The following is a 57,671-nucleotide window of genomic DNA, read 5'->3' on the forward strand; positions in this document are numbered from 1 at the left end:
TTGGCATATACAACTGCCCCAGTTTTTCCTTTAACAGTTACTGTACCAGCAGCAGTACCATCTTTTACTTCTGCCTTAAAGGTTACAGTGATGTAAGTAGCTGGAATATCTTTGTTATCTGAACCCTTAGTTGGAACATCCTCAGTTGGCAAGTATGGGATTACATCATCACCTGTATTGTTGTCTTCTGGTGGTTGTGGTTGAGCTTTCTTTGCTGCCTTGGCTGTAAACTTAGTATCAGCTTTGATTGTTTCAGTCCATGGGTTAGCTGTTTCTGTTGTTTCAGTATTTTTATACCATTTTGCAACGTCATATTTTTCGGTTGCTGTATCAGCTACTGCTTCTGGTGTTATTTTTGTTACACCTGCTGCTTGTAATGTTGAGTTTTTGAATACTGCGTGAGTCTTGCCATAGCCGTCATTAGCTTTTACATTCTCACCCTTTATTATCTCAACCTTAAATACTAGAGGATTGCCATCTCCGTCTTTTGGTAATTCAGGGTCGCCTGGATTGATTTCTTGGCCATTTTTAATGAAATGGGCTGTGTAAACTTGTCCATTTGATACTACTGCAGTATCTTCGACTTTTGTCTTTGGTGAACCTTTTTCGTCCCAATACCATAACTTGTAATCAGTTTTTTCTATTACACTAGGTTTTGCAACTCCAAATTTTGTATTGGAATTTTTCTTAACCATGACAGAAATAACATCTTTGTCAGTTTCTTTGCCCTTTGACAAAGTTCCCTTTTCTGTTGATTCAGTCTTGAAAGCTACGATGTCATATTGTGACTTATCGATTGTTTTTCCGTCACCATCAGTAGTTGGTATATTGGGGTCATTAGGGTCGGTTGGGTTGGTCTTATCATTTGGGACGTATGGGATTACATCCTTGTCTGATTTCTTCGGATTAACAGTGATTTTCCCTTGTGTTTCTGCTGTTAATGGTCTTCCATTCTTATCATTTACAGATGCTGTGAATGGTTTATTGTTGTGGTCATTTTGAGTTAGTGGTGTACTCTCACTTGGTGTAACAGTTACGCCGTAAGTTCCTAAATCTTTCTTCTCAATCTCAACACTATTACCATTCTTGTCTGTGAGCTTAACCTTGATACCATCATGCTTAGGCTTATCACCTTCGGTGTAGGTCATCTGTGCTGGGTCTTGGATTATTTCAATGCAGGTTATATTATCCTTATCAAAGTTTGCACTTATTGCGCTTGCTGTAAAATCTGTATTCTTAGTTATAGTTTGATCCCAAGGATTATTTACATTCCATTTTGGATCTTTGAAGTTATTATTTAATACAGCAGGTGTTGGGAATTTTTCTTTTGCTAATTTGCTATTTTTAAATACTGCATAAGATTTTCCGTAAAGAGCATTATCTGCTATGCTATTCTCATCACGAAGGACTTTTACTTCAAAAGTTCCTTCTGGTAATTTTGTGCCTGGTGTGATTTCTTGGCCATCTGTGATGAATTGAGCAGTGTAGACCTTGCCATTTACTACGGCTTCTGTATTAGCAGGAATTGTTGGGTTATAGCCATTTGCCTTAGTTGTAGTTGCATCATTTACATTTATTGTTGGTGCACTTACCTTTGCCCAAGTACTTCCTTTTTTAACTAGGACTGAGATAACTTGTTGGTTTGTCTTGTCATCAAGTGTTAAGCTTCCCTTTGTTTTGTCATCGTCTGCAACCTTGAAGGCTATGATGTCATATTGGGTCTTGTCGATTGTATGTCCGTCACCATCTTTTTTCGGAACATTATCATCATCAGGATTGGTTGGATTTTCCTTATCCTTTGGAACGTATGGGATTACATCCTTGTCTGATTTCTTTGGATTAACGGTGATATTTGTTCTTGTATTCGCTGTTAATTCTTTATCTTGACCTTGGTCATCCTTGCCACTTACCTTTGCTGTGAATGGGTGACCGTTGTGGTTTGCAATTGTTAAAGGTGTATCTTCGCTTGGTGTAACAGTAACGCCGTACTCATTTAGCTTATCTTTACCAATCTCAACAGTATTTCCATTCTTATCTGTAAGCTTAACCTTGATACCGTCATGTTTAGGCTTATCCCCTTCTGTGTAGGTCATTGTATCAGGGTCTTTAGTTATTTCAATCTTTGCAATATTTGTTTTATCAAATTTCGCATTTGTTGCAGTCGCAGTGTAGGTTGTTTCTGCTGTGATTTTCTTATTCTCTGGCGACCATGTTACTGGTTGTTTATATCCTTCATCTGGTTCAGCTTGAGGATAATCTCTGGCAACATCTAATGTCTCATCTTTCTTAACTAGGATTGTCTTTACTGTTACTGGAGTTGCTTTATTTCCCTTTGTGTCTCCTAGTTTTGTACCCTCACCAAGTTTGAAGATAACATTAAAACCTGTTGGATTTCCATCTTCGTCTTTTGGAACTGGGAAATCTTTGTTATCGTCATTGATTTCTTCTTTATTTTTTCTTACATAAAGGTTTTGGTTTTCAACTTCAATTACAGATGGATTTTCTGTTGTATCATCTGCAAATTTTACCTTTAATGTACCTGTTTGTTTGCCTAAGGTTGTATTAGACCTTGCTGGTGTGGTAGCGTCTGTTACTGTCGCATTTTTCAATAAATTTTCTAATTCAGTCTTTTGATCTTGTGTGAAAGTCTTTGTCTGGTCATAATTAATAGCCACACCCTTTGACCAAGTGATTGTATCACCACTCCAGATAGAAATGTCTACTGGTTTTAGACCACCTGCATCTTCAATTAATTGCTTAGCATTTTTCTTTGTAGCGCTTGCTTTGAAGGTGAAGGTCTTGGTTGCTTCTTTGTAAGCTTGGTTTGTTGTGCTTAATACAGTATCTTTTGCTGGTGTCCAGGTTACTGTTTGATAGCCTGTTTCTGGTTTAGCTTTTGGGAATTTCTCACTATCCACTGTATCGCCAGCAGCGTACATTAGAGGTTTCAGGTTTTCAAAACCATCTTTTTTGATTGATGTTTCATCTCTTTTAAATTCTACAAAGATTGTTCCTTCTGGGACTGGAGTTTCTCCTCCACCTGGTTGTGGATCGGGTTTCTTGTCACCTTTATCATAGACATGGAGGGTTTGAGCGATGTTTGTCTTTTCAGCTTCTGTTGCTCCATTTTCTTTTACAACATAAACCGAACCGTCCTTGAAGGTTACCTTTAGGGTTCCCTTTTTCTCCCCTTTTTCAGTTGTTGTTCTTGCTGGGTTTGTTGTGTCTTCAACTTTAGCACCTGCTAAAGCATCATCAATTTTTGCTTTATTTTCAGCAACAGTTGTGTTTGCAGCAACACCCTTCTTCCAGAAGTCGCCTTCTGTGCTTGTGCCTTTCCAAACACCAAAGTCCACACCCTTAAGACCACCAAGTTCTTTGATCAAATCTGCTGTGGTTTTATATTTTGCGTTGTATTCTTTAGTTCCTATACCCTCTGTATCTGCAGGGATTTCTGGATTCCATTTTAAGAATGGTTTTGCATCGTTTTTATTATCTTTATCATCTAGGGCGTATGGTTTTAGTTTGTCTATTTCTGCTTTTAATTTAGCATTACCGTATTTAAGCCCTTGCTTTACGTCGATATATTTTTTCTTTGTTCCTTCGCTGTCAAAACGACCTAAGGTTTGTGTTTTGCCTTCTTCTACTTTTTCGTCTGCGTTAAATGTCAAACGATAGTAGCCATCTGGAACATCTACAGGCTGAGTTGGATCATCGTCTTTCATTGGTGGGATTGCTACATCTGCTTGGTAGGTAAGACTTACAACAGGTTGGTAATCATGCGCTTGTCCATTTTTTTCATGTTTTACGTGGTGAATCTTATATTTATAGTTTTTAGCTGATGCTCCACCACCAAAAGTGTAATCGCCTGATATCGCATCATTTATTGTAAAGCTTAATTTTTCTACAGCATTTAGGTTATCAGTTGTTAAAGCCTCAGATAAATTATCAGCTGTATCAGAATCTATATCTTCCTCAACCTTATCTAAATCTCTTAAATTTATTACTTTATCAGCCTTTGGAAGGTCAAACTCAACTCCATCACCAAGGTTTAATTTTAGTTTTGGTGCTGTGTCAGTAGCTACTGGTAAATCTTTTGCTAATTTCTTTCCATAGATATCAAGATATTCAACCTTTAAATCTGTGTTTGGAAGTTCATAAACTGTTAGATTAAGTTCAAGTACATTATTATTTGGTTTTGTACTTGGTGATACATATGTCGCCCTAACATCGTAATTTCCATTAAAGTCTGTCTTTAATTGAAATCCTTTTGCATTTGCAGCATACAAAGGCCAATCACTATAATTTGTAATTTTAGTTTGTCCTTCGCTAAAGGTCATCTCTCCAACTTCTACAAATTTGTTACTATTATCGGTATAACCAAGAGTTACCTTAAATTCACTATTATTAAATACTTTCCAATCAAAATTTCCATTATTTAAACCTTTAGTTGTAAGATTGACGATTGTATTTGCATCCTGTGTGCTAGGCGCCCTATCTGAAAATAGCGAACGGCGTGAGCGTCTCAAAGTTTTCTTTGCTTGAGTATTAATGGCAATATTTTCAATTTTTTCTTTATCGATAGTAAATACTTTTTGGCTTCCTCTTACTTCACCCTTTAGGTCTTCTGATGATGCTAGGGCAGGTTTTGCTGTTGCTAGCAAAGCACCGAACACTGGGAAGAACATTAGGAAAGCAAGTAGGAATGACAAAAGCCTATTACTTTTTATTTTCATAATTTCTCCTTCATTATTTCGCCAAAGGCTCAAAGAGCCTTGGCATTAAATAATTATTCTACAAATATATCAAAGGTATTTGATGTATATTTTCCTTCAGGTGCATCCTTTTCAGAATTTACTCTGATGATGTCGCCTTTCTTTAGTCTGTAGTTTTTAGTTGAATCAGCTTTCTGTTTTAAATCAAGTGGAACATATTGTTCTTTTGTTTGAACTGTAGCCTGACCTGTTGCTACTTCTTCCATACCTTTATAAACTACGACTTTTACTGTCACTCCGTCCATATCAGAAGTTGCTGACAATCTCCTACTTCTTACATAGAAGTCTTTTACATAGGCATTGCAGACAAGAGTTGGTTTGTAGTTCACCTTGTATCTCTTTGTATTACCAAATTCATCTTCTGCAACAATTGTGATGTCAGGTGTATCGCCCTTACGAACTATTGTGCTTAAGAAGTCTTTTAGTTTTACCTCATCATTTACAACTTTTACTTCTGGTGTGAATGTTTCTGTTGTGCCATCTTTGTAATTAACTTCAAGTGTTATCTTCCTGCCCTTGGTTACTTCGTCAAGAGTACCTGTAACGTCAATATATCTTCTAAACTTTTCGTCCTCTGTTTTCACAGTTGGAGCCGGTGCTCTTAAGTCGATAATCACATAGCGTCTATTTTTATCTATTGGTTTATTGTTTAATTCGTCTGTGAATTTTCCTGTGATTGCTCCCAAAGTATCCATAGTTTGAGTTGAAGCACTTGTGTGTAGTCCTGCTTGTCTAGAGACAATTCTCACTATGTCCCCGTCTTCAACACCGTTTGGATTAGTGTCAGATTTTGGTTCAAGGACTATGGTCTTGGCGTCTCCAAGCTTATCCTTTCCTTGCATAGTGTACTTAGATGTGTCTGCTATGTTAACCCATGCGCTACCATTCCACTTTTGAGCAATATATTCGGAACCGTTCCAATCCTCTGTGTAGTCTCCTGCTTGAGTATCAGTTTTCTTTTGTGTGAATTTTGACTCAACCTTGTCCCATTCTTCGTCAGTCCAGAATCTTTCAGCCCAATCATATTTTTCAGTCTTATTACCAACTGCTGGTTTGTTAAGAGCTGGGTTTGGTATATCAAATTTAATTACAGGTTTGATAATTTTGTTTTCGCCTGTGCCTTCTTCTACATTGTCAACTTGGCTAATACCATAGACTGGTGCAGCTGTACCTCTCTTGTTGATGTCGATTTCGCCTTCGTCACCGTCTTTTTCAAGAGTGGCTTTCTTTACAGCATATTTTGCAATAATTTTCTCGCCTGCCTTATCGCTTAAAGTGTTACCATCTTTAAACTCACCTACAATTAGTCTGTCGGCATACTTGCCTTCGCCTACTTTTGCAGTTAAGCCGCCGCCAGTGTATGTTCCATCATCTTGTTTTACAAGGACTATTTCTGAGCCACCTGCTATAGCAAGCTTAATCTTTTCGATTCCTGCTGTTTTTTCGGCTTCGCTCCATTTAAGTTTGATAGTCTTATCTGTGTCAAAGACGTTATCAATAGCTGGTTTTGGTATGTCAATAGGTGTTGATGTATTCCAAATTGTATAACCTACTACTTCTCTTCCAGAGCTTCTTCTTACGGTTTCTGCATTTCTTGATGTTGCAGAGCTGTAGGCATCAACTCCTATATTGAAGGCCTGGCTCTTTGCTACTGGGTCGCCATAAGGGTTGCCCGCATCATGGTGGAGGTTCTTAGGTGCCTTATCGTCAACATATACTGATCCGTCAGCATTATTTAATCTAAGGAAGGTCTTTAAACCTAGGGTTCCCCAGTTAGGAACTGAAAAGTCTTTGTATTTATCTTTTAGGTCGTCTGTAACTACTACTGATACATAAGACTTTCTTTGACCCAATTCATCAAAGCCTGGTAGGCTCCATTTAAAATCTTGGTCTGTTCCGTCCCATGCCTTTAGTCCTCCCTTGAATGGGTAGTAGTTGGCGTTTTGGTGAACTGTTGGCTTGCCGTAAGGTGTAACTGCAGTTCTGGTTAATAGACCAATATTAGCCGGTTTTTTCTTGTTAGCATCGGCAAGGGCTTTGTACTCACCAAACTTCTTTTGTGCTTCGTCATAACCTGTGAGGTCAATGTCTTTGTAGGATGCCTTAACTGTTATGTCATAGTATGGTCTGTAGTTTGCATATAGGTGGACATCTTTTCCTTTTTCAAATGCTTCTTTGATTAGGGTTTTAGTATTATCCACATCGTTACCATCTAAAACATCTTCAGGAGCTATTGCAAGGTTGAAGCCATTTGGTACATAGTATGCTGTTGTATTCTTCTTTAGGCCATCAATCCACTCAGTTTTTAGTGGAATTCTTTTTGTGCCATTTGCTACTAAGCCGGCTTCTAACTCGCCTACTCTTTCGTTTGCAGAACCTGCAATAAAGTTATTAGTATCAGGTCTTGTTAAAGATCCATTTTGATATGAACCAAAGGTCCAGCCTATAAAGGTGTATTGCTTATCTGGATCTTGGTCAGTGCCTTTCTTAAAGAATTTCTTTAGCTTGCTATCAGTAATTTTATTTACATCATCAGCTTCACTTGTGTAAGGCACTTTTGGTAGTTGTTTAATAACCAACTTACCTTTTTTGTCCTTATATGTTGCAGCTGTAGTTGCATCTAAGATATTGTTTGTCCTATCAAGGTCATCTACTGTTACAGGAACCTTATAGATAACTTCATCCTTAGGGTCAGCTGTGTTGTTTGAGTGAAGGATAATATTGATTCCGTCGCCATAAACTGCATAAACAGTTCTATTTTTATCTATTGGTGATTTTTCATCAAAGACAAATGTTTCAGTATTATTGTCTACCTTTTCCCAATCTTTCACATCTTTTAAGATTTTACCATCTTCTTGAAGTTTGTAGAATTGGTCAGCTGCTGTTATTGTTTCGCCATTTTCTTCTTTGTCTTCAAGCTTAACTGTAGTCCAGCCTAATAACCTCTTGCCTTGTGGTACATCTATATCATATTTATCAGGCATTTGTCTTAGTTTGAGGGCTGCTAATTCTTTTTTAGCAATCTCAGGATCAGCATTTCCTCTGTCATAAGTTTTACCATCGTGGTTAAGGACGTTAACAAACTCTCTGTCTACATTTTTGCCGTCAATATTTTCGGTCACCTTAACTATTGGGGTCTTTTGATCTTTTTTAACATTGTCATCGTTAAAACCACTTGGTTTGTAGTTTTTATTTTCTGCCCCACTAGCTTGTTCTACAGTCTTTTTGTCAGCCGCTAGCTTGTCAATAACATAATTTGTATATTCTTTACTTAGTGGAGCGATTTTTTCGATTACATCTTTATTTTCTTTTGATTTTACTCCATTAAGGTCAAAGTTTACCTTGGCTTGTACTTGTTCAACTACAGCCGGTCTTGAACTTTCTGCCAATACTTCCACGTTTGTATTTGTAAATAGGATTGGCATGTCCCTCTTTAATTCTGGCATAGTAAATGTTCTTGCTGTTTTGCCATCTTTTTCAAGTCCTGGGAGCTTTGTATCAAATTCATAACCCTTTGTCTTTACCTTATTAACTACAACATCAATTCTTGTATCGCCATTACTGTTGTTTTTTCCTGGTTTGGCTATGATTGTTTGAACAGAATCGCCAGCTTTTATAGCAATTTCTGCATTCTTATAAGCAGTTCTACCACTAATGTTTTTATCCTCCAAGAAGATCTCATCAACATCTGGTTTGTGGAAGGTGGTTGCTACAGCACCTGCAGAAAATGTTGCTTGCCAGTCAAAGGTGATTGGGCTCTTATCTAATGTATAAGAAGCCTTGTATGAGTTAGCTTTATTCTTGTTAAAGTAAATTGTTGCGTCGCCACCATCTGGATAGTTTGTGTAGAGGGTTAGTTTTGTGCCTGCCTTTAGCTTCATATCCATACCATTTTGGACGGTGTATTCATAAAACTTTCCGCTACCATTATGTCTAAAGTTAGAAGCGAGGAATAAATCTGTATCATCACCTTTAACTGTGATACGCATTTCTCTATTTCTTGGTCTGGCTCCGTCTTGTAAGATACCCCCACCATATGGAGTTTTAAAATCTATATAAATTTTATCTCCACTATTCAAAGTGACATCATGATCTAATTCATATTCATATTTGTATTGACCTGCCTCGTTGTCTGAGATTATGGCTGAATAGAATGGGAAGTACTGTAGTCCATCGTCTTCTTTAAATAACTTATCTACTTTTTTAGGGTCTACATAGTAACGAACTGTAGTTCCTTGACCGTTATTTAAAAGAGATTCTACACCATCCATCCATGAATCAAGAGGTTGTAATTTTGTTTTATTTGTTTTTATACCTTGTTGATCTTGGAAGGATGTATCAAAACCTGGACCTGCGATTTGTATAAATTTAAGGTTAGTACCAGGAATCTCGTTAACATTCTTTTCAAATACAGGAACAGCACCTGTAACTGTTGGATTGCCGTTTGCGTCTAGTCTTCCTGCAGTTGGTAGTCCATTATTAGATGTTGAAAATACGTGGGCTATGACATCTTCACCATTTATTTTTCTTGGTTTTAATATGTCAAAAAATCTTCCATCAACTGTCTGCCTATAACCTAAGTGTCTACCATATAGGTCGTTACTTGTGATAGCTACCTTGTTATATCTGTGTCTAACTTCTATGTAGCCCTTTTCTTTATTAAATTCTACTGTTGAACCTGAAGCTCTGAAGGCCCTATCGGTAGTAGCAGAATTACGGATTTCTTTTAATAAATGTTGCTCATAGTCATGTTTGATAGGAATAACATTTGAGAAGGTGTATGAAGAATAGTTTCCCTTTCCTGTTCCAGCGTCTGTATAACAAGCAACTTGGGTCTCGCTCCTATCTAACATCCTTATTTGAACAAGGGGTTCATCACCTATTGATTTAATAGTCTCGTCTTGTTTTAAAACCAAGTTGATTGGTACTTCGTTGGTTGCGGCAGTTGCTCCTGTATTGCCATTATCAGCAATATTTACCATCTTAACGTTGGTTGTACCTACATCAGTAATGCTCTTATCTTGAAATTTTGTTATTGTCTTGTAGTTAAGGTCGTCATTGTACCAACCTGTTGAAGATCCGGCTGATACTCCCTTATAAATACCTGTAGAAGGATCAGACCAATCAACCTTGTTGTTGAAACTATCTTCTAGTTTCATATGCATGACATGCCATACACCAGTACCGACTTTATCAAACTTTCTCATAGCAAGTCTGATTACAGTTCTTCCGTCTGGTCTTACAAAATAACCACCGTAGGATATCATTGGGTTTTTCATTGGCTCGGCTAAAGTAGATACTTCTGTTAACCATTGGGCTCTAGCTAAAGGCCAAAAGTTCTTGTCTTTAAAATTTGGCTCTTTTAATTGCCAATCTGTTGTAAGAATTTCATCTTTACCTGGAGCCTTATAGGTTTCAGCAAGTACATTCCCCGTACTTGGTGCTAGCATGGCGACTGCTAGTAGGGATCCTAGTAGGCGCCTTTTCATTTTTTTATTTTTCATAATCACTCCTGTATTATTCATACATTTATCAATGCACATTATTCCTCCATAATTATATCACAATGCCTTTAGATTCTCAAATTTTCGGGCTTGTTTTTTCAATTAAAGCAGTAAATATTCAAGTTGATTTTACAGCTCGGGTTTTTTGGTTAATTTTTCTAAAAACTTGGTGAATTATTGTCCTTTTTTTGCCCTAAAAATTTTTTTGAGACTTACAAACTTTGTAATGGTATTAATTTTTTTTGCTTGCTATAATTAGTTTGTAATTAAGTTAACTTAAAAAAATACACAAAGGAGATAATATGAAAAATTTTAATATTTTTGCTAAGGCTGCCCTTATTTTTGGTCTTGCCTTGGCTATGAGTGCATGTGGCAAGTCTAAGGCTGATGTCGAGGTTGGATCTGATAATTTGGTTAGTTTTGAGGAGACCGAGAAAGACTTTGTTGGTTCTTGCAAAAAATTAGCTTGGCCAGAGGGCTATGAGGTGCCTGAGCATTTGGATGATGTTAAGGATGCGAATTTTGAGGCTGGTTATGGTAATACTAGGGCTAGCCAATATTGGGAAGCTGCTTGGCAAGAGGAGTGGCTAAATAATTATAAGACAAATCCAGAGAAGGCTAAGAAGGCTCTAAAGGAACTTGAAAAAGCTACCAGCATGCCTTACCTTGGCCCTGACAAGTGCGATGATAATACCAGAAAGGCTTTTAAGGATAGTCTAGAAAAGGCCAAGGCCGGTGACCCTTCTGGTTTTGAAGAAAATTTAAAATTAAACGACCCTAGATAAGGGCATGAAAATAGACGAGGTCATCCTCGTCTATTTTAGATTATAAAAGCTCCTTTTTTGTCGATAGCTAAGGCTTTTAGCTGGTAGGAGTTGGATAAGATTTCTAATTTTTCTCTTATTGCTTTTTCTGAAATATCATCGTCTGCTTTTAAGACTAGCATTATTGTAGACCCTGCTCCACTTAGGTAGGAAGCAAGTACATCCGATTCTTTTATTATTTGCTCGATTTTTTCTATTTCTGGGATTAGCTTATACCTATATGGTTGGTGGATTTTATCTTGAAGGGCAATTTTTAAATTGTTTTCATCTCCCGATTGCAAAGCTAAAACCAACATAGCTACTCTCGAAATATTGAAAACTGCATCAGCCTTTGGGTAAAATTCTGGCAAAACTTCTCTTGCTTCTTTGGTTGATAATTTAAAATCTGGTATTAGGGCCAAAAACTTAAATTTGTCTGAAATTCCCATTTTTTCAAGAAAGACTTCCTCATCTTCTAAAATAGAAACTATCGTCCCACCAAAGATGGCTGGGGCCACGTTGTCTGGATGGCCTTCGATGGCTGTAGCGATTTTTAGGATTTCTTTTTTGTCAATGTCCCTTCCCATGACTAAAAAGGCTGCCATGATGCCCATGACTATGCAGGCTGCAGATGAACCGAGGCCTCTTGATATAGGGATGTCTGCGTCTAGGTCAAAGGATATTGGCTTTGGGGTTTCCTTATAAGTATCAAAGGTCTTTTTGTAGGCCTGGTAGATGAGGTTTTCTTTTAAATTTTGTCGAAAGCCTTCATCGTCATTTGTAAGTTTAAATTCGCAAGTATTATATAGACCTACTGCCACTCCTAGGGCATCAAACCCAGGGCCTAGGTTAGCTGATGTGGCTGGGACTGATATCCTCTTGCCACGACCTGCAAATTTTAAAACTTCGTCTGCGATTTCATCTTTTTTGATTTTTGTCTTGTGGATGATTTTTTTGCCCTTTAATTTTCCAATTTCTCTTGGAATTTTTACACGAGTTTTCTCATAAAGGGTCTTTATATTTTCAAATTCATCAGCTACTGGATTTTCGCCAAGGGCTTTTAGGACAGAGGAGGCAAACTTGTAAGGACTTGCAGTTGATAAGATCGCTACTTTAGATAATCCCAGCTTGTCTACAACAGCCTTGGCCACACTTGTGTGAGGATCAATCAGGTAGCCCTCGTCTTGGTAGACTTTTTTTATGGTTTGTTCGGTGTCTTCCTTGGTGGCGTAGCCTGATAAAAATTCGGAAAAATCACAAGCAAAGGTGAAGGTTCCCTTTTCTTTCAAATCTCTCATCTTTGCTCTAACAACTTCTGCCGAGGACTTGTGATAGATGAGTCTTTCGAGGTTTGATGAAACTAGGATGTCCATAGATGGAGAGATGGTCTTGATGAGCTCTCTGTTAGCGTCATAGGTGCCTGTTGTGAAGAAGTCTGTCAATACATTGTTGTCATTTGAGGCAATTATTAGCTTGTCAACAGGTAGGCCCATTTGTTTGGCATAAAAGCCTGCCAAGATGTCGCCAAAATTACCTGTTGGTACGCAAAATGAAAGTTTATCTCCCACTGATATTTTCTTATTATTTACCAAATTCGCATAGGAGTAAAAATAATAAACTATCTGTGGGAGGAGCCTGCCGATATTTATAGAGTTGGCTGATGAAAGGTAGGTGTTTTTCTTTTTTAACTCTTTTTTTATCGCCTCATCATTAAAGATTTTTTTGACTGCTGTTTGGGCATCGTCAAAGTTTCCATCAATAGCTATGACTTTTGAATTTAGGGAAGCAGTCGAGTCCATCTGGGTCTTTTGGATGTCGCTAACTCCTTCTGTTGGGTAGAGGACTAGGATATCGATGGCTTCTGTGTTATAAAAACCTTCTAGGGCTGCCTTGCCGGTATCTCCAGATGTGGCAGTTAAGATTAGGGTCTTATCCTTGATGCCAAGGGATTTTTTGGCATAGGCCAAAAGATTTGGCAAAAGACAGAGGGCAAAATCCTTAAAGGCTGAAGTCCTGCCATGGTAGAGCTCTAGGTAGTAGTCTTTTTGACATGCTACTTTTACAATCTCATCTTCAAAGGTCTGGTAGGATTTTTCTATCAAGTAGAGAAGCTCGTCGCTATCAAAATCTGTTAGGTAAAGTGAGAGGACCTTGTGGGCCATCTCGGTATAAGTTAGGTTTAAATTTTCGCTGATGTCAAAGGTTGGAAAATATTCTGGTACAAAAAGTCCCCCATCGTCGGAAATGCCCTTTACGATGGCTTCTCTGGCTGAAATTCTCAAGAGAGAATCTCTTGTCGATAAAAATTTCATAGCTCCTCCTCAATTTCTGCGACAAACACATCACTTAAAGCCGAAAGGATTGGTCTTAGGGTCTCAAAGTCGGTTTTTTTGGTGATTATTTGATGGTCATCTCCTATTACTTTTTCATCCTCAATCAAGTCTTTTAAGGCTTTTGGGACAAGACTAGTCCTAAGGTAAAATTTATTTGACCTTGTGGCTTCTAGCTTATAGGAATTTGCCCCGTCATAAAAGGCAGGGATTTCTCTTTTTGATAAAATCCTCAAAAGGTCACGAATTACTGCATCGGCGGTTTCAAGTTTGCCTGCTCCTGGCCCCTTAAATTCATAGGCAGAAAAATTTTCGCCCCAAACCTTGATTGCGTTGGTTGCTTCAAAGGTCTTGGCAAAAAAATCATCCTTTAAAAAACTAGGGATGACTGAGATATTGATCTTTCCATCTCTAAGCTCAGACTTTGCCAAGAGCCTAATTGTGTAACCCATGGCCTTGGCAAAGTCTAGGTCGGTTTTTTTGATATTTCCTATCCCAAAGGTAGGGATGGCATCTTCATTGATTTTTGAGTTGTAGATGAGGGATGATAGGATTCTTAGCTTTCTCATAGCATCAAAACCACCCACATCTGCTGTTGGATCTGCCTCTGCAAATCCTAGGTCTTGGGCCTTTTTCAAAACTTTTTCGTAGGATGCTCCCTCTTCTTCCATTTTTGAAAGGATATAATTAGAAGTCCCGTTCAAAATCCCATAGACCTTGGTCATTTCATTAAAAAGTGCCTCTTCCATCAGAGGGTGGATTAGGGGAATAGCTCCGGCTACTGCAGCCTCATAGGCGAAGTAAACCCCATTTTCTCTTGCAAGATCATTTAGGTTTTCGAAATATTTTGAGACTACAGCCTTGTTGGCAGTTACAATATTTTTTCCTGCCTTCATTAGCTTTATTATTCGCTCATAAGTTTCATCAAAGCTTGATGTCACGTCAATTACTGTGTCCACGTCTGATGATAATATTTTTTCAAAATCATCTGTAAATATAAGGTCTTTTTTGAAAGGCGACCTTTTTTTGTCCTTGTTCTTTATAAGGGCGTAGGCAAGGTCTAGGTCAAAATTATTTTGCCTAAGCCTCGCTCTTTTTTTGTATAAAATCTCTTCGACACCTGTACCAACTGTGCCAAAGCCCATTAAGGCAATTTTCAAATCAATCCTCCAGCAATTTTTTTGCAATTTGTACTGCGTTGGTTGCGGCTCCCTTTCTGATATTGTCAGCACAAGACCATAGATTTAAGCCATTTGCCACAGTGAAATCACGCCTAATCCTGCCAACAAAGACTTCATTCTTGCCAGCTGCCATCAGTGGCATTGGATATATTGCGTTTGCCAAATCATCTTGTAGGACCATGCCAGGGTAGGTTCCTATGATTTTCTTCACATCTTCAACTTCGAAAGGCTTTTCCACTTCAACATTGATGGAAATGGAGTGGGAAAATTTTACTGGCACACGAACTGTAGTGGCAGTGACAAGGATGGAATCATCGTGAAGAATTTTTTTGGTTTCATTAATCATTTTCATTTCTTCCTTGGTGTAGCCATTTTCCAAAAATGAATCAATTTGAGGGATGCAGTTGTTTTGGATTGGGTACTTGTAGGCGAGCTTTGTGCCATTTTCCAAATCTGAAATTCCCTTTAGACCAGAGCCGGAAACAGATTGGTAGGTAGAATAGATTACCCTTTTGATCTTGTATTTATCATGGATTGGCTTTAGGGGAAGGACTGATTGGATAGTAGAACAATTTGGGTTTGCGATGATGCCCTTGTTGGTTTTGATGTCATCGGGATTTATTTCTGGCACAACTAGGGGCACTTCTGGGTCCATCCTGAAGGCAGAAGAATTGTCAACAACTGTGACACCAGCCTTGGCTGCAAGGGGTGCAAATTTTTCGCTAACAGAAGCTCCTGCAGAAAAAAGTGCGATTTTAATATTCCTTCCCTCAAAAGAGTCTTCTTTTAATTCTTCGACTGTGTACTCTTTGCCAGCGTACTCAATTTTTTTGCCGGCAGATTTCTTTGAACTGAATAAGTAAAGCTTATCGATTGGAAAATTTTCTTCACTTAAGACTTTTAACATCATTGACCCTACGAGTCCTGTTGCTCCTACTACTGCTAGGTTTACCTTCATCCTAGACCTCCTTATAGAATTCATCATAAATTGATTGGATTGCTTTTTCAAAATCCTTAGTTTCGACACCGATTATAATATTTATTTCGCTAGAGCCCTGGCTTATCATCTTGATATTTACGCCTTCTCTCGCAAGGGCCGTAAAAGTCCTAGAAGACACACCTTTTTCCTTGATCATGCCCCTGCCCACAACTGCGATGAGGGAGATGTCTCTTTCCCAAGAGATGCTATCAACATTTAAGTAAATTTTAAGTTCCTCAAGGACCTTGTTTAGCTTTGGTGTGATGTAGGAATCTGCCACGAGGACAGAAACCGAGTCAATGCTTGAAGGCATGTGCTCAATAGAAATATCATTTGACTCAAAAACTGTGGTTAGCTTTCTAAAAAAGTCCTTTTCACTGTTCATATTCACTTTTTCTAGGTTGATAACTGTGAAATCTTTTTTGCCAGTTATACCTGTTAGGATATTTTTATTTTTGATGTCACACTTGGATAAGATAAGGGTGCCTGGCTTGTCTGGTTTGTTGGTATTTTTAATATTTATCGGGATATTTTTATCCCTAAGTGGGAAGATTGCCTCTTCGTGGAGGACGTTGGCTCCCATGTAGGAGAGCTCTCTGAGTTCCTTGTAGGTAATAGTGCCGATTGGGGCAGGATTTTTTACAATCCTAGGATCGGCAACCAAAAATCCTGATACATCTGTGAAATTTTCGTACATATCAGCGCCAAGAGCTGCTGCAATAACAGAGCCTGTCACATCAGATCCACCTCGTGAGAAGGTCTTGACCTTGCCATCTTCCATTCCATAAAATCCTGGAATAACTGCCTTTTCATGGTTGGCTAAGACTTTTTCAATCGCATCTTGCGACCTTTTTAGGTCCAAAACCCCGTCAGTAAAGACAATCAAATCCTTGGCATCAACAAAGTCATAACCAATAAAAGAAGCAAGGACTTGGGCACTCATATATTCCCCACGACTTATGACAAAGTCGTAGCTAGCCCCCTTGCTTATCTCTTCCTTGACTTCGGCAAGGATTTTGTCAATGTCTATAAGCAAAGAAAGATCATCAACAATATTTTTATAAACATCCTCGATGATCTTGTAAACTTCATTAAAATTTAGGTCATGGTTACTTAGCTGGTGGCACATGGCAAGCAGGTCTGTGACCTTGTGGTTATTATTAACACCCTTTCCAGGCGCAGAAACAACGATATACCTACGAGCATCGTCTGCAAAAATAATATCCCTAACTTTTTTTAGTTGGACAGCATCAGCTAGTGAACTTCCTCCAAATTTAGCAACTTTCATCTTCTTCCCCTTTTGAATTAATATTAAATCGCCTGTGGCGAATATTTTTTAAAGATTGCCATATGCTGGCAGAAATCTTATGAGCAATTTTAAAAACTATACGTTAATTTAGCACTGTTGTCAATTAAATGAAAACTACATTAAATAGATAAGAACGTATGGGGTGTTGGAAAATAAATAAAAATTACGAAAAAAATTCTGTTATCTCAATTAAAATTATAAAAAAATTTCTGTGGTCTCAATTATAATTATAAGCGAAAAATTATTAAACATAAAAAGGCCTTTAACCCAGCCCCCATCCTTGCTGGATGTCGGAGCCGAGTCAAAGGTCCTTTCTTTATTTTTTCTTTCTTTTCCTTGTGAAAAAGGATGCAGCCGAATAATTTAAAATGTGTTTTTTGTAGACCTTGGATGCTAGGATGTAGGAAATATAAAGACTTGCCACTAAAATTATTATGGAAATCCCACCTTCTATTATGCCACAATTTCCCTTTATCAACCTCAAAGGCATGAAAAATACAGAAATGTATGGCACATAGGAAGCGATTTTTACAAAAATATTTACAGGTCTATTCATAAAAATCATGGCAACCATGAAGGCAGCAACAATTGTGATCATTAAAGGACTGGCGACCTTAGAGGCATCTTCTTGTTTGCTTGCAAGAGAGCCTAGCATGGCGGCTATTATCATGTATGCCAAGAGGCTTAGGATTATAAAAATAAAAATTTCTGCGATTAGCATTAGACTTCTTTGGTCAAGACTTATGTTGATTTTTATCATATCCAATAAGCCCTTGGATTTGGCAATAAAATAGGAAATAGCTCCTAAAATTATATAGATAAGCGAATGGACGATGATGGCGAAGAAATTGCCCAAAATCTTCCCTGCGAAGTAGTCCTTAGCTGATACTGACGAAAAGATAAATTCAATCATCTTTGATCCTTTTTCTGTGGCTATATCCACAACAAGGACGTTTGAATACATGATTAGCATAAAGTACATGAACATCAAGAGAATGAAGTATGAAGCATAGACCATTATGCTCTTGCCCTTATCAAGCTGGTTTATTTTCACATCTGCCTTTGTCGAAAAAATCCCTACTTGCTTGTCATTTAGACCTGCATTTTTGATGTTGATGGCATTTTGGATTTCATTGGCAAGAAGGGGCAATTTTGAAAGGGCATTTCCGCCCATGGTTTTAGTCTCGATAGTAAGTTTTACCTGACCTTTTGATTCTATAATTTCTCCGTAAGACTCGATTTTTTCTGCTTTTAAGGCCTTTTCTGCCACTTCTTTTGAAACTATTTTATATTCATTTTCCATTCCCTTAAAGAAGGGGCTAATATTTTCATCTGCTACTATTTGGTATTTATGACCGTCACTGCCAAGCTTGGCATCATCTGACTTTGCTAGAAAATATGATATGCCAGCAGGAATTAGCATTACAAGGATTGGGATAAAAATCATGGCCCAAAAGGCAGGTGATTTTATTTGTTTTTTGAAGGAGTCTAGGGCGACTATTAATTTTCTATTCATTTTCTTCCACCTTTCTAGCAAAGATTTCATTTAGGCTTGGGGGTTCTTGGCTAAACATTTCAAGGTAGCCAAGTTTTTCTACAAGTTTCTCAAAAATTTTCCTTCCATCTTCTTCCTTTGCTAACCTTATTGTCCAAAGATTACTTTCTCTTTTTAGATCATAATCTGGGAAAATCTCTGATAAATTCTCTTCTGTCCTTACTTTGACTAGGTCCTTTTCATAGGAATTTCTAATCTCATTTGGAGAACCATTTAGGACAATTTTTCCATTTTTTAGCATGATAATCCTGTCGCAAAGGTATTCGACATTTTCCATGTTGTGGGAAGAGAAAATTATAGTTGTGCCTTGTGCGTTGATTTCTTTGATTATTCCCATCAAGAGATTGGCATTGTAAGGATCAAGACCTGAAAAAGGCTCGTCTAGGATAAGAAATTCTGGCTTATAGATAAGGCTTGCCAAAAGCTGGACTTTTTGCTGGTTGCCCTTAGATAGGGATTTTATTTTATCATCCAGACTTCCTTTTATTTCAAAACGGTCAAAGTAGGATTGTAGAGTCTTCTCATCGAGATTTTTCATTTGGTTGAGCCTTGCGAAAAATTTTACCTCTTCCCTGATGGTTTTCTTTGGTGAAAGCGAGCGTTCTTCTGGGAGAAAGCCAATTTTTTCTAGGGGAACTTTACTCATTTTCTCCCCTTCATAGAGGATTTCTCCGTCAAAGTGGTCGTAGAAGTTCATCATAGAACGGAAAAGTGTAGACTTGCCCGCCCCATTTTGACCGATAACTCCAAAAAGTTCGCCTTTTTGGACTTCAAAAGTCACGTCATCAAGAGCCTTGAGCTCTCCAAAGTTTTTAGATAAGTTTTTTATTTCAATCATGATTTCTCTCCTGCAAATCCGTTAGTTAAAATCCCAATCAATGTTGGTATTAGGACAATTAGGGCTATTATAGGACTTATTTCTTCATACAAAGCTGAGCAAAATAGGATTATAATAATCACTAATTGGCAAATTATCATTCTCTTAAAAGCAAGGTAGCCTTTTTTGTAGTATTTAAGCTTATCTCTCTCGTCAGATTCGGCCATGAATTTTTTATCAAAGAAAATATCAAAGGCTTCAGTCTTTCTTTCTGGCTCGATTTTTTTTGTAAGTTTGTAGGTCAAATAAAACAAAAATACATTTATAAAAGTGAAGATAAGCAAAACACTGGTTAAAATTATGCTGTCTTTAAGAGGATTATGACTAAATTTGACTTTGTTATATAGAATAATTATGAAAGATAAGAGAGTGAAAAGTCCCGCATCCCTCATAGAGTGTGTGTAGTCTATATATTTTGTCTCTATAAAATCATCTTTTGCGAGTCCTAGCTCTACTTCTTTTTTTGCCCTCATATAAAAATATATGGCAAGAATTGCCCATAGGGTGTTGATAACTATTGATAAAAGTAGGGCATTTTCACTTAGAAATGTATTTATTATTTCTGTAAGACCTCCTATATTTAGTTTGTTAAAAATAAAACCTATGCCAAAACCAGCTACTAATCCCAAAAAAGCCAATATAAACAGTTTGCTTATGCCGATTTTCCTATTATTTTTCATCTGTCTCCTCCAATCTAAAAATCTCATTAATATCCACACCAAGGACCTTGGCTATTGTTAGAGCCACAGTCACAGATGGGTTGTAATCTCCTCTTTCTATTAGGCTTATGGTTTGGCGGCTGACTCCGACGAGCCCTCCAAGCTCCGCTTGGTTATATCCCGCTTTTTTTCTAAAGTCCGCCAAGTTATTTCTTAGTTCCATCCGCCCTCCTTTCAAAATAATTGACAACTATTCTTGTCATTATTATAACTCTGACAACTTTCCTTGTCAAATCTTTTTAATTTTAATAAGTTTTTAAAAAATTTAATGAAAATGCAAAAGCATTTTTCTTCGTCAAGATTTTAGCTTATTATAAAAGCAATTTTAAATATTTTTTGCATAAAGTATGAATATACCGAAAATTTCCCTGGTTTTCTATGCATTTTTTCATTTTTGTCGTATAATACCTAAAATACATAAAAAAGGAGAAAGTCATGTTAGGTGCTTCTGTTAACGCTCTTGCTGTTTTTATCTCAGGTCTTTTCGGCCTTAAACTTGCAAATTATATAAAACCTTCCTATAAGGATGCAATCATGAAATTTTTGGCCCTCACCATTGTTGCCATAGGCATAGAGTCTTCCCTCAAAGGTGATATGCTCATTATCCTTATTTCAATAATCTTGGGCGTTATTATCGGAGAATTTTTTGACCTCGAAGGAAAATTAACCCGTTTTGCCAACATGCTTAAGGATAAGTTTATAAAAAACGAAGAAAATGATTTTGCAACAGGTTTTGTTTCTGGCACCCTTATTTTTTGTGTGGGTTCTCTTGGAATTTTGGGAGCTATCGAGGCAGGAGTTAATGGAAATAATTCGATTTTATTTACCAAGGCTATTATCGACAGCCTTTCGTCAATCTTTTTATCAACTACACTTGGCATCGGCGTTGCCTGTTCGGCTGGGATGATTTTCGCCTACGAAGGCTTAATAGCCTTGCTTTCAGGGTTTTTAGCGCCCATCCTCAGTCCTGAAATTTTGGCAAATATTTCTGGAGTTGGTGGGATCACAATCATAGCAGTGGGCCTTTCCATGCTTGACCTTGTAAAATTCAAATTGGTAAACTCCCTACCTGCCATTGCCATACCGGTAATTATTGGTCTGATCATGAATTTAATATAAAAAAATCCTCAACCTTAGAGGAGAGGATTTAGATAGTAAAATTATTATTAATAATGTCACTGTTGCCTTATTAATGCGATTCTTCCTCACTTCATTCGTCAGAATGACGTAGAAAGAATCATCCTCCAACCAGTTGGGGATTTATATTTTATATAAGATATAAGTGTCGAGGTTTTCAAAACCATTTGCTAGAGCTATTTTTAGCTCTATTTTTTTGTCTACTTCTACAAAATATTTTATGGTAGAAATTTTGCCAAATTCATCAATTAGAGAATTTGTCATAGCCTTTAAAAGTTCGTCGCAAATCTTAGACTTATCTTGATTTTCACCTACAAAAATCCCAAAGATTTCGCTCTTGCAAGGATTTTCTCCGTAGATTTTTACCAAAAGACTTCCTACAAGCTCACCTTTATCTTCTTTCACAAAGACCCTAAACCTGTCGAAGTCTCTTAAAAGATTTTTGCTGTTGTAATACATTTCTTTTGCAAATTTGTCGTGGAATGCTTGATATTTTTGGAAATCTTCTTTGCTTAAGACTCTTATCCCTTTAATTTCCTCAGTCTTTTGGCTAATATTTTTTGCTTCTAAGACATGGGAATAGTCGATGATTTGAGCCTTATCTTTGAAATATTCTTCATCGTTTAACCAGCAAGTGTGAGATAAGCCTAGGTCTAGACGATAATCCTTACAATCATTTTTTATATGGGAAATAAGCTTTTCAAATACTACTATGTCCTTATTTTTAATAACAAGAAGGGTTGTTTGGATATATTTTTCGTCATCATCCCAAAAATAGGTCGCAAGAGCTTCTAATTTACCATTTTCTTCTGCTACAAGCGTTTGTGTCGCCATAAATTCAATTGAATATTCTAGCTCCCTAAAAATATCATTGATTTTATAAAAACGAGGATAAGAAAAATGAGTCTTATCCCCTACAGCTAGGTCTAGCAAAGACCTAACTTTTGCCAAGTCAGGTCTTTGTAGAGGACGTATTTGCATTAAATTCTACCCCTTAATTTGAGGGATTTTTCTATCCTTGAAAGACTTAAGATGAAGGATGCTTCTCTAAAGTTAACCTTGTATTTTTCAGCAGTTGCAAAGACTTCTCCGATTGCCTTTGACATATCTTTTTCTTGTTTTGTCCTAACTTCATCATCGTCCCAATAAGAACCTGTCATATTTTGGATCCATTCATAGTGGCTTACCAAAACTCCACCAGAATTTGCGAGGATATCTGGGATTATAGGTATATTTTTCTCATTTAAAATCTCTTCACCTGCTTCTGTCACAGGGCCATTTGCTGCTTCTACTATGAGGCTTGCTTTGATGTCGCCGGCATTGGTCTCATCAATGACATTTTCCATGGCTGCTGGGATTAGGATATCACAAGGAAGGGCAAAAAATTCTTCGTTTGTAATCTTTTTTGCCTCTATATTTAGGGCAGAACCTGTCTCTTCTCTTGCCTTTTCTAATTTCTTAACATCTAGGCCTTCTGGATCATAGATGGCAGATGAACCTGATTTTTGGCTCTTATCTTTAGAGTTGAGGGCGATAAGCTTGGCTCCATCTTCGGTTAGGAATTTGGCAGCAAAGGAGCCAACATTACCAAAGCCTTGGAGGGCAAAAGTAGCCCCATCAAGGCTCTTGCCGATTTTTTCGTAGTATTTTTTAATGGTGAGATATACACCAAAACCTGTCGCTTCGCTTCTTCCTAGGGATCCACCCATGTCAGTGCCCTTGCCTGTGAAAGTTGCAATATCGTGGCGATTTCCATTTAGGGCGATGTATTCGTCAGTGAAATATCCCATAATCTTGGCGTTGGTATTTACATCTGGTGCAGGTACGTCAATCCTTGGGCCGATGTAGTTGTTGATTGCCCTTACAAAGCCACGAGAAAGAGCTTCCAGTTCTCTTTCAGAAAGTTTTTTAGGGTCAACTACGATTCCACCCTTGCCACCACCAAGAGGAAGTCCAAGAAGGGCTACCTTTAGGCTCATGAGGGTTGAAAGAACTTTGACTTCTTCGTAGGTTACTGACTCATCGTAACGCACCCCACCCTTAGAAGGACCTAGGGCTGATGAATGAGCAGACCTGAAGGCTCTGAAAGTCTTTGTAGTGCCATCATCCATTTTAACTGGAATATTAACTTCGATAATCCTTTCAGGTTCTCTGATAATATTGTAAAAAGATTCAGAAAAACCTGCTAGGTCCGAAACTTCTTTTAACTTCTTTTGTAGGTTTATAAATTGTTCGTAGGCTGTTGTCATAATGCCCTCCTGCATTAATTAAAATTCATTTTCATAACTTATTATACAAGCAAAAATTCGACTTGAAAGCCGGACTTTTAAAAAAATTTGCAATTTTTTATAATACAAATCGCACTTCTTTTTGGCATCCGAAAATTTCCCACGTAAAAAGCCCTTCTTGTTGGAATGACAAGAAAGGCTAAGATTAATATAAGCTTTGTAAGCTACTTTATCCCACAAGCATCCTTGGCGAGCCTGTCGGCTAGGTCGTTGTATTTGTCATTTGAGTGGCCCTTGACTTTGACAAAGGCAATTTCAATGTGTTTTTTTCTGTCATTTATAAAGGCCTTGTATGACTGGGTTAAGTCGTTGTTGGCCTTCCAGTCGCCTTCTGCCCAGGCTTGGATGCCTTGGTAATCGTGGTGGATGATTATTTTTTTATAGGATTTTTCTATGGCGATGTCTATGGCAAGTTCGCTCGCTTTGACTTCTCCAGCCACATTCCTGTGGGTGTAGTAGGAGTCGGTGTAGGATTTTTTGAAATGTTCCTCGCCACCATCCTTGATTAGGACTACACCTGCCCCGTAGGTTTTTTCTGGCAAGTTATAAGACCCATCCACATAGGCGACAACAGTATCTGCATCAATTTCGATTTCCTTTTCGGCACCTTCCATAAAAGCGATAGCCTCATCCTTACTTTTAAAAGACTTATAGATAGCGCCCGAAAATCCCTTCACTTCCTTAAGACAAGAATCCCAGGATGTGTAAATCCCAGGATTTCTGCCCTTTCTTACTGCGTAATATTTCATTTATTTAAACTTTCTTTATTGGCCCAGTAGGTAACTTGACCAGGTCCTACTGTAAAGACTCCGTTGCCGTTTTCGTCGATAGTGATTTCTTCATTTTTTCCAGAAAGGTCAACATAGGTCGCCCCTGCCTCAGCTTCGCCAACAAACATTTGTTTTTCTGCCATATCCTTGATAGAAATTAGGACAGCTAGTGGTTTGTGAGCCTCGTCACCTCTTTTAACCCAGCCTATCACAGATGGGTGGTCGAAGTAGTCGTCCTCTTCCCCGTAGTTGTAGGCCTTTCTAACAGCCATCATCCTATCGAGCATATCTTTTTGTGCTTCTTTTTTTACAGGTCCGATTAGGCCGTAATAATCGCCCGCAAAGATACATGGGTAGCCGTCTTTTCTTAGCAAGATCAAAGCATAGGCTATTTCTTTAAACCAGTCTTCTACCCAAGATTCCAGAGCCTGACCCGGTTGGGAGTCGTGGTTGTCGACAAAGGTTACTGCTTGGGCTGGAAATTCCTTGACAACTGTACCGTCAAAAATTTTTCTCATATCATATTCGCCCATAGACTTGCTTGCCTCTGCCATATGAAAATGCAAAGGTACATCAAATAAATCAATGTTATAATCTGAGTTTTGGAGGTAGGATTCAATGGCACCTGTGTTGTATTGCCAAAATTCTCCAAACAAGTAAAACTTGTCTTTGCCCATCATATCATAAATATGTTTGGAAAGGTCGTAGATAAAGTCACCTGAGATGTGTTTTAGGGCATCATACCTAAAGCCGTCAACCTTGGTTTCCTTGATAAACCAATCAACCCATTTGAAAATCTCGTCACGAACTTCTGGGTGGTTGTGGTCAATATCACAGTTCATGAGGTAGTCAAAGTTGCCTTTTTCATTTGACACATCTTTGTCCCAATACTTTCCATCGCCCAAAATCCTGTAAATCGCAGAAGTTTCACTCTTAGCATCGTAGTCTATGCCGGTAAAATGGTAGTAGTGCCATTTCATGTCAGAATACTTATTATTTCTGCCTTCAAAATCAAAACCTGTCCAACCTTCGATTTCTAATTCTCCTGAGACGTCTTTTTCTCGGTCGTTTTGATCGACCATCACAGCCTTGAATTTCTCTTTGTAATCAGCACTACCCTTGTGGTTTAAAACCACATCTGCATAGGACTTTATCCCTGCTTGGTGGAGGTCGGCTATGGCTTTTATTAGTTCATCCTTGGTGCCGTACTTGGTTCTTATTGTGCCTTTTTGGTCAAATTCTCCCAAGTCCCAAAGGTCATAGATACCATAACCTACGTCATTATCTCCCCCACCCTTACAGGCTGGTGGAAGCCAGAGGGCATCTATCCCTGCTTTTTTTAAATCCTTAGCATCTCTTGAAAGATTTTTATAAAAATTTCCAGACCCGTCTGTGTCCCATTCAAAAGCTTGCATCATTACTTCATTTGCCATGGCTACTCCTTACAAATTTCTATAGACTTAGATGCACCAATCCTTGATGCTCCAGCTTCAATCATGGCTAGGGCCTCATCTCTTGTGTGAATGCCACCACTTGCCTTGACCCTTGCCCTATCACCAACAGTTTCTGCCATTAATTTCACATCGGCCACAGTCGCCCCACCGGTAGAAAAACCTGTAGAAGTCTTTACAAAATCAGCTCCTGCATTTACAGACAATTCGCAGGCCTTGATTTTTTCTTCATCTGTTAAAAGACAAGTTTCTATAATTACCTTTAGGACCTTGTTGCCAATAGCTTTTTTTATCTCTCGGATTTCATCTTCTACATAGGCATAGTCCTTGTCCTTAAGCCTAGCAACATTAATTACCATGTCAATTTCGCTAGCTCCATCTTCGATGGCTTTTTTCGCTTCAAAAACCTTGGCTTCCTTGGCCATAGCTCCTAGGGGAAAACCGACAACTGCAGCAATTTTCACGTCTTTATTATAGGCTTTAATCATTGCTACATTAGCTGAATTTACACAAACTGAATAAAAATCATTTGCGACAGCCTCATCTACAAGAGTCCTTATATCATCTTTCTTGGCATCAGCCTTTAGGTTGGTGTGGTCTATATATTGGTTAAGCTTCATTTTCTTCCTTCTTTTCGTATTCTATTAGGGCAAGTGTCAAGTCATCATCCATAGCCTGCCAGTTGTAGGATGTGACCTTCTCATGTACATATGCTAAATTGCAAGATTCTGAGAAAGTATCCTTGAGCCTCTCAAGGCCAAACTCATTGCCCTCTTCATTTTTCGCCTCAATCGCCCCATCTGTATAAAATAAAATCTTATCTCCTGGGTGCAAGTTTAATTTTTTTTCTATATATTCATCAGGTTCGATTATATTTGAAATCATCCTCCCAGTCACGAGTAGGTATTCAGCTTCGTTTTTTTCCTTAGAAAAAATTAAGGGTGGACAATTGTGGCCTGCATTTGAAAAGGCAAGACTATTATCCCTAAAGTCAAAAATCCCCAACCAAGCTGTAAAATATTGACTCGAATCTATGTGGAGTCTGGTAAATTTTTTTCTTAAGTTTAGGAAGACCTGACTTGGGGTAAAGTCTGGGTGCTTATCGAAAATCGCACTCATGGTCACTTTCAAAAACATAGTCATAATCGAAGCCTTGACACCATGGCCCATCACATCTGCTATATAAAAAGCTGTCCTATTTTCATCAATCCTTATCAAATCATAAATGTCACCAGACACATCATCGGCAGGGTTATATATACCGGAAAGATTTATTTTGCCATAGGTTCCATTTTTGGGAAGGATTGAAGATTGGATACGCCTTACAAAGCGTATATCATCAAGCATGGCCTTGTTGGCGTTATAAAGGTCGATTTTAAGGATAGATTCGCTTGTAATATCCCTATAAACCTCGATAGTGCCTGTGAAGGTGTCACCCAAATATATTGGGCTTGACTTAATCGAATAATACTTGCCATCGATAAGTTTTTCCTCAATCATGGTAGTGTCTGTAGCGATAGAATTAGAATTGGAAATTATGAGGTCGATATTTTCATCAAGATAGACTTTAAGTTTAGGACTTTTCTTAAGGGCGTCTTTAAGGGCATCATTAATAAAGGCAACTTCGCCCCTCTCATCAATAATCCTTACCCAATCGTCCATGGAATTTAGGATGAAAAAATTGATATTTCGATTTTCATTTTCTAGTAAATTTTTATCCATGGCTGCCCCTTTCCTGTACTATTATAACTATATTCTATTAGATATATTCTGCAATTAAGTTTATTGCAGAGAAAAAGGCTAGCAACCGGTGAAATCCACCAGCAACTAGTCCTCATTCTTATAGGTTTGATCCCAATTCATTCAAATTTTTTTCTATAAGACTTATATTTGTTTTTAATTCTTTTATTAATTTTACAAGTTCAAATTTTTCTTTTTCGCCCATATTATGATTTTTTTGCAAAAATTCTGCTAAGGCTATGATTTTTTTAATTCTATTTATCTCAAATTGCAATTTTTGGTAAGAATTTGCACCTATTTTTTCTAATTTAAGACTTGAAAGTTTTTCAAGATAGACCCTGGCTATAGACAAGGTTTTATTGGACCTGATTAGGGCTGTTTTAAATTCTTCATAAGAATTTTTTTGGTTGATGTTATCATATATCCTATCAAACTCAGTCCTTAATAGATCAATCACGCTCTCTTCTGACCTGTCTGTATCTTCTCCATGAGTGTAATTATTTGTTTGCTTGCTCACCTTTGGATTTTCTAAGTCTTGGATTTTTCCTTTAATTTCTTTTATCCTTTGTTCAAGCTTCCTTATTTCATCTTCGATTTTTTTGACCTTTGACAACTCAGCAGATTCATCCAATTCTTTTATTTGCTCATTTATCTTCTCAATTTCTTGCTTATCTTTTTCAATCTGAGCTTTTGCTTTTTCTAAATCAGCTAGGTCTATGTCCCCGAGCTTATCTTTCTTTGCCTTCAGTTCCTTGTCTTTTTCAGCCAAGTCTTCAATGATAGCTAGCTTTTTATCTAAGAAGTCTTTAGCCTCATTCATTTTGTTTTCTAACTCTTTTTTAACCTTGTCTTCCTGGTTAGAGCTTTTTTTATTTTCTATAAATTGTTTCAATTCCCTAGCAATTTCCAAAGAATTTTGCTTCTTTTCATAATCTTCTTGTTCATTAGACTGTTCTTTATAAAGCTTATCAAGCTCGGCAGCCTTCTTGCCTAGGTCATCTTGCACTAATTTTAGTAAATTTTCAGCTTCTTTTGCAATATCATCGTATGTCGCTTTTTCTTTTGCAATAAAATCTTCATTAGCCCTTACAAAGGCATCAGTTTTTTCGGTCAATTTTTCTTCTAAGAATTTTGCGGCAGCCTTTGCCTTAGCTATAACTCTTTTCTTTTCTGTTTCTTGAAGAAGTAGGTGCTGGTAGTCTGCAAGACCTTCTTCTGTTTTTTTCTTAGCCTCGCCAAGCTTTTTTGCTGCTTCTTCGATTTCTGCTCTTTTTTGTTCAGCAAAATCATCCAAATTACCTATATTTTTTTCTTCATAATCTTTTTGGATATTAAGGGCTTGCTTGTGTTTTTCATAGGCTTTAAACTTTTCATCCCTGACTTTTTGTTCATTTTTAATATTATCACCAATATTTTTTAGGGAATTATTATAGCCATCAACCTCTCCTTTAAGGTTTTTAAGCTCATTATCAATTTTTTCGTAAGTTTTTTCCTGATTTTTCTTAAAATCTTGGTAGTCCTGACTTTTTATCTTTTCTGCATTGCTCTTATCTTTTTCATAGCTATCAAAGAAGTCTTTAATACCATCTTTTTTGTTTGTAAGCTCATTTTGCTTTTCTATCTTCTCTTTCAAACCATTTTGGAGTTGAGCTTCTGTCTTTTTATTTTGAGTAAGGAGGTCATCAGCTACCTCATATTGCTTCTTAAGTGCCTCACCCTCATCTTCTTTCACAAATTTTTTATCTTCTGACTTGTTTTGTGCATTCTCGAAAGCTTTTTTTGCTTGATCATATTTTTCTTTGGCAAGGTCTGCCTCATTTTCCGCAGCCTTCATTTTTTGACCCAAGCTCTCAATTTCTTTATCGACCTTTTTAAGCTCACCTTCCTTATCAAGGATTTTTTGGTTTTCCTTAATATTATCTTCTGCTTTTTTAAGCTTATTATTTAAGGCTTCCTTCTCTTCCGCTTTTTCTTCGCCATCTTTTTTCGCTTGACCTAAATCCTCTTCTAGCTTTGCCTTTTCATCTTGGGCAGTTTTTAAACTTTCCTTAGCTTGGTCTAAGTCTGACTTTGCTTTTTCGTCAAGATTTTTAACCTCATCTGCCCTTACTGTTTCAATCCCACCTAAAAACGGCAGGACTGATGCCATTACTAAACTTGTAAATATTATTCTTTTCTTCATTTTTATCTCCTAAAATTTTATATTCCTATAATAAAATATTGCTTGTTAAATATATGTTAAGGAGATAATATTTTTTATTTATTTCTATAGCCATTGATACAAAGACATTTCCAACAAATAAATCGCAACCCTTATGGTTGTGGTAAAATAAAATAAAGCTAAAAATTTCCAAAGAAAAAACACCCCATAAGGGGTGTCCTTTATTTAAATTATAATCTAAATAAATCTATAAGCCCACAGCCGCGAATTTTGGGCTTTTATTTATTATACTAGTTCGATGATTGCGCGTTCTGATCCGTCGCCTCTTCTTGGTCCTAGTTTTAATACTCTTGTGTATCCACCGTTTCTGTCTTCGTATTCTGGTGCGATTTCAGAAAATAGCTTTTGTACAAGTTTTGGCTCATATAGATAGCTTGCTGCTTGTCTTCTTGTGTGAAGTGTGTTTCTCTTTCCTAGAGTGATCATTTTATCTGCCATTTTTTGTGTTTCTTTAGCTCTTGTTAGGGTAGTTTCAATTCTACCATGTTCAAGTAGTGAACCCACTAGGTTTCTAAGCATAGCATTTCTATGGTCTGTTCTTCTACCAAGTTTTCTTTTGCCTGCCATATTTCCTCCTATTCATCTTTTAGAGTAAATCCAAGGTCATGGATTTTGTCTATTACTTCTGTTAGTGATTTTTTACCGAAGTTTTTGATTATCTTTAGTTCTGCTTCTGGAACTTTTATAATGTCTGCCACTGTGTTGAAGCCAGCTCTTTTTAGACAGTTAAATGATCTTAATGATAGGTCTAGCTCTTCGATTGTTCTTTCTAGATCTTCATTCACATCATCAGCTGCTAATTCTTCTGTAGTTTCGATTTCTTCTGGTGGGAATTTCTTATCTGGAAGTTCCTTGAAGAAAGCAAATTTGTTCATTAGGATTGATAATCCTTCTGCTAGGGCTTCTTGTGGAGTTACTGTTCCATTTGTCCATACTTCTATAATTAGCTTATCAAAGTCTGTTGATTCTCCTACCCTAGTATTTTCTACTGTGTAGTTTACTTTTTCTACTGGGGTGAAGGATGAATCTATAGCGATAGTTCCTATAGGATCTTTGTCATCTTTATTGTCATCAGATATCCTATAACCATTTCCATTTGTAACGTCCATTGCAATTAGTAATTTGCTTTTGTCATTTACTGTTGCTATATAATGGTCTGGATTGGCTATTTCAACTAAGGCATCTTCTTTTATGTCTTTCGCTGTTACTATCTTTGGTCCTTCTATTTCTAGAAATAAGGTTACATCTTCGTCTGAATGTTTTTTTACATTTAGGCCTTTGATATTTAAGATTATTTCTGGAACGTCTTCAACTACTCCATCAATTATTGAAAATTCATGAAGTACTCCATCGATTAGTATTTTTGAGACGCTAGAACCAGGTAAGGATGATAAGAGCACCCTTCTCATGCTGTTTCCAATGGTTGTACCATATCCTCGCTCAAGTGGATATAGGGCGAATTTGCCGTAATGGTCTTCTTCGTTTATATCCAAGATTTCTATATTAGTTTCTATTTTATCGATCATGGTAGCTCCTTAGTTCTAACTATTTTTTAATCCTACTTAGAGTAGAACTCTACTATCATACGTTCTTCAACTGGAATGTCGATTTCTTCTCTTGTTGGGAACTTTTCTACTTTTACTTTTAGGTTTTCTATATCACTATTTAACCATTCAACTACACCAAATGCTGCATTTACTTCTTTGATTGTTTTAAATAGTGTGCTTGATTTAGATTTTTCTCTAACTTCGATTACATCGCCTTCTTCTATTAGGTATGATGGGATGTCTACTTGCTTACCATTTACTAATAAGTGACCGTGAGTTACGATTTGTCTTGCTTCTCTTCTTGTTCTTGCAAGGCCTGATCTAAAAGCTACGTTATCTAGTCTTCTTTCACAAAGGATGATAAGTTGTTCACCTGTTTGACCCTTCATTCTGCTGGCTTTGTCGTAGTAACCTCTAAATTGTTTTTCACTTACTCCGTAGATGAATTTTGCTTTTTGTTTTTCTCTTTGTTGCATACCATATTCAGATAGTTTGCTTCTTCTTTTTGGAAGAGCTCTATTTGAAGAACCTGCATATCCTAGGTAGGCTGGAGAAATTCCTAAAGCTCTCGCTCTTTTGTATACTGGATCTTTGCTTACTGCCATAATATCTCCTTATTAAACTCTTCTTCTCTTTGGTGGTCTACAACCGTTGTGTGGAATTGGTGTTACGTCTTTAATCATTGTAACTTCAAGTCCAGCTGCTTGTAGACTTCTGATTGCTGCTTCTCTTCCTGAACCAGGTCCTTTTACATAAACTTCTACAGTTTTTAGGCCTTGGTCTATAGCAATTTTAGCTGCTGTTTCTGCTGCTTCACCTGCTGCGAATGGAGTAGATTTTCTACTTCCTCTAAAGCCTAGTTGTCCTGCGCTTGCCCAAGAGAGTGCGTTACCTTGCATATCAGTAAGTGTTACCATTGTATTATTGAATGTTGATGAAATGTGAGCTTGGCCACGTTCAACATTCTTTTTAACTCTTCTTCTACCTTTAGTAGATTTTTTTCCTTTTGGAGCCATCTATTAACCCTTTCTGCTTTTTCTTGTTCTTGCGTTGTTCTTTGTGTTTTGACCTCTTACAGGTAGACCATTTTTGTGTCTTAGTCCTCTATAAGAACCATTTTCCCTAAGTGCCTTGATGTTAAGACTTGTTTCTCTTCTTAGGTCACCTTCGATTGTGTAGTGATCTAATTGTTCACGAATCTTACCAAGTTCATCTTCTGTAAGGTCTTTCATCTTTGTGTCAGGATTGATTCCTGTATTTTTCAAAATTTCGTTAGCAGTTGCTCTTCCTACGCCATAAATATATGTTAGTCCAATTTCTGCTCTTTTTTCTCTAGGTAAATCTATACCAGCTATTCTTGGCATTAAAACCTCCTAACCTTGTCTTTGTTTGTGTTTTGGATTTTCGCAGATTACCATAACTTTACCGTTTCTTTTGATAATCTTGCACTTATCACACATTTTTTTAACTGATGCTCTAACTTTCATGTTTGCTCCTAACTTAATTTATATCTTATCTTTAGATTTAACTTTTTTTATTAAAGTTAATGTCCTGTGCCGTAGGTATTACTTCTTTCTCCAAGTAATTCTACCTTGGCTAAGATCGTAAGGAGATAACTCTACAGTTACTGTATCTCCTTCTAATATTCTAATGCTGTTCATACGAAGCTTGCCTGATATGTGAGCTTGTACTTCATGTCCGTTGTCTAGCCTTACCATAAATATTGCATTTGGCATAGCTTCTACAACTTCTCCTGTAACTTCTATAGCATCTTTCTTTGACATTGATAGAACCTCCTTTATAAATTTTCTAAAATGTCTATTGAACGCTTTTACTTAATCAACGACTTTGATCTAGAAATCTTTGTAAGATTCTATCACATCTAATTTTTTCTTAGCATAAATTAGTTTACTTTCCTAATTTATCGTTAAATTCGTTAAAAACTTCTTCTGGAGTTTTAGCGCCATCTATTTTAATTAACTTGCCCGCCTTTTTATAGTAGTCTATAAGTGGGCTTGTGAAGTCATTATATACTGAAATACGATTTTTAACTGTCTCTTCGTTGTCGTCATTTCTTTGGATAAGTTCTCCCCCACACTTGTCACAAACACCTTCTTTGGAAGGTTTGCTGTTTGTTATGTGGTAGGTTGCTCCACAGTCTGGACAAACTCTTCTGCCAGTTATTCTTTCAATAAGGATGTTATCTGCTACATCAAAATAAACTACCTTACCTACTTCAGTGTTTCTTTCAGCCATTCCCTTATCTAGAGCCTTGGCTTGGTCGAGGTTTCTTGGGAATCCATCGAATAATACTATTCTTTCTTCCCTATCTTCGACCTTATCAAAGGCATCCCATACTAAATCAATTGTTAATTCATCTGGTACAAGATCTCCTCTGTCCATATAAGATTTTGCTTTCATTCCCAGTTCAGTTTTATTTGAGATATTGTATCTGAATATGTCACCTGTTGCTATCTGAACTGCGCCTAATCTGTCTATTATTTTACTTGATAGCGTACCCTTACCAGCTCCTGGAGGGCCTAACAAAATTATATTCATCTCTTACCTGTTTAAAAATCCTTTATATTGCTTCATAGTCATCATTGCTTCGATTTGTTTTACAGTTTCTATAATTACACCTACAACGATGATCACTGATGATCCACCGAATGATATTTCAAGTCCTAAAAGCCTGCTTGCTATAGCTGGTACTATTGTTAGTAGGGCTAAGCAAATTGAGCCTATAAAGGTAATTCTTGTTGATACGGTTGCTAGGAAATCACTGGTTGGTTTGCCTGGTCTGATGCCTGGTACAAAACCACCATTTTGTTGTAATTGTTTTGCATATTCAACAGTGTTAAATTGAATTTGATTGTAGAAGTATGCAAATATTAATATTAGCGCACTTTGTATAGTTAAGTATACTGCAAATCCAAATGCTGTTTTGTTGAAAAATGCTGTCAATCCACTTTGACCACCACCACCGAAGAATAGTGATACGGTAGATGGGATGGCAAGTACTGCAGAAGCGAAGATGATTGGCATTACGTTACCCATGTTTACCTTTACAGGTATGTGAGTTGATTGACCACCGTACATCTTGCGTCCTACTACTCTTTTCGCATATTGGATTGGTATTCTTCTTTCACCTTCAGATATCAATACTACTGCTATGACTATAAAGACAATTAATATTACCATGATAGCTATAGCAAGAACGCTTGTAGTATTATAGTGAAGGCCTTCTTTCCATCTAGATATAGTTCTTGGGAAGGATGCGATAATACCCATGAAGATTAGTAAGCTTGTACCGTTGCCAAGCCCCTTTTCTGTCATAGTTTCGCCCATCCATGTTACAAACATTGTGCCACCGATTAGGACAACATTCATTACTATCTTTTGGAATCCTGTTGCACTTGATAGGGCAGCTCCATATAAACCATTTGTGATTGCTATAGCTTGGAATATCGCAAGTGCTATAGTTACATATCTGGTATATTTTTGGATGGTTTTTCTTCCCTGCTCACCCTCACGGGTTAATTCTTCAAGCCTTGGTATTACAACGGTTAAAAGCTGCATTACAATTGACGCTGTAATGTAAGGTTGAACACCTAGGGCAAATATTGAAAGAGTTGATAGTCCACCACCTGTTAACATGTTTAGATAGTCAACTAGGGTTCCTTCAATATTAGAATAAGCATTTGCTAAGGCCTTTGTATCGATAAAAGGTATTGGAATATTATTTCCAAGCCTATATATTACAAGCATCATAAGGGTGAAATAGAATTTTTTTCTGATTTCTTCTTCCTTCGCTGCTCTTTTTATTATATCTAACATAGCTACTTCTTTCTATTAAGCTTTTTTAGATGGTTTTACCCACTTTTTAACTTCGATAGTTTCTACACTTCCACCTGCTTTTTCAATTTTTTCTACAGCAGATTTTGTGAATTTATGAGCTTTTATTGTTAGTTTCTTTTCTAGTTCGCCGTCGCCTAGGATCTTAACTCCAGCTTTAGCTTTGTTTTTATTTAGAAGTTTTGTTTCAAATAATAATTCTGGTGTAACTTCTGTACCATCTTCAAAGACGTTTAGGCTTTCAACATTGATTGTTTCGTAAATCTTTCTGTTGATGTTTTTGAAACCTCTTTTTGGTAGAAGTCTGAATAGAGGCATTTGACCACCTTCGAAACCTGGTCTTACTCCACCACCACTTCTTGAGTTTTGTCCGTCTTGTCCACGACCAGATCTTTTTCCTAGTCCTGAACCAGCTCCTCTTCCTTTACGTTTCTTATCTTTTAATTTAACGTTTGGTTGTAAATCATGTAATTTCATTTTACACCTCAGTCTATTTTCTTAACTTCAACCATGTGTCTGATTTTGTGAACCATACCCTTGGTTGCGTCATTATTTTCTTTAACAACTGATTGACCGATTTTTCTAAGGCCAAGCGCTTTTGCTGTTGCGATCTGTCCATCTTTTTTACCGATAAAAGATCTTTTAAGTGTGATTTGAATTTTTTCCATCATGCTCTCCTTAATAGTCGAATTCTTCTACCGATATACCACGAAGTCTTGCAACTTCTTCTACAGTCTTCATGTTGTAAAATGCATTGATACATGCGTTTATGATATTTCTTGGGTTTGATGTGCCAAGGTTCTTTGCTTTGATATCTTTGTATCCAGCAAGTTCGCAAATAGCACGTACTGGACCACCTGCGATGATTCCTGTACCTTCTACTGCTGGCATTAATAATACCCTACCTGCACCTTCAGCTCCTTGAATTCTGTGTGGAATTGTTGTTCCTACTAATGGAACTTGTATCATATGCTTTTTAGCATTTTCTGTAGCTTTTCTGATTGCTTCTGGTACTTCTGTAGCCTTACCTGTTCCAACACCTACAACACCATTTGAGTTTCCAACAACTACTAGGGCTGTAAATCTAATGTTACGTCCACCTTTAACAGTTTTAGCAACTCTGTTGATACTTACTACTCTATCTTCGAGGTTTAGTTTTTCTACTTCACTTTTTAATAAATATTTCATTTTACCAACCTCCTAAAACTTAAGACCAGCTTCTCTTGCTGCTTCTGCTAGTGCTTTGACTTTTCCGTGATATAAATAACCATTTCTATCAAATACAACTTCTTTTATGCCAGCTTCTAGAGCGCGTTTTCCGATTGCAGCACCAACTTTTTTAGCTGTTTCAACGTTAGCGTGTTCACTTTCTGCTACATCTTTTTGTAGGCTGTTAGCACTTGCTAGTGTTACGCCGTTTACATCATCAATTAGTTGTGCATAGATGTTTGTGTTTGATTTATATACTGAAAGTCTTGGTCTTTGAGGAGTTCCTGATATCTTCGCTCTAACTCTTTTTTTACGAGTTATAAGTCTATCGTTTTTATTCTTTTTAGCCATTTATATCTCCTACTTACCTGTCTTACCAACTTTACGTCTTACATGCTCATCAGCGTATCTAACACCCTTGCCCTTGTATGGTTCAGGTTTTCTCTTAGCCCTAATGTTTGCTGCATGTTGACCTACTAGTTGTTTATTGAATCCCTTAACAATAATAGTTCTATCATTTGGTACTTCAGTTTCGATTCCTTCAGGATCTGGCATTGTAATTTGGTGAGAATATCCTAAGTTTAATACTAGGTTGTTACCTTGTTTAGCTGCTCTGTATCCTGTTCCTTCGATTTGAAGTGTCTTTGCGTATCCTTCTGATACACCAACTACCATGTTGTGTAGTAAAGATCTATATAGACCATGGTCGATATTTTCTTGTTTTGTATAGTTTTCAGGAATTGTTAAATGAAGTTCGTTTTCTATTTGCTCTAGTTTAACTCTATCGCTAATTGTTAAGCTATCTTCACCTAACTTTCCTTTTACTGTTATATTTAGACCATTTATAGTAACTTCTACTCCAGAAGGTATTACGATTGGTTGTTTACCTATTCTTGACATATATTACTCCTTACCATACGTAACAAATAACTTCGCCGCCTACGTTTTCTTTTCTAGCAGCACGGTCAGTCATAAGTCCTTTTGATGTCGAAATAATTGCTGTTCCAAGACCATCTAGTACCTTTGGAACCTCATTTGCTTTTACATAAACTCTAAGACCTGGTTTAGAAATTCTTCTTAGGCCTGAGATTACTCTTTCGCCATTTTCTGTATATTTTAAATCTATTGTAAGAATACCTTGTTTGTTGTCTTCTTCTACGTTAAACCCTGTTATAAAGCCTTCATCAAGCAGTATTTGGGCAATAGCTTTTTTCTCATTAGAAGATGGTAATGTAATCTTTTTATGATTAGCTTTGTTACCATTTCTGATTCTTGTTAGCATATCCGCTATTGGATCTGTCATCATAATTATCTTTCCCCCTTAATTACCAGCTTGCTTTTCTTACTCCTGGTATTTGTCCATTATTTGCAAGTTCTCTAAAGCAAATACGGCAAATTCCATATTTTCTTAAGTAGCCGTGTGGTCTTCCACAAAGTTTACATCTTGTATATTCTCTTGTAGAGAATCTTTGTTTTCTTTGTTGTTTAGCTATAAGTGACTTTTTAGCCATTTTTGCTCCTTCTATTTCTTAAATGGCATTCCCATTAAATCTAAGAATGCTTTTGCTTCTTCATCAGTTTTAGCAGTAGTTACGATTGTAATATCCATTCCGTGAATGAAATCTACATCATCATACTTTATTTCAGGGAAGATCAATTGTTCTTTGATACCTAGTGAATAGTTTCCACGGCCATCAAAAGAATTTGAGTTGATACCTCTAAAGTCTCTAACTCTTGGAAGGGAGATTGAGATTAACTTATCTAGGAAGTCATACATCTTATCTCTTCTAAGTGTTACTTTTGTACCAACTGCTTGACCAGCTCTTAATTTAAAGTTTGCTACTGATTTTTTAGCTTTGATTTCGATTGGTTGTTGACCTGTAATTAGGCTAAGTTCTCTCTTAGCTGTGTTTAGTAGGTTTTGGTTGTCTTTTGCTTCTCCAAGTCCGATGTTTATTACTATTTTGTCAAGTCTTGGAACTTGCATAACATTTTTATAACCGAACTGTTCGATAAGTTTGCCAACAACTTCGTTTTGATATTTTTCTTTAAGTCTCTGTGTCATAGTATCTCCTATCAACTAGTCGAATTTTTCGTCAGTCTTTTTTGATTTACGAACTTTTTTACCATTTTCGTAAACAATACCTGTACGAACACCTTTTTTAAGTTCTTCTGAATATAGAAGTACATTTGAGGCATCAATTGGACCGTTTTGTTCAAGTCTTCCACTTTCGCCGCCCATTGTTGTTGCCTTTTGGTGTTTTATTTGCACGTTGGCACCTTCAACTATTACTCTATTTGTCTTTGGGAAAGCTTTTAATACTTCTCCTACATGTCCTTTATATTCACCTGATATTATTTGGACTTTATCGCCTTTTTTTATATGCATTTTATCCCCCTATAATACTTCCGGTGCTAGTGAGATAATTCTCATGAAACCTTCAGATCTAAGCTCTCTTGTTACTGGACCAAAGATTCTTGTTCCTACTGGTGTTTGGTCGTCTTTGATGATTACTGCTGCGTTATCGTCAAATCTAATAACTGAACCATCAAGTCTCTTTAGGCCTCTTTTTGTTCTAACAATAACAGCCTTTACTACTTGACCTTTTTTTACCGCTCCGCCGGGTGTTGCACTTTTTACTGAACAAACAACTACATCACCAATATTGGCATATCTTCTTCTAGTTCCTCCAAGAACTTTGATTACTAAAAGTTCTCTTGCGCCGGAGTTATCTGCTACTCTCATACGAGTTTCTTGTTGTATCATAATAATCTCCTTATTAATTAAACAATTTCTGCCGCTTGGCTAATGCGTACTAGTCTCCATCTTTTTGTCTTAGATAGGGCTCTTGTTTCCATTATTACTACTTTATCGCCAACTTTAGCTTCATTTTTCTCATCATGAGCTTTGTATTTTTTACTTCTTACTATTTTCTTTTTGTACACTGGGTGGCTTATAATGTCTTCGCAAAGAACTGTTATAGTCTTATCCATTGCGTCAGATACTACCACTCCTTGGCGCACGTTTCTTCTATTTCTTTCCATTGAGATTAAGCCTCCTTGCCCGCTTCAATCTTTCTTTCTGTTTGGATAGTCTTAACTCTAGCTATATCTTTCTTAACAGTTCCTATAGCTGCTGGGTTTTCTAACTGACCTGTGGCAAGCCTAAAACGTAGATTGAAAAGCTCATTTTGTAAATCAAATAGTTGTTTATCTAGATCTTTGTCTGATAAATTTCTAATTTCTGCTATTTTCATCCTTATTCCTCCGAACCTGTTACTTCAAGTCTTTGGATGAATTTTGTCTTGATTGGAAGTTTTTGTGCAGCAAGTCTCATTGCTTCTTTTGCTACCTCTTCACTAACACCACTCATCTCAAATAGTACTCTACCTGGTTTGATTACGGCTACCCAGTATTCTGGTGCACCTTTACCAGAACCCATTCTTACCTCTGCAGGCTTCTTAGATACTGGTTTATCTGGAAATACTTTTATCCAAATATTTCCGCCTCTTTTTATATATCTTGTCATCGCACGACGGGCAGCCTCGATTTGGTTTGCTGTCATCCAGCAAGCTTCTAGAGCTTGTAAACCAAACTCACCATATGCAAGTTGGTTACCTCTATTAGCATTACCCTTCATTCTGCCTCTATGTTGTCTACGATATTTTACTCTTTTAGGCATTAACATAAATAATACTCTCCTGATTCTTTAAGACTAATTTTGTCCCTTATTATTTCTGTTTGGACGTCTATTATTTCTCTTTTTTCTTCTGTTGTTTTGAACAGGTGCAAGTTTTGGTTCTCTTTCAGCTTTTTCTCCTGGAAGAACTTCGCCTTTGTAGATCCAAACTTTACAACCGATTTTACCATATTCTGTGTCTGCTTCAGCAAAACCGTAGTCAATATTTGCTCTTAGTGTTTGAAGTGGAATTGTACCTTCTGAGTAACCTTCACTTCTTGCCATATCTGCTCCACCAAGTCTGCCTGAAACCATAGTTTTAATACCTTTAGCTCCAGCTCTCATTGTTCTTTGGATTGATTGTTTCATGGCACGTCTAAATGCGATTCTGTTTTCTAGTTGGTTAGCTATATTTTCAGCTACTAATTGAGCAGATAGGTCTTGGTATTTGATTTCTTCAACATTGATGATAACTCTTTTGCCTGGAGCAAGTCTCTCGATTTTTGCTTTAAGTTCTTCAACTCCAGCGCCACCTCTACCAATTACCATTCCTGGTTTGCCAGTAAAGACTGTTACCTTAAGGTTGTTTACTGCTCTTTCAATTTCTATATCTGCTATTCCTGCTTCAAAAGCATATTTTTTGATAAATTCTCTTATCTTTACGTCTTCTACAAGAAGGTCAGAAAAGTCTTTTTTATCAGCGAACCATTTGGAATCCCAATCTTTGATTACGCCTACTCTATATCCTTTAGGGTTTACTTTTTGTCCCATATTAATCCTACCTTTCCTCTATATCCGCTAACTCTACGCCGATATGACTTGATCTTTTTAATATAGGGTATGCAGCACCCTTAGCTTTAGGTCTGTATCTTTTCATAGTTGGTGCATCATTTGCATATGCTTTTTCTACGTATAGATTTTCTCTATCAAGTCCGTTGTTGTTTTCAGCGTTGGCAATGGCACTTTTTAGTACTTCTTCAAGAAGTCTTGCACCTTTTTTGTTAGTAAATTTCAAAATGTTTAGTGCTTCATCTACTTGTTTGCCACGAATTTCTCTTGCTATATAGTTAACTTTTAGAGGAGATATTCTTTGATATTTAGCTATTGCTTGTACTTTCATTTATCTCTCCTAACGCATTTTGCTTTTCATTTCAGTTGCCTTTTTAGCGTGGCCTCTGAATGTTCTTGTTGGCACAAATTCGCCAAGTTTATGACCTACCATATCTTCTGTGATATAGATTGGAACGTGTTTTCTTCCGTCATGAACTGCTATTGTGTGTTCTACAAATTCAGGGAATATTGTAGAACGTCTTGACCATGTTCTAATTACTTTCTTTTCATTTTTTTCATTTAATTCGTCTATTTTTTTCATTAAATGATCATCGACAAATGGTCCCTTTTTAAGTGATCTAGCCATTATATCCCCCTATTTTTCGTTTCTTCTTCTTACGATGTATGCAGAAGATTGTTTCTTCTTATTTCTTGTCTTAACACCGATAGCTTTTTTGCCCCATGGTGTCATTGGTGCTGGTCTACCGATTGGTGTTCTACCTTCACCACCACCATGTGGATGGTCTACTGGGTTCATTACAGATCCTCTTACGTGAGGTCTTCTGCCTTTATATCTTGACTTACCTGCTTTACCTACTCTTAGTAGTTCGTGTTCAGAGTTTCCTACGATACCTACTGTAGCTTTGCAGTTTAAGTGTACCATTCTCATTTCGCCACTTGGTAGTCTTAGTGTTGCAAATCCACCTTCTTTAGCCATAAGTTGTGCGCCAACGCCTGCGCTTCTTACAAGGATTGCTCCTCTTTTTGCCTTAAGTTCGATTGCGTGTACTGTTGTACCTACTGGGATGTCTTTTAGTTCAAGTGTGTTACCTGGTTTGATATCAGCGTGTTCACCTGATTCGATTACGTCTCCTACTTTTAGTCCTTTTGGAGCTAGGATATATCTTTTTTCACCGTCAGCATATGCTACTAATGCGATATATGCGCTTCTGTTTGGATCGTATTCGATTGTTTGTACTCTTGCTGGGATATTGTCCTTATCTCTTTTAAAGTCGATAATTCTATATCTTCTCTTAACTCCGCCGCCACGGAATCTTACTGTTGTTCTACCTGTATTGTTTCTACCAGCCTTGCTTTTAAGGTCTGTAGTTAGTGCCTTGTATGGCTTTGCTGTAGTAACTTCTTCAAAGGTACTTACTGACATATTTCTATGTCCGTTTGATGTTGGTTTTAATTTTCTAATAGCCATCTAAGTCCTCCTTATAGTCCGTCGAAGTATTCAATAGCTTGGCTATCTTCTGTTAGTTCAACGATAGCTTTTTTCCAGTCAGCTCTTTTACCATAACCATATCTAGTTCTTACTTTTTTACCTTTATAGTTCATGGTTCTTACTGATTTAACTTTTACGCCCTCAAAAATTGCTTCTACAGCTTTTTTGATTTCTGGCTTGTTTGCGTTTTTGTCTACTTCAAAAGTATATTTGTGTTCATCAAGCATTTCCATGCTTTTTTCTGTTATTATTGGTCTTTTGATTATTTGATAAGGTGCTTTCATTAGATAAATACCTCCTGAAGTTTAGCAATAGCATCTTTTGTTATTACTAACTTGTCATGTCTTACTAAGTCATAAACATTGATTAATCTAGCTTCAGCTACTTCAACACCTTCGATGTTTCTAAATGATCTATATACTAATTCGTCTTTTTCAGCTGTTACTACATATGCTTTTCTGTCAGCATTTAGTGCAACTAGAGCAGCCTTTGCTTCTTTTGTCTTAGCATTTTCTAGAGCTAGGCTATCTACTACTATTAATTCATTGTCATTAAGTTTAGATGTAAGTACTGAATAAAGTGCTTTTCTTCTTAATTTCTTAGCTAGTCTGTAGCTGTAGTCTCTTGGCTTTGGTGCAAATACAACACCACCACCTGTGTAGTGTGGAGCTCTTATAGAACCTTGACGAGCACGTCCTGTTCCTTTTTGTCTGAATGGCTTTCTTCCACCACCACGTACTTCAGCACGAGTTTTAGCTGATTGTGTACCTTGTCTTTTATTTGCTAGTTGGTTTTTGATAACTTCGTAAACTGCGTGTTCGCTTACTTTTGTAGCGAAGATTGTTTCGTTTAGTTCAAGTTCGCCAACATTTTCTCCCTTAATATTTAAAATATTTACTTTAGGCATTTTATCCTCCTTAAGCTAGGCTTTTAACAGCTTGTTTAACTTCAACAAGTCCACCCTTAGGTCCTGGTACTCCGCCTTTTACTAAGATGTAGCTATCTTCTGCGTTAACTTTAACAACCTTAACGTTTTGGATAGTTACACGTTCGTGTCCCATTTTTCCTGAACCTTTTCTACCCTTGAATACTCTAGATGGGTCAGAACCTGCTGCTCTAGCACCTGCTACTCTGTGAGATTTAGAACCGTGGCTTGCTGGACCTCTTCCGTAGTTCCATCTTTTGATAGCACCTTGAGTTCCCTTACCCTTTGAAATAGCAACTACATCTACTAGTTCGCCTTCTTCAAAGACGTCAACTGTGATCTTATCTCCAGCTTTTAATTCTGTTACTTCTTCACCAAGATTGATTTCTTTTAGGTATCTCTTGTATGAAGCGCCTGCCTTGTCATAATGACCTCTGATTGGCTTTTTAACGTTCTTTTCCTTCTTGTCAACTGTTCCTACTTGGATAGCATTGTATCCATCAACGTCTGTAGTTTTAACTTGTACTACTACGTTCTCGTCAGCTTTTAGAACAGTAACAGGAGTAATAACTCCGTCTTCGTCGATGACTTGAGTCATGCCTACTTTTGTTGTAAATATACTCTTCATGAGTCCTCCTTAATTACAGCGGATTGATCAATCTAGTTAATTCTTATTAACTTTTAATAGTCAATCATCCTAATTACAGTTATAGTTTAATCTCTATATCAACACCAGCTGGAAGATTTAACTTCTTTAGCGCGTCTAATGTCTTAGCATTAGGACCGATGATGTCGATAAGTCTTTTGTGAGTTCTTTGTTCAAACTGTTCTCTGGAATCTTTGTACTTGTGAACCGCTCTAAGAATAGTAATTCTTTCGATTTCTGTTGGTAATGGAATTGGTCCACTTACTTCTGCTCCGCTTCTTTTTACCGCTTCTACGATTTTCTCTGCTGAGCTATCGATAACTTCGTGATCGTAAGCTCTAAGTCTGATTCTTATCTTTTGTTGATTAGCCATTTTCCTCTCTCTTTCTTTTACGCCCGTCCGGGCGTTTGATTATTTTTGGAAATCGCTTAGGATCATTCCTAAGCTCGCTCGGTCAGAGTTTCCTTATGCATTGGCCTATACATAAGCAACATCTAACTTCAAAGCACTTATATATAATACGACAATTAAGCGTATTTCGCAAGTTTTTTTCTAGATTTTACTCTTCTTTTTATTTTTTAATAAAAATTTATAAGCCTAGTAAAAAACTCTGCTAGTAAATATACCAGCTAGGTTTTACTTTTCAAGTTTATATAAAAATATTTTAATTTTTTATTCCCTTCTTTATATATTGGCTTAATACGCTTGTATTGTAAATGTCTTAATATTGCCAATACATTTTTTCTATGTTAAGATTTAATTAACTTACATAAGGAGGTAATCATGCAAAACAAATTATTGCTACTACTTTTGAGTGCTTCTATTTTAACCGCTTGTCAAAATGACAATGCCCGTAAAAAAGAAGAAGTTAAAAGCGAAGAAAAGTCAAAAGATACTTCCGAACAAAAAGAGAAGACAACTGACATCGCCTATAAAGAAGGCCAATATAAAGCTGTTGCCCAAGGTGTTGACGGTGATGTTGAAGTCATAGTTAAGCTTGGCAAGGACAAGATAGAATCCGTTGAAATTGGCGAAGAAAATGAAACAAGTGGTATTTGCGAAGCTGTTTATAATACCATCCCTCAAGCTATAGTTGATAACCAATCTTTAGCAATCGATAATGTTTCTGGTGCGACAATCACATCTGCTGCTGTAAAAGCTGCCGCAGCCAAGGCCATCGAAGAAGGATCGTCAAAGGAAGTTGTTGATGCACTTAAGAAAACCCTCGTTCCTGTCGATGTAAAAGATGAAGAATTTAACTACGATGTGGTGGTAGCAGGTGGTGGTTTTAGTGGAATTGTATCTGCTTACAGGGCTGCTAGCAATGGTGCAAAAGTTGCCCTAATTGAAAAGAACGGCCTCCTAGGAGGTACATCTATCACAGCAAGTGGTAACATGCTTGCCGCTCCAACAGAAGCTGACAAGGAAACAATGAAAACAGGCTGGCTAAACAGGTCTTGGGCCCAAGATCTAAACCCAATTGATATGGAAATGCTAGATGCCCTTATCGATGTTTCACCAAAATTAATGCAAGTTTATGATGAAATCGGCGTTGATTACAGAACTGAACCAAGCGAAAAAGATGGGTCTATCACTGTAAAAATTAACCCAAATGTAAAATCTAAGAAAAACGCTGAAGCAATCACCATCCCATCTAAAAAAGCAAATGCCAAAGGTGCGCCAAGCCTAATCGCAACCTTTGTTAAAAAATTAGAGGATTTGGGAGTTGATATTTACCTAAATACTCCAGCAACAGAATTGATAAATGATGACGAAATAATAATAGGAGTAATTTCAGATTCTAAGACTGGCAAGAAAACCTTCCACGCTGGTGCAGTAGTCCTTGCTACAGGAGACTATGCTAGAAATCGTGATATGGATAAGGAATACAACAAGAGGGGTGCTGGAGAATATTCTGCATCTGCTATAGGCAACACTGGAGATGGCCACAAGCTCGCCCTAAAAGCTGGTGGTGTGATGAATCCATTCCAAGAATCTATGTCAGGTGTATTTAACGCCAACCCACACGACTACCCAATGGTAGGTGACCCTACAAATGGTTATCCATTTGAAGCTATCCTTCTAAATATGGAAGGAAAAAGGGTATTTAAAGAAGACGGTGGATCCCACCCACAAAAATTTAAATTCGTAAGAGAAGACGGGCTAAATACTGCTTGGGCAATCATGGATAAGGAAATTGCTCCAAATCTTCCTCACTTAGAAGAATATCTTGAAAAGACTGCCAACAAGGATAAGATTATCAGAGTTTATAGGGCAGATACTATAGAAGAATTAGCCAAGTTTATGGAACTTGACCCTGAAGTAGTCAAGAAAGAAGTAGATAGGTATAACGAGCTTGCTAGGGCTGGCGAAGATACAGACTTCGGCAAAGACCCTAAATTCCTCAAGGAATTTAAGGCAGAAGGCCCTTACTACGCAGCCTTGATGTATGATGCAACCCGTGGTGTCTACGGCGGGATCAAAACCTCTCCAAGGGCAGAAGTTGTTGACAAAGATGGCCATGCGATCCCTGGCCTTTATGCATCAGGAATAATCTCATCAGGTCAATTCTTTGGAGACTTCTACCCAGGTAGACAAGCTATAGGTGTAGCTGGCTACATGGGTTATATAGCAGGTGAAAACGCAAGCGCCTTTGCAGATGAAAGTGTAGCAAATGACTATGCTGATAAAAACGATAAAAAATAAATAAAACTCTAAAATAAAATGTAAATACCCTCTTTGCTATAAAGACAAAGAGGGTATTTTTTTAAAATCCAAGTAAAACTATACTACAAGGTCATTCCGACAAAAAATCTCTCAGATAGTTTACCCCGAGCGGAAAAGTTTACCTCGAGCAAGGTCGATAGGAGGGGATAAGTAATCTCATAAATTATAATCAATATATTACCTTAAGCATATTTTTATCAAAATTTCCTAGATTTTCTAATCTTAAGCCAAAGACTTGCAACAAAGGGCACTAGAAGAGAACTTACAATTACGACCGTTCCTAATTGTGCTGCAGCGAGATTTTCGTAAGCTTGCCAAGAAGGATCAAAGTCACATACTAGGAAGGGTACAATAACTGAGTTTCCAGCTGCTGTATAAATTGAAATCGCAGCCCAACCCGGTCTCTTATTAATAAATATATCTGCAGGTAGGGTTATAATAAAGGCTGATGCTATTGTTAGCACCGCTAGGACCACGCCTGCTGCTCCACCTTTAAAAATTGCAGATAGGTTTATGCCAGATCCTATAGCATAGCCCAAGAAGGGCATCATGTATGTTTGAGTTCCTGCCAGGAAGTCACAAAATGATTTATCTAAATTTCCAAAAAATATACCGATTATAATTGGAAGGGCTAGGTCTAAAATAGAGTTTGGTGTAATGTCTGCAACTCCTAACATAGAGAGGGTCAAAAAGGTAAAGATAGGAACAGATATTACTGCTGTTATAGCTGCACTAGCCATATCGTACTCATCTCCATACTCCCCTATAAGACCTATAAAAAGTGAATTATTGTGGTTTGATATTGCTGCTATGAAGGCAAGCGCGGATATACCCAAAAAGCCTTCTCTGCCAAAAAGTTTAAAGAATATATAGCCCAATACAACAGCTGTAAGCCACTTAGATAAAAATAAAACCAGTCCTCTATGAAGGGCAAGCCTTAACCTTTTGAAGGTAAGCTGACTACCTACAGCAACAAGCGTTATGTCAATTATTACATTAAGGCCTTCCTTGCTATTCATTGCGGCTGTCATAGGTCCCACGACAAATAAATTTGGTGCAAAGGTATGTATAATAGCAGCAAAAATCATTGGCACCACAATGGTTGCTGCCGGAACTTTTTTAAAAAATCTAGCTAGCATAAAATCCTCCATTATGAAAAATCTTACGCTTTCTTATTGTAATTGTAAACTACCTATCTTGATTTTCTCATTCATTAACAAGCTTATTTTAGTCTTGATTCAATATATTCCCTTTTCGTGAAATTTTTCATAACAAAAGGGCGTCCCCTTCCCATAGTGGCGCCCTTTTAATTTGTTTTTAATTGATTTTTATTCTCGTAGATCTAATTTCAATCCACCTTAGTCAACAAGTCCTTCTAGCTTAGTCAAAACTTTTTCAGATTTTTCTATGATGCCCTTAGCGTTATTTACAAGCATGGTTAACTTGTCTTTTACAGGAGCTATTTGTTTTGGAGCCTTTTCTAATAAAAACTCCCCGGCTTTGACCGATATTTTATTTTCTGCTACAGCTTCTTTAAGTCTATTTATATGCTTTTTAATCTCTTTCTTTTTTGCCTCATCTATTTTTTTATTTTTGCCTTCAGATGATTTTTCTGCATCCCTGTCCTTCCTTCTAGGAATGACAATACCCTTGGCCCTATATAATTTTGTTTGAATTTCTGTAGTTTTTAGTTTTTGAGCTTCTAGGTCTTTTTTAAGATTCTCTACAATGGATTTTTTCTCATCAATAGCACCTTGGTTAGACTTAATATCTTTTTGCGCTTGGTCTATTTTCTTTTGAAGGTCTGCCTTTTTACCAGTTAATTCTTCTAATTTTTTGGCATTTTCCTTATTTGCGCTTATTTTATTTTTTACATCTTTAATATTATCTTCAGATTCAGCTAAAAGTTTTTGGCCATTTGCTACTTGTTTTTTGTTTTGCTCAAGTTTTCCTTCAAGCTCGTTAATTTTATCCATAACCTGAGGGGCAATCTTTTGTTTTCTTATTTTTTCTTCAAGTTCTTCTTTGTCTTTTTGGAGTTGGCCAGCCTGTATTTTTTTTTGTGTTCTTGCTGCATCTTCACTATTTTTCTCTTTGTCTAAGTTAGTTAGTTCTTGGTTTATAAACTCTTTTTGCTTAGCTTCACGCGCCTTTTTAGCCTCTAGGTCTTTAATCTCGTTATCAAGCCTGTTTTCTTTTTCTATATTAGCTGCTTTTTCTCGCTCTATTTCAGCTATCATATTATTAAATCGATCCAAGATTTTTGGGTCAGCTTTTTCCCCTGATTTCAAAGATTCTTCATAACTTTGTTGAGCCTTTCTTGTTAAAGTGAATTTCTCAGCCAAATATTTTATCTGCGCTCTAACTCCTTCTAGCTCCGCCCTTTTATCATCAATGCTATTAGATGTGGATTTTTCGTTACTTTCAGCAGCATTTAGTTGGTCTCGACTTGTTTTTATCTTTTCCTCTATTTGGGAAATTTTTTTGTCGTGTTCACCTATACTTTTTTCTAAAGCCTTATACTCTTCTTCTTTTTTATCAAGGTCGGTTTTTAAGTTAGGGTTATAATTTTTAATTCCCTTTGTTAATTCCTTAAGGGCAGAAGCGTTCTTTTCTTGATCAGATTTTGCAACTTCTAAAGCTTTTTTTAATGTAAGCTTTTGATCTTCTTCTTTCCTTAGTCTATCATCTAGCTCGCTATATTCTTTTTCAAGCTTCTCCTTGCTACCGATTTTACTTATATCTTCATCTATAGTTTTTTCTAGTTCTTTATAAGCCTTTAAGTCTTTCTCAGCCTTATCCTTATCTTTTTTATACCTATCAAGAAGCCCCTTTTCTTTTGTATAATTCGCTTCTTTTTTTCTAAGGTTTTCTTTTTCAGTAGCCAATTCTTTTTCTAGTTTTTCAATTTCTGTCTTCTTATCTTTTGTTTCTACCTTCTGGGTCGCTTTGCCCCTTTCATCAGCTCTTGAAATCTCCATGTGCGAGACTAACAATGATGTTGATAAAGCCATAGCGAGACCTAGGCATGCAATATTATTTTTTTTCATAAATCCCCCTTAAAATTCATTATATATATTTTATATGCTTTTTTATTTTTTATTATAAAAAAACTGATGTTAAATTTGTGTTAAATTTATAAAAAAAATTAACCTAAAAGAAAGAAAATTTTACAACAAAAAAGAGACCTCTTAAGTCTCTCTAAAATCGCAAGCGCAACAACTAACCAACCTTTTAAAATTTCCAACCTAATGGTGATGGTGGTGGTGGTTAGACATCGCCCATTTATCATGTTCTGTAAATATTATTCCCTGGGTTTTATTGTAAATAATCAAACCGTAGGCCCTATATTTTTCATCATGATCATCGTCATCATCTTCATGGTCGTGGTGAATATCTTCATTATCGTGGTCACCTTCCTCATGATGATGATCATCTTCCTCACTATTTTCTATCTGGTCTTTCTTAAATTGGTTATTTCCCAATAAATAATCATCAAGTAAAGCGCCCTTTAAATAAAGAATATATTCATCATCCTCACTCAAGCCCCTGGCAAAATCCACCCACGATTGGTATTTGATTTCCTTATCCGGGCCCTTTTCATTATTTATAGAAAAATCCTCAAGTTTTAATTTATAAACACCCTTAGAAATACTCTCTCCAACCTTAAATTTTCCAGAAAAAACTGACTTATGAATTTCTGACCTATTATAGGTTTTCTCGCTTATGCCCTTAAGCCCAAAATCTTTACCATCAATATCAGAATTCGACAAAAAATCCCCATCAAATTCACCGTCTTCGTAAAAATTAAGAGAACTATATGAGTGAGGATCATCAAACGAATCCTTAAGCACCTTCCCCACCAAAAAATCAGAAACCTGACCCGATTTAGCCTTAGGCCTAGCCACTTCACTCTTTAAAACCTTTGCATTATCGCCCTGCCTAGAACAAGCAAGCAAGATCATACACAACAAAATTAAAAATATTTTTTTCATATCTACCCTCTGTGGTTTATCAATAAGATATTCTACCACTTTTTTAAAACTTTTTTACTAAGCTTAATTGAAATTATACATTTCTAATTTTTATTAATATAAAAATAAAAGAGACCTTATAGGTCTCCAAAATATATTTTTTATCAAAATAAGTATGCAAACTCAAGATTGAACCATAAAATTCAACCTTGAGAGGGAATTAAGTTATGCATACAATCTTATTAAATTTATTTTATTTAGAGGGTACATCAAAATAAATTTAAACATCAAATTTAAAATATTTTCAAAAATTTTATCTAGCTTTCTTAATAAAGGCCTCTAACTCTTCATGAGTAGGCAATCCTTCATTATCGCTTATGTGTGTAACCTGAATGGCGCCTATAGCATTGCCTCTTTCCACGCTTTCAAACATATTTTTGCCTTCAATTATTCCGCTTAATACGCCAACAGCAAAGCCATCTCCAGCCCCAACAGTGTCTACAACTTTTTCTACCTTAAATCCAAGTACTTGTTCTGATTTCTTTCCATCATTATAATACGCTCCATCAGAACCATTTTTAACAACAACTGTTTTTACCCCCAATTTGTGGTAAAAATCAGAAATCTCATCATTATCAGAAGTTTTAGCTAGAATTTTTCCTTCTTCGTTACCTGGCAAAATTAAATCTGCATATTTGGCAATTTCATTTAAAACTTCAACCATCGTTTCTTTATCTTCCCACAAGGCAGGACGCAAATTAGGATCGAAAGTTAGGAATATATTATTTACTTTCGCTCTTTCTGCTAGTCTAAATGTCGCCTGCCTAGCGCTTAGTGAGATAGCTGGAGGAATACCTGTTATATGGATTAAATCAACTCCTTCAAGGTCAATTTTATCAATATCTTCCTTGCTCATGTGTGAAGCTGCAGAACCTTTCCTATAATAAGGTGCATGTGGATCACTTCCATCTGTAACCCTATTTTTTAGCTGAATACCAGTCCTAAATACCGAGTCATACGAAATAAAACTTGTTCCTATTTGGTTTTTCTTTAAAGTTTTTTCTATATAATGACCAAATGGATCATCTCCAAGCTTGGTTAAATATTCAACATCATGACCTAGCCTTGTCAATCCAATTGCCACATTAACCTCCGCCCCAGACATTGCTCTAGTAAAATGTTCAACATCTTCAAGTGGGCCAACCGTATCAGCAATTAATAACGCCATAGGTTCACCAAATAAAATTACTTTAGCCATAAAACCTCCTTATGTTAAATCTATTTTCTCCTAACCAAGTGTACGGCAAATTCACCTATTTCATCCTTAGTATAAACAGTTTGAAGAATACCTTCACTTGTATAATTTAATGTATCCGCATTAAAACTAATACCTTTTCTTTCTAGGTAAGCTTTTGCCCTGTCTACCGAGTTTGTACTAATGGCTATATGACCCTTTTTGCCTAAAAACGGCATCTTTAAGACCTCTATATAAGATGCATTAAAAATAGATCCTGGGTTTTCATTTTGTTCAAATCCAAAGATTTTTTCAAACGAATTTGCAACTTTTTTTGATTGCTCTAAATTTTCACAGTTTATACCTACATGAGCTAATCTAAAATCGCACATTGATAACAAATTTTTATCTATTCTTTCTGATATTTCTTTATATTGTTTATTTTTAACATAATCATTTGGAACAACCCATGTTCCACTTACTGCAAGAACATCCTTGCACTTACTATAAAAACTTAAGTTGTCTTTGGGATTTTCATCAATAACAATAAATTTCACATCAGAAAACAAATATCTTAATGAATCAATATATGTTTTCTTATTTGATTTTCCTTCTAAATTTATTATCAATGTCTTTAAACCATATTCTTTAAGTTTAGAAATATCACTCTCATCACAACACAAAGGATAAACATCTATTTCTTCATCTATTGCCGAATTTAGGAGATTGTCATCAAGTGATGATAGCATAATAAAATCAGAATTATATTTCTTAGCCTTATGAACTTGTTCTTTATCAAAAATGCCGACTATACCTACTGTTAAATTAGGATATTTTTCTTTAATCTTTGCCACGCTTTCAAATGATTGTTCATTTTGAAATCTTATAGCAAGACATCCTAGCCCACCATCCATTATGGCTTCTGCAATTTTTAACGCTTCACATTCGTCGTCAATATTAACAATCGGTAATAGACCATTCTCGTATAATTTTTCTATATTTTTCATACGATTTACCTTATTTTATTTATCGGATAATGTATATCTTCACCCTTAGCGAATCTAACAGCCTCTTCAGCAACTTTTCTCTTTAACTCTTGCGCAGATTCTTCAGAGTACCATGCTATATGAGGACTTACTATAACATTTTCGTATTTAAATAACAAATTACTTTTATCAACAGGCTCATTAGTCATGCAATCTAGGCAGGCACCTGCAATAATTTCGTTACTTAAAGCCCATTCTAATGCTTCTTCATTTATTATTCCGCCCCTAGCTGTATTGATTATAAATGATGTCTTCTTCATTTTTGAAAAAGCATCCTTATCAAATAAATCAATATTATTATCAGCAGGGCAATGAATTGATATAAAATCAGATTCTTTTAACAAGCCTTCAAAGTCAACCATTTTTACAAAATCAAGTTCTTTAATATTTTTCTTGTATTGGTCATATCCAATAACTTTAAAACCTAGGGCCGACATTTTTTTTGCAAAGTTAGATCCTATTCTACCCAAACCAACAACTCCTGCTGTTAGAGTTGAAAACCTATGGATAGGAATCGCTTCAGTATAATCCCACTTATCGTTCTTTGTGAAATTGTTCATAATGTTAATTTTTCTTAAAAAACATAAAGCTAAAGATATAGCATGATCTGCAACCTCATTCATTCCATAATCCGGAACATTTCCTACTTGTATGCCAAGTTCAGTTGCCGCTTCTACATCAACAGTATCAACACCAACACCGTAACGAACAATGCATTTCAAATCAGGACAATTTTCCATTACTTTTCTAGTAATTTTTGCATACTGCACTATAAAAATTTCCCCATCTTTGCATTGTTCTATTACTTCATCTTCACTTACTGCTTTTTTTAATATTAAATCAATACCCGCTTTTTTTAAAACTTCTTTTTCGATATTGATATTGTCACGATCACAATCAGTTATATAAACTTTCATATTTTACCTCTATTACCTGGCCAAAAACCCACATCAACAGGTTTATAATTTACATAATATGAAGAAGCACAATCCCCCCCAAGTAACGAACTTTTTGCATCTTCTGATTCGCCCCATTTTTTATTCGAAATCCTATTTGTTATTATGGCATTTATAGAATTATATATGTCTAATAATATTATATTTACCTCAGATTTATGCAACCCTATAACGTAAAACTTTAAAACAATTAAATTTGTAGTGTTATGTCATAAAAATATTAACATTAAAATTCAACAATTTATTTCATATACTCTTGGATTATAATCCGAACTTAGAAAATATAAGCAAACAGAAACCATCTCTAGTATACATTAATATCTCTAAAAAATCTGCAACTACTTCTAAAAATCAGATAGTCACAGATTTTATTAAGATTACTATACATATTCATATAAACTATCAGAATAATTATATAAGCTAATTCTTACTTTTATTTCTCCTATAATTATTAATATATGGTAATAGCAAAGATATGACTGCAATTATTATAAAAACTAAGGATATTGGTCTAGTGAAAAATATTGAATACGATCCTCCTGATAAGATTAGGGACCTTCTCATTTCACTTTCAGCCATTGGTCCAAGAATCATTGCAAGTACAATTGGAGAGGCTGGGAATTTATATTTCTTCATTAGATATCCTAAAATTCCGAATGATAGCATAGTATAGACATCAAAGAAATTGTTGTTTATAGCAAAAGCACCTACAGATGACAACATTAATATTACTGGTGCCAACACAACCTTCGGAACATTTAATATCATTGAAAATAAAGGTATTCCAATAACACCTAAAATAGCCATAACAACATTAGCGATAAACATTCCTGAAAATAATGTGAAAATAATATCAGCATTATTTGTAAAAATTTCAGGACCTGGTTGGATTCCTTGAACAATCAAAGCTCCCAACATTATAGCAGCTACTGCATCTCCAGGTATACCTAGAGTTAAAAGAGGAACCATAGCGCCACCAGTAACTCCATTATTTGCTGCTTCTGAACAAGCTACACCCTTAGGATTTCCTTCACCAAATTTAACTTCATCTTTTTTTCTTAGTCTTTGACCAACGTTGTAGGATACAAAAGAAGCAATATCTGCCCCAGCCCCTGGAATAATTCCTATAAAAGTACCTATTATTCCAGATCTAATCATTGTAGGAAATAGTGTAAATATTTCTTTTAAACTTGGAAATTTCACCTTTTCATTTTCAGCTTTTTTACCATGTATATTTCTAATTTCTTCTTCAAATATTACTATAGCCTCAGATACAGCAAAGAGTCCTATCATAATTGGAATAAAAGATAAACCATTCAATAAAGATACGAAACCAAATGTAAATCTTGGAAATGATGTAATCGAATCCATGCCTATAGTAGATATTAACAAACCAAATATACCTGCTATCAGACCTTTCAATGGTGTATCACCTGAAATACTTGCGATTATACTAATACCAAATAAGGCTAAGCCAAATCTTTCTGGAGAGGAAAAATCAAGAGCTATTTTTGCAAGTTGAGGTGATATAAATGCAAGCATCACAACACTTATTAATCCACCTACTCCTGAGGCAACTGCTGCAGTTGTTAATGCATGACCAGCTTTTCCTTGTTTTACAAGTTTGTTTCCATCAAAAGCTGTTGCAGCTGATGCAGGTGTTCCTGGTGTATTTAATAATATTGCTGATATAGATCCACCATAAATGGAACCAAAATATATACCTATGAGTAATAATAACCCCGTAATTGCATCCATACCAAAGGTGATAGGAAGGAACAAAGCTACACCCATTGTAGCAGTCAATCCAGGCAATGCACCGATAACCATACCTGCTCCCACACCTAAAAATATAATTAAAATTAATAATGGATTTTGAAAAATATTAATAAAACCGTCTATTAATTGCATAATTCCTCCTAATATATCATTCCATGCGGAATAACAACTCCTAATAATTTTTCAAATACCAAAGAAATCGCTATTGAACATAATATTGGAACAATGTATTTTCTTATATCCTTATTTCCCATCAAATAAATCCACACTATAGAATAAATTACAGAAGATACAACAAAGCCTAAAATATTAATTGCGATTATATAAACTATTAGCGAAATAGCTCCCATGACAAACGTCTTAATTTGGGCACTAGAAAGTTCAAATATTTTTGATTCATCTTTCTCTTTTGCAAAAAATAAACTTACTGAGAGAACAATCAATAAAATTGCCAATATCTTAGGAAAGAACGCATGTCCGACTTCATTACCTACTGACTCAGGAAATTGTGTAGAAAAATAATAGAAAAACCCAGATAAAATTATTAATATAATTGAAATTATCTTATTTGCTTTTTTCATAAAAACTCCTTTTAAAATATAAAGATTATCAAACAAATGATAATCTTTATATTTTATACTTCATTATACAAATTATTTGTTTATATCAATTGATTTAGATAGTTCTTCAAATTGAGTGTTTTGTTGCTCCATGAACTTGCTAAATTCTTCTGATTTCATGCTTGCATATCCTAAGTTAAGTTTTTCTAATGTTGACTTATATGCATCTGTTTCTGATGCCTTAATGAATGCACCCTCTAATTTTGAACAAATATCATCTGGGGTTTCTTTTGGAACACAAATTCCTCTCCAAGTACCAATAGATAAATCTATTCCTTTTTCTTTTAAAGTTGGTACATCAGGTAATTGTTTTACTCTTTCATCAGACATAACAGCTAACACTTTAAAATCTCCTGATTGAACTTGAGTGTAAACTTCACCTGGAGAAACTGTAACAGCATCTACGTGACCACCTAATAAAGCAGTAACAGCAGGTGCAGCTCCATCATAAGGAGTATGAACGAATTTAGCTCCTGTTTCATTTTGGAAAGCTATAGCGGCCATGTGCCAAATAGCACCTACACCAGAATTACCAACTTTAACATCATTCTTTTTTGCATATTCAATAAAGTCTTCTATTGTATCCCAAGGTGCGTCTGCCCTAACGGTAATTGCTGCAGGGTCTTTATTTAATAAGGCAATTGGTCTAAAGTCTGTATATTTAAAATTAGATACTCCTAGTTGAGGTAGGGTTAAAAGCTCAACTGTTGTCATAGTTAATGTATATCCATCAGCTTTTGAATTTATACCTTGTTGGAAACCTACTGCACCAGATCCACCTGTAACATTTTGAACAGCTACTGATTGACCTAATTCGTTTTGAACTTCGTTGCCTATAGCTCTTGCAACAGTATCTGTACCACCACCAGCTGCATAAGGAACTATTAATTGAATAGGTTTTTTTGGATAATCGCTATCAGCGCTCTCTCCACCATTACCTTCTTTTTTTGCATTGTTGTTAGCACAACCAACAGAAATGCACGCTGCAACTGCCAATACCATAAAGCTTAATATTTTCTTTTTCATAAATCCTCCTATTTTTTATAAAAAAATTATTAAATGAGCCACTTTAATTTTTATTACTTATAACTAACTCAATTTGCGAATTCTTGATAATCTTCTTTGAATTTTCTAGCAATAATACCTACATCTACAGAATAAGATATATAGTCTATTCCTAATCCTCTATAATACCTAGCTGATTCAATATCATCAGCAAAGGTGCCTACCATCTTGTTTTTAGCTTTAGCCTTTTTTACTATATAACTTAACTCTTTTTGCACCTTCTCATTTCTTACATCACCGATTAATCCCATTGACGCAGATAAATCATAAGGTCCGATAAAGATTATATCTATACCTTCAACATCAAGTATTTCATCAATATTAGAAATCCCTTCCAATCCCTCTATATGAATTATTACTAATTTTTCATCATTAGCTTTTTTGAAATACTCACTAGCCTCCATAAAAGTATAATCTGCAGCCCTAACGTATTTGCACACTCCTCTTTCACCCATATCGCTATATTTCGAGTATCTAACGGCCGCCTC

The 57,671-nt window shown here is 36.3% G+C and carries 60 protein-coding genes (1 of these 60 cut by a window edge); 3 read left to right on the forward strand and 57 right to left on the reverse strand.

Annotation, left to right across the window (positions count from 1 at the left end):
- Together HMPREF0072_RS12115 and HMPREF0072_RS01125 are read right to left on the reverse strand one after the other, a co-directional pair.
- Nucleotides 1–4,736 (reverse strand): hypothetical protein (locus tag HMPREF0072_RS12115; protein WP_004826853.1); only part of this gene is annotated, 4,736 nt, incomplete at its 3' end.
- A gap of 53 nt (nt 4,737–4,789) precedes the next feature.
- Nucleotides 4,790–10,279, reverse strand: a complete 5,490-nt coding sequence (locus HMPREF0072_RS01125) for a hypothetical protein (RefSeq protein ID WP_039930933.1) — start codon at nt 10,277–10,279, stop codon at nt 4,790–4,792.
- A 302-nt stretch (nt 10,280–10,581) separates the two neighbouring features.
- Between HMPREF0072_RS01125 and HMPREF0072_RS01130 the strand changes: the two genes are divergently transcribed.
- Complete coding sequence (locus HMPREF0072_RS01130) at nt 10,582–11,064, forward strand: hypothetical protein (protein ID WP_004826855.1); 483 nt, start codon at nt 10,582–10,584, stop codon at nt 11,062–11,064.
- 35 nt (nt 11,065–11,099) lie between these two features.
- Here HMPREF0072_RS01130 and thrB read toward each other — a convergent pair whose 3' ends face one another.
- The 8 genes from thrB to HMPREF0072_RS01170 form a co-directional block, all read right to left on the reverse strand.
- On the reverse strand, nt 11,100–13,394 hold the full coding sequence (gene thrB / locus HMPREF0072_RS01135) for a homoserine kinase (RefSeq protein WP_004826856.1): 2,295 nt from the start codon (nt 13,392–13,394) through the stop codon (nt 11,100–11,102).
- Nucleotides 13,391–14,572, reverse strand: a complete 1,182-nt coding sequence (locus HMPREF0072_RS01140; protein ID WP_004826857.1) for a homoserine dehydrogenase — start codon at nt 14,570–14,572, stop codon at nt 13,391–13,393. Before HMPREF0072_RS01140 ends, thrB begins: the two co-directional genes overlap by 4 nt.
- A gap of 1 nt (nt 14,573) precedes the next feature.
- Nucleotides 14,574–15,551: an aspartate-semialdehyde dehydrogenase gene (locus HMPREF0072_RS01145; protein WP_004826858.1), complete on the reverse strand. Its 978-nt coding sequence runs from the start codon at nt 15,549–15,551 to the stop codon at nt 14,574–14,576.
- A gap of 1 nt (nt 15,552) precedes the next feature.
- Nucleotides 15,553–16,860: an aspartate kinase gene (locus HMPREF0072_RS01150; protein ID WP_004826859.1), complete on the reverse strand. Its 1,308-nt coding sequence runs from the start codon at nt 16,858–16,860 to the stop codon at nt 15,553–15,555.
- 337 nt (nt 16,861–17,197) lie between these two features.
- On the reverse strand, nt 17,198–18,397 hold the full coding sequence (locus HMPREF0072_RS01155) for an ABC transporter permease (protein ID WP_039930934.1): 1,200 nt from the start codon (nt 18,395–18,397) through the stop codon (nt 17,198–17,200).
- Nucleotides 18,390–19,274 (reverse strand): ABC transporter ATP-binding protein, encoded by an 885-nt coding sequence (locus tag HMPREF0072_RS01160; RefSeq protein WP_004826861.1) that lies wholly within the window; start codon nt 19,272–19,274, stop codon nt 18,390–18,392. Before HMPREF0072_RS01160 ends, HMPREF0072_RS01155 begins: the two co-directional genes overlap by 8 nt.
- A complete protein-coding gene (locus HMPREF0072_RS01165) occupies nt 19,271–19,993 on the reverse strand; it encodes a DUF3169 family protein (RefSeq protein WP_004826862.1) in 723 nt (240 codons plus the stop codon). Before HMPREF0072_RS01165 ends, HMPREF0072_RS01160 begins: the two co-directional genes overlap by 4 nt.
- Nucleotides 19,983–20,195, reverse strand: coding sequence for a helix-turn-helix transcriptional regulator (locus tag HMPREF0072_RS01170; RefSeq protein WP_004826863.1), 213 nt, complete (start codon nt 20,193–20,195; stop codon nt 19,983–19,985). The genes HMPREF0072_RS01165 and HMPREF0072_RS01170 overlap by 11 nt, the downstream gene beginning before the upstream one ends.
- 272 nt (nt 20,196–20,467) lie before the next feature.
- Between HMPREF0072_RS01170 and HMPREF0072_RS01175 the strand changes: the two genes are divergently transcribed.
- Entirely contained in the window at nt 20,468–21,151 is a 684-nt protein-coding gene (locus HMPREF0072_RS01175; RefSeq protein ID WP_004826864.1) for a DUF554 domain-containing protein, read from the forward strand.
- 141 nt (nt 21,152–21,292) lie between these two features.
- Here HMPREF0072_RS01175 and HMPREF0072_RS01180 read toward each other — a convergent pair whose 3' ends face one another.
- The 37 genes from HMPREF0072_RS01180 to rpsJ all read right to left on the reverse strand — a co-directional run bounded on the left by HMPREF0072_RS01180 (nt 21,293) and on the right by rpsJ (nt 44,154).
- Entirely contained in the window at nt 21,293–22,150 is an 858-nt protein-coding gene (locus tag HMPREF0072_RS01180) for a GNAT family N-acetyltransferase (RefSeq protein ID WP_004826865.1), read from the reverse strand.
- Entirely contained in the window at nt 22,150–23,418 is a 1,269-nt protein-coding gene (locus HMPREF0072_RS01185; protein ID WP_039930936.1) for a Glu/Leu/Phe/Val family dehydrogenase, read from the reverse strand. Before HMPREF0072_RS01185 ends, HMPREF0072_RS01180 begins: the two co-directional genes overlap by 1 nt.
- A 203-nt stretch (nt 23,419–23,621) precedes the next feature.
- Nucleotides 23,622–24,206, reverse strand: a complete 585-nt coding sequence (locus HMPREF0072_RS01190; protein ID WP_004826867.1) for a ribonuclease H1 domain-containing protein — start codon at nt 24,204–24,206, stop codon at nt 23,622–23,624.
- The gene (locus HMPREF0072_RS01195) at nt 24,203–25,660 is read right to left on the reverse strand and encodes an alpha-amylase (RefSeq protein ID WP_004826868.1); all 1,458 of its coding nucleotides are present in this window, start codon (nt 25,658–25,660) and stop codon (nt 24,203–24,205) included. The genes HMPREF0072_RS01190 and HMPREF0072_RS01195 overlap by 4 nt, the downstream gene beginning before the upstream one ends.
- Before the next feature lie 2 nt (nt 25,661–25,662).
- Entirely contained in the window at nt 25,663–26,298 is a 636-nt protein-coding gene (gene deoC / locus HMPREF0072_RS01200) for a deoxyribose-phosphate aldolase (RefSeq protein WP_004826869.1), read from the reverse strand.
- Nucleotides 26,288–27,400 (reverse strand): PP2C family protein-serine/threonine phosphatase, encoded by a 1,113-nt coding sequence (locus HMPREF0072_RS01205; RefSeq protein ID WP_004826870.1) that lies wholly within the window; start codon nt 27,398–27,400, stop codon nt 26,288–26,290. The genes deoC and HMPREF0072_RS01205 overlap by 11 nt, the downstream gene beginning before the upstream one ends.
- A gap of 118 nt (nt 27,401–27,518) precedes the next feature.
- On the reverse strand, nt 27,519–29,600 hold the full coding sequence (locus HMPREF0072_RS01210; RefSeq protein WP_004826871.1) for a hypothetical protein: 2,082 nt from the start codon (nt 29,598–29,600) through the stop codon (nt 27,519–27,521).
- A gap of 264 nt (nt 29,601–29,864) precedes the next feature.
- Nucleotides 29,865–30,206 carry a 50S ribosomal protein L17 gene (gene rplQ / locus HMPREF0072_RS01215; RefSeq protein WP_004826873.1) on the reverse strand — a complete coding sequence of 114 codons (342 nt, stop codon included), beginning with the start codon at nt 30,204–30,206 and terminating at the stop codon, nt 29,865–29,867.
- Between the two features lie 8 nt (nt 30,207–30,214).
- Nucleotides 30,215–31,165, reverse strand: coding sequence for a DNA-directed RNA polymerase subunit alpha (locus HMPREF0072_RS01220; RefSeq protein ID WP_004826874.1), 951 nt, complete (start codon nt 31,163–31,165; stop codon nt 30,215–30,217).
- 32 nt (nt 31,166–31,197) lie between these two features.
- Complete coding sequence (gene rpsD, locus HMPREF0072_RS01225; RefSeq protein ID WP_004826875.1) at nt 31,198–31,791, reverse strand: 30S ribosomal protein S4; 594 nt, start codon at nt 31,789–31,791, stop codon at nt 31,198–31,200.
- A gap of 12 nt (nt 31,792–31,803) precedes the next feature.
- Complete coding sequence (gene rpsK / locus HMPREF0072_RS01230; protein ID WP_004826876.1) at nt 31,804–32,202, reverse strand: 30S ribosomal protein S11; 399 nt, start codon at nt 32,200–32,202, stop codon at nt 31,804–31,806.
- Between the two features lie 3 nt (nt 32,203–32,205).
- A complete protein-coding gene (gene rpsM, locus HMPREF0072_RS01235) occupies nt 32,206–32,550 on the reverse strand; it encodes a 30S ribosomal protein S13 (protein WP_004826877.1) in 345 nt (114 codons plus the stop codon).
- Nucleotides 32,551–32,559: 9 nt separating this feature from the next.
- The gene (rpmJ, locus tag HMPREF0072_RS01240; protein WP_004818043.1) at nt 32,560–32,673 is read right to left on the reverse strand and encodes a 50S ribosomal protein L36; all 114 of its coding nucleotides are present in this window, start codon (nt 32,671–32,673) and stop codon (nt 32,560–32,562) included.
- A 78-nt stretch (nt 32,674–32,751) separates the two neighbouring features.
- Entirely contained in the window at nt 32,752–32,970 is a 219-nt protein-coding gene (infA, locus tag HMPREF0072_RS01245) for a translation initiation factor IF-1 (RefSeq protein ID WP_004826878.1), read from the reverse strand.
- Between the two features lie 124 nt (nt 32,971–33,094).
- Complete coding sequence (locus HMPREF0072_RS01250) at nt 33,095–33,745, reverse strand: adenylate kinase (protein WP_004826879.1); 651 nt, start codon at nt 33,743–33,745, stop codon at nt 33,095–33,097.
- A gap of 3 nt (nt 33,746–33,748) precedes the next feature.
- Entirely contained in the window at nt 33,749–35,023 is a 1,275-nt protein-coding gene (secY, locus tag HMPREF0072_RS01255; protein WP_004826880.1) for a preprotein translocase subunit SecY, read from the reverse strand.
- A 15-nt stretch (nt 35,024–35,038) separates the two neighbouring features.
- Nucleotides 35,039–35,518: a 50S ribosomal protein L15 gene (gene rplO / locus HMPREF0072_RS01260; RefSeq protein ID WP_004826881.1), complete on the reverse strand. Its 480-nt coding sequence runs from the start codon at nt 35,516–35,518 to the stop codon at nt 35,039–35,041.
- Nucleotides 35,519–35,526: 8 nt separating this feature from the next.
- Nucleotides 35,527–35,709, reverse strand: a complete 183-nt coding sequence (rpmD, locus tag HMPREF0072_RS01265; RefSeq protein WP_037327128.1) for a 50S ribosomal protein L30 — start codon at nt 35,707–35,709, stop codon at nt 35,527–35,529.
- 10 nt (nt 35,710–35,719) lie between these two features.
- Nucleotides 35,720–36,229, reverse strand: a complete 510-nt coding sequence (gene rpsE, locus HMPREF0072_RS01270) for a 30S ribosomal protein S5 (protein WP_004826883.1) — start codon at nt 36,227–36,229, stop codon at nt 35,720–35,722.
- Nucleotides 36,230–36,241: 12 nt separating this feature from the next.
- Complete coding sequence (rplR, locus tag HMPREF0072_RS01275) at nt 36,242–36,601, reverse strand: 50S ribosomal protein L18 (RefSeq protein WP_004826884.1); 360 nt, start codon at nt 36,599–36,601, stop codon at nt 36,242–36,244.
- A gap of 9 nt (nt 36,602–36,610) precedes the next feature.
- On the reverse strand, nt 36,611–37,150 hold the full coding sequence (gene rplF, locus HMPREF0072_RS01280; RefSeq protein ID WP_004826885.1) for a 50S ribosomal protein L6: 540 nt from the start codon (nt 37,148–37,150) through the stop codon (nt 36,611–36,613).
- A 10-nt stretch (nt 37,151–37,160) separates the two neighbouring features.
- On the reverse strand, nt 37,161–37,556 hold the full coding sequence (rpsH, locus tag HMPREF0072_RS01285; protein WP_004826886.1) for a 30S ribosomal protein S8: 396 nt from the start codon (nt 37,554–37,556) through the stop codon (nt 37,161–37,163).
- Nucleotides 37,557–37,575: 19 nt separating this feature from the next.
- On the reverse strand, nt 37,576–37,761 hold the full coding sequence (locus tag HMPREF0072_RS01290; RefSeq protein ID WP_004826887.1) for a type Z 30S ribosomal protein S14: 186 nt from the start codon (nt 37,759–37,761) through the stop codon (nt 37,576–37,578).
- 11 nt (nt 37,762–37,772) lie between these two features.
- Nucleotides 37,773–38,315, reverse strand: coding sequence for a 50S ribosomal protein L5 (gene rplE, locus HMPREF0072_RS01295; RefSeq protein ID WP_037327124.1), 543 nt, complete (start codon nt 38,313–38,315; stop codon nt 37,773–37,775).
- A 15-nt stretch (nt 38,316–38,330) separates the two neighbouring features.
- A complete protein-coding gene (rplX, locus tag HMPREF0072_RS01300; RefSeq protein ID WP_004826889.1) occupies nt 38,331–38,639 on the reverse strand; it encodes a 50S ribosomal protein L24 in 309 nt (102 codons plus the stop codon).
- Between the two features lie 9 nt (nt 38,640–38,648).
- Nucleotides 38,649–39,017 carry a 50S ribosomal protein L14 gene (gene rplN, locus HMPREF0072_RS01305; protein ID WP_004826890.1) on the reverse strand — a complete coding sequence of 123 codons (369 nt, stop codon included), beginning with the start codon at nt 39,015–39,017 and terminating at the stop codon, nt 38,649–38,651.
- 17 nt (nt 39,018–39,034) lie between these two features.
- Nucleotides 39,035–39,295, reverse strand: a complete 261-nt coding sequence (rpsQ, locus tag HMPREF0072_RS01310; RefSeq protein WP_004826891.1) for a 30S ribosomal protein S17 — start codon at nt 39,293–39,295, stop codon at nt 39,035–39,037.
- A gap of 5 nt (nt 39,296–39,300) precedes the next feature.
- Nucleotides 39,301–39,507, reverse strand: a complete 207-nt coding sequence (gene rpmC, locus HMPREF0072_RS01315) for a 50S ribosomal protein L29 (protein ID WP_004826892.1) — start codon at nt 39,505–39,507, stop codon at nt 39,301–39,303.
- 2 nt (nt 39,508–39,509) lie between these two features.
- The gene (gene rplP, locus HMPREF0072_RS01320; protein ID WP_004826893.1) at nt 39,510–39,938 is read right to left on the reverse strand and encodes a 50S ribosomal protein L16; all 429 of its coding nucleotides are present in this window, start codon (nt 39,936–39,938) and stop codon (nt 39,510–39,512) included.
- Nucleotides 39,939–39,965: 27 nt separating this feature from the next.
- Nucleotides 39,966–40,700 (reverse strand): 30S ribosomal protein S3, encoded by a 735-nt coding sequence (gene rpsC, locus HMPREF0072_RS01325; RefSeq protein WP_004826894.1) that lies wholly within the window; start codon nt 40,698–40,700, stop codon nt 39,966–39,968.
- A gap of 7 nt (nt 40,701–40,707) precedes the next feature.
- Nucleotides 40,708–41,049 (reverse strand): 50S ribosomal protein L22, encoded by a 342-nt coding sequence (rplV, locus tag HMPREF0072_RS01330; RefSeq protein ID WP_004826895.1) that lies wholly within the window; start codon nt 41,047–41,049, stop codon nt 40,708–40,710.
- A 9-nt stretch (nt 41,050–41,058) separates the two neighbouring features.
- Nucleotides 41,059–41,346, reverse strand: a complete 288-nt coding sequence (rpsS, locus tag HMPREF0072_RS01335; RefSeq protein WP_004826896.1) for a 30S ribosomal protein S19 — start codon at nt 41,344–41,346, stop codon at nt 41,059–41,061.
- 9 nt (nt 41,347–41,355) lie between these two features.
- Nucleotides 41,356–42,189 carry a 50S ribosomal protein L2 gene (rplB, locus tag HMPREF0072_RS01340; RefSeq protein ID WP_004826897.1) on the reverse strand — a complete coding sequence of 278 codons (834 nt, stop codon included), beginning with the start codon at nt 42,187–42,189 and terminating at the stop codon, nt 41,356–41,358.
- 11 nt (nt 42,190–42,200) lie between these two features.
- Complete coding sequence (rplW, locus tag HMPREF0072_RS01345) at nt 42,201–42,494, reverse strand: 50S ribosomal protein L23 (RefSeq protein ID WP_004826898.1); 294 nt, start codon at nt 42,492–42,494, stop codon at nt 42,201–42,203.
- A complete protein-coding gene (rplD, locus tag HMPREF0072_RS01350) occupies nt 42,494–43,117 on the reverse strand; it encodes a 50S ribosomal protein L4 (RefSeq protein WP_004826899.1) in 624 nt (207 codons plus the stop codon). The genes rplW and rplD overlap by 1 nt, the downstream gene beginning before the upstream one ends.
- Before the next feature lie 10 nt (nt 43,118–43,127).
- Complete coding sequence (rplC, locus tag HMPREF0072_RS01355; protein ID WP_004826900.1) at nt 43,128–43,763, reverse strand: 50S ribosomal protein L3; 636 nt, start codon at nt 43,761–43,763, stop codon at nt 43,128–43,130.
- Between the two features lie 79 nt (nt 43,764–43,842).
- On the reverse strand, nt 43,843–44,154 hold the full coding sequence (rpsJ, locus tag HMPREF0072_RS01360) for a 30S ribosomal protein S10 (protein ID WP_004826901.1): 312 nt from the start codon (nt 44,152–44,154) through the stop codon (nt 43,843–43,845).
- A 411-nt stretch (nt 44,155–44,565) separates the two neighbouring features.
- Here rpsJ and HMPREF0072_RS01365 point away from each other — a divergent pair, with 411 nt between their 5' ends.
- On the forward strand, nt 44,566–46,488 hold the full coding sequence (locus HMPREF0072_RS01365) for an FAD-dependent oxidoreductase (RefSeq protein ID WP_004826902.1): 1,923 nt from the start codon (nt 44,566–44,568) through the stop codon (nt 46,486–46,488).
- Between the two features lie 218 nt (nt 46,489–46,706).
- Here the strand turns inward: HMPREF0072_RS01365 and HMPREF0072_RS01370 are convergent, their stop codons facing one another.
- From HMPREF0072_RS01370 to HMPREF0072_RS01420, 10 genes are all read right to left on the reverse strand, one after another.
- Nucleotides 46,707–47,648 carry a 2-keto-3-deoxygluconate permease gene (locus tag HMPREF0072_RS01370; protein ID WP_039930939.1) on the reverse strand — a complete coding sequence of 314 codons (942 nt, stop codon included), beginning with the start codon at nt 47,646–47,648 and terminating at the stop codon, nt 46,707–46,709.
- Nucleotides 47,649–47,867: 219 nt separating this feature from the next.
- Entirely contained in the window at nt 47,868–49,559 is a 1,692-nt protein-coding gene (locus HMPREF0072_RS01375; protein ID WP_004826904.1) for a coiled-coil domain-containing protein, read from the reverse strand.
- Between the two features lie 198 nt (nt 49,560–49,757).
- Entirely contained in the window at nt 49,758–50,504 is a 747-nt protein-coding gene (locus HMPREF0072_RS01380) for a hypothetical protein (RefSeq protein WP_039930940.1), read from the reverse strand.
- A 292-nt stretch (nt 50,505–50,796) separates the two neighbouring features.
- Complete coding sequence (locus tag HMPREF0072_RS01385) at nt 50,797–51,741, reverse strand: sugar kinase (protein ID WP_004826906.1); 945 nt, start codon at nt 51,739–51,741, stop codon at nt 50,797–50,799.
- 20 nt (nt 51,742–51,761) lie between these two features.
- Nucleotides 51,762–52,724 (reverse strand): 4-hydroxy-2-oxoglutarate aldolase/2-dehydro-3-deoxyphosphogluconate aldolase, encoded by a 963-nt coding sequence (locus tag HMPREF0072_RS01390; RefSeq protein WP_004826907.1) that lies wholly within the window; start codon nt 52,722–52,724, stop codon nt 51,762–51,764.
- A 5-nt stretch (nt 52,725–52,729) separates the two neighbouring features.
- Nucleotides 52,730–53,680: a C-terminal binding protein gene (locus HMPREF0072_RS01395; RefSeq protein WP_004826908.1), complete on the reverse strand. Its 951-nt coding sequence runs from the start codon at nt 53,678–53,680 to the stop codon at nt 52,730–52,732.
- Nucleotides 53,681–54,139: 459 nt separating this feature from the next.
- The gene (locus HMPREF0072_RS01405; protein ID WP_004826910.1) at nt 54,140–55,630 is read right to left on the reverse strand and encodes a tripartite tricarboxylate transporter permease; all 1,491 of its coding nucleotides are present in this window, start codon (nt 55,628–55,630) and stop codon (nt 54,140–54,142) included.
- Between the two features lie 8 nt (nt 55,631–55,638).
- Nucleotides 55,639–56,079, reverse strand: a complete 441-nt coding sequence (locus HMPREF0072_RS01410; protein ID WP_004826911.1) for a tripartite tricarboxylate transporter TctB family protein — start codon at nt 56,077–56,079, stop codon at nt 55,639–55,641.
- A 72-nt stretch (nt 56,080–56,151) separates the two neighbouring features.
- Entirely contained in the window at nt 56,152–57,144 is a 993-nt protein-coding gene (locus HMPREF0072_RS01415; RefSeq protein WP_004826912.1) for a Bug family tripartite tricarboxylate transporter substrate binding protein, read from the reverse strand.
- A gap of 68 nt (nt 57,145–57,212) precedes the next feature.
- Nucleotides 57,213–57,671: the 3' portion of an HpcH/HpaI aldolase family protein gene (locus HMPREF0072_RS01420; RefSeq protein ID WP_004826913.1), read on the reverse strand. It continues 297 nt past the right edge of the window; only the last 459 of its 756 coding nucleotides appear in the window; its start codon lies beyond the right edge, outside the window; it ends in the stop codon at nt 57,213–57,215.

This window comes from Anaerococcus lactolyticus ATCC 51172, assembly GCF_000156575.1.
Classification (GTDB): Bacteria; Bacillota; Clostridia; order Tissierellales; family Peptoniphilaceae; genus Anaerococcus; species Anaerococcus lactolyticus.

Bases quoted from the DNA above. Each gene is read 5' to 3' on its own strand.
- HMPREF0072_RS01395 (WP_004826908.1), bottom strand. From the start codon at position 53,680: ATGAAAGTTTATATAACTGATTGTGATCGTGACAATATCAATATCGAA.
- rpmC (WP_004826892.1), bottom strand. From the start codon at position 39,507: ATGAAAATAGCAGAAATTAGAAATTTATCAGACAAAGATCTAGATAAA.
- rplB (WP_004826897.1), bottom strand. From the start codon at position 42,189: ATGGCTATTAGAAAATTAAAACCAACATCAAACGGACATAGAAATATG.
- HMPREF0072_RS01180 (WP_004826865.1), bottom strand. From the start codon at position 22,150: ATGCAAATACGTCCTCTACAAAGACCTGACTTGGCAAAAGTTAGGTCT.
- HMPREF0072_RS01145 (WP_004826858.1), bottom strand. From the start codon at position 15,551: ATGAAGGTAAACCTAGCAGTAGTAGGAGCAACAGGACTCGTAGGGTCA.
- HMPREF0072_RS01205 (WP_004826870.1), bottom strand. From the start codon at position 27,400: ATGGATAAAAATTTACTAGAAAATGAAAATCGAAATATCAATTTTTTC.
- HMPREF0072_RS01380 (WP_039930940.1), bottom strand. From the start codon at position 50,504: ATGAAAAAAATATTTTTAATTTTGTTGTGTATGATCTTGCTTGCTTGT.
- rplQ (WP_004826873.1), bottom strand. From the start codon at position 30,206: ATGGCAGGCAAAAGAAAACTTGGTAGAAGAACAGACCATAGAAATGCT.
- HMPREF0072_RS01185 (WP_039930936.1), bottom strand. From the start codon at position 23,418: ATGACAACAGCCTACGAACAATTTATAAACCTACAAAAGAAGTTAAAA.
- HMPREF0072_RS01385 (WP_004826906.1), bottom strand. From the start codon at position 51,741: ATGGCTAAAGTAATTTTATTTGGTGAACCTATGGCGTTATTAATTGCT.
- HMPREF0072_RS01220 (WP_004826874.1), bottom strand. From the start codon at position 31,165: ATGATCGATAAAATAGAAACTAATATAGAAATCTTGGATATAAACGAA.
- rpmJ (WP_004818043.1), bottom strand. From the start codon at position 32,673: ATGAAAGTTAGAGCATCAGTTAAAAAAATGTGTGATAAGTGCAAGATT.
- rplX (WP_004826889.1), bottom strand. From the start codon at position 38,639: ATGCATATAAAAAAAGGCGATAAAGTCCAAATAATATCAGGTGAATAT.
- rplN (WP_004826890.1), bottom strand. From the start codon at position 39,017: ATGATACAACAAGAAACTCGTATGAGAGTAGCAGATAACTCCGGCGCA.
- rplR (WP_004826884.1), bottom strand. From the start codon at position 36,601: ATGGCTAAAAAGAATAAAAACGATAGACTTATAACTCGTAAAAAAAGA.
- rpsM (WP_004826877.1), bottom strand. From the start codon at position 32,550: ATGCCAAGAATAGCTGGTATAGATTTACCTAGAGAAAAAAGAGCAGAA.
- HMPREF0072_RS01415 (WP_004826912.1), bottom strand. From the start codon at position 57,144: ATGAAAAAGAAAATATTAAGCTTTATGGTATTGGCAGTTGCAGCGTGC.
- rplP (WP_004826893.1), bottom strand. From the start codon at position 39,938: ATGTTAATGCCTAAAAGAGTAAAATATCGTAGACAACATAGAGGCAGA.
- HMPREF0072_RS01150 (WP_004826859.1), bottom strand. From the start codon at position 16,860: ATGAAAGTTGCTAAATTTGGAGGAAGTTCACTAGCTGATGCTGTCCAA.
- rplF (WP_004826885.1), bottom strand. From the start codon at position 37,150: ATGTCAAGAATAGGTAAACAACCAATCGTAATACCTTCTGGAGTAGAA.
- HMPREF0072_RS01190 (WP_004826867.1), bottom strand. From the start codon at position 24,206: ATGAAATATTACGCAGTAAGAAAGGGCAGAAATCCTGGGATTTACACA.
- HMPREF0072_RS01195 (WP_004826868.1), bottom strand. From the start codon at position 25,660: ATGGCAAATGAAGTAATGATGCAAGCTTTTGAATGGGACACAGACGGG.
- HMPREF0072_RS01170 (WP_004826863.1), bottom strand. From the start codon at position 20,195: ATGGAACTAAGAAATAACTTGGCGGACTTTAGAAAAAAAGCGGGATAT.
- HMPREF0072_RS01155 (WP_039930934.1), bottom strand. From the start codon at position 18,397: ATGAATAGAAAATTAATAGTCGCCCTAGACTCCTTCAAAAAACAAATA.
- rpsH (WP_004826886.1), bottom strand. From the start codon at position 37,556: ATGATGACAGATCCAATAGCGGATATGCTAACAAGAATCAGAAATGGT.
- rpsE (WP_004826883.1), bottom strand. From the start codon at position 36,229: ATGAAATATTTATTAAAAAGTGAAGTAGAAAAACTAAACCTCGAAGAT.
- rplD (WP_004826899.1), bottom strand. From the start codon at position 43,117: ATGCCTAAAGTAAATATTTTAAATATTAAGGGAGAAAATGTTGGCGAA.
- rpmD (WP_037327128.1), bottom strand. From the start codon at position 35,709: ATGGAAAAAATTCAAATCACACTTAAAAGATCTTTTATCGGTAAAAAA.
- rplE (WP_037327124.1), bottom strand. From the start codon at position 38,315: ATGACACAGAGACTTAAAGAAAAATATCAAAACGAAGTTGTTGGCAAA.
- rpsD (WP_004826875.1), bottom strand. From the start codon at position 31,791: ATGGCAGTAAGCAAAGATCCAGTATACAAAAGAGCGAGAGCTTTAGGA.
- rpsQ (WP_004826891.1), bottom strand. From the start codon at position 39,295: ATGGAAAGAAATAGAAGAAACGTGCGCCAAGGAGTGGTAGTATCTGAC.
- HMPREF0072_RS01365 (WP_004826902.1), top strand. From the start codon at position 44,566: ATGCAAAACAAATTATTGCTACTACTTTTGAGTGCTTCTATTTTAACC.
- HMPREF0072_RS01290 (WP_004826887.1), bottom strand. From the start codon at position 37,761: ATGGCTAAAAAGTCACTTATAGCTAAACAACAAAGAAAACAAAGATTC.
- HMPREF0072_RS01390 (WP_004826907.1), bottom strand. From the start codon at position 52,724: ATGAAAAATATAGAAAAATTATACGAGAATGGTCTATTACCGATTGTT.
- HMPREF0072_RS01410 (WP_004826911.1), bottom strand. From the start codon at position 56,079: ATGAAAAAAGCAAATAAGATAATTTCAATTATATTAATAATTTTATCT.
- HMPREF0072_RS01165 (WP_004826862.1), bottom strand. From the start codon at position 19,993: ATGAAAAATAATAGGAAAATCGGCATAAGCAAACTGTTTATATTGGCT.
- rpsC (WP_004826894.1), bottom strand. From the start codon at position 40,700: ATGGGACAAAAAGTAAACCCTAAAGGATATAGAGTAGGCGTAATCAAA.
- rpsJ (WP_004826901.1), bottom strand. From the start codon at position 44,154: ATGGCTAATCAACAAAAGATAAGAATCAGACTTAGAGCTTACGATCAC.
- infA (WP_004826878.1), bottom strand. From the start codon at position 32,970: ATGTCAAAGAAAGATGCTATAGAAGTTACAGGAGAAGTTGTAGAAGCT.
- HMPREF0072_RS01375 (WP_004826904.1), bottom strand. From the start codon at position 49,559: ATGAAAAAAAATAATATTGCATGCCTAGGTCTCGCTATGGCTTTATCA.
- HMPREF0072_RS01405 (WP_004826910.1), bottom strand. From the start codon at position 55,630: ATGCAATTAATAGACGGTTTTATTAATATTTTTCAAAATCCATTATTA.
- rplC (WP_004826900.1), bottom strand. From the start codon at position 43,763: ATGAAGAGTATATTTACAACAAAAGTAGGCATGACTCAAGTCATCGAC.
- rpsS (WP_004826896.1), bottom strand. From the start codon at position 41,346: ATGGCTAGATCACTTAAAAAGGGACCATTTGTCGATGATCATTTAATG.
- rplO (WP_004826881.1), bottom strand. From the start codon at position 35,518: ATGAAATTACATGATTTACAACCAAACGTTAAATTAAAAGATAAGAAA.
- HMPREF0072_RS01210 (WP_004826871.1), bottom strand. From the start codon at position 29,600: ATGAAGAAAAGAATAATATTTACAAGTTTAGTAATGGCATCAGTCCTG.
- secY (WP_004826880.1), bottom strand. From the start codon at position 35,023: ATGTTAGATATAATAAAAAGAGCAGCGAAGGAAGAAGAAATCAGAAAA.
- thrB (WP_004826856.1), bottom strand. From the start codon at position 13,394: ATGAAATTTTTATCGACAAGAGATTCTCTCTTGAGAATTTCAGCCAGA.
- HMPREF0072_RS01130 (WP_004826855.1), top strand. From the start codon at position 10,582: ATGAAAAATTTTAATATTTTTGCTAAGGCTGCCCTTATTTTTGGTCTT.
- deoC (WP_004826869.1), bottom strand. From the start codon at position 26,298: ATGAAGCTTAACCAATATATAGACCACACCAACCTAAAGGCTGATGCC.
- HMPREF0072_RS01125 (WP_039930933.1), bottom strand. From the start codon at position 10,279: ATGAAAAATAAAAAAATGAAAAGGCGCCTACTAGGATCCCTACTAGCA.
- HMPREF0072_RS01160 (WP_004826861.1), bottom strand. From the start codon at position 19,274: ATGATTGAAATAAAAAACTTATCTAAAAACTTTGGAGAGCTCAAGGCT.
- HMPREF0072_RS01370 (WP_039930939.1), bottom strand. From the start codon at position 47,648: ATGCTAGCTAGATTTTTTAAAAAAGTTCCGGCAGCAACCATTGTGGTG.
- HMPREF0072_RS01175 (WP_004826864.1), top strand. From the start codon at position 20,468: ATGTTAGGTGCTTCTGTTAACGCTCTTGCTGTTTTTATCTCAGGTCTT.
- HMPREF0072_RS01250 (WP_004826879.1), bottom strand. From the start codon at position 33,745: ATGAATATAATTTTGTTAGGCCCTCCAGGAGCTGGTAAGGGTACGCTA.
- rpsK (WP_004826876.1), bottom strand. From the start codon at position 32,202: ATGGCTCCAAAAGGAAAAAAATCTACTAAAGGTAGAAGAAGAGTTAAA.
- rplW (WP_004826898.1), bottom strand. From the start codon at position 42,494: ATGAAAGCACCTTATCAAATAATCAAAAGACCAATAATAACAGAAAAA.
- rplV (WP_004826895.1), bottom strand. From the start codon at position 41,049: ATGAAAGTACAAGCAATAGCTAAATATCAAAGAATATCTCCTCTAAAA.